The following is a 57671-nucleotide window of genomic DNA, read 5'->3' as shown; positions in this document are numbered from 1 at the left end:
GGCAGAACCCGTCATTAAGAAGACGGTCAAGGTTGCCAATCCGCTCTATGGGGCATTTAGCTATAAGCCAAGCAGTTCAAACAAGTCAGCCAAAATCGTTGAGTTCCAACCCGACAGCGACCTGCGAGATTATGAAAACGTGCCGCTGAATCCTGAGGTGACGACCGCTGAGCTGATTGAAAGTTACTTCGCCCGTGAAGTGCAGCCGCATGTGCCTGATGCGTGGATTAATGCGGATAAGACCGATGCTATCGATGAAGAAGTCGGCATCGTGGGCTTTGAGATACCGTTTAACCGTCACTTCTATGTGTATGAGCCACCACGTGCTTTGGCTGAGATTGATGCGGACTTAGATAAAGTCAGTCGTGAGATTATGCAGTTGTTGGGTGAGGTGCATTCGTAATGGCGAAGTATCAGCAGTATGCAGAGTATAAGGATTCTGGCGTTGAATGGTTGGGGGAGATTCCTGAACATTGGATTTCAACACAAGTTAAGTATGGTTATACAGTTGTTCTAGGAAAAATGCTGCAAACAACGCCTAAGTCTAACTCGGATTTACTGAAACCTTATTTAAAAGCGCAAAATGTACAGCCATCTGGAATAGATCTTACGAACGTAGGTTCAATGTGGTTTTCTGCAGATGAACGTAAAAGATTACTTCTAAAGGAAAAAGACATTTTAGTGAGTGAAGGTGGGGATGTTGGTCGCTCTGCTATTTGGAATAATGAGATAGATGAATGCTACATACAAAATGCAATTAATAGGGTTCGTCCTAGACATACTAACGATTCAAGGTTCTTTTATTACTGGATCAATTATTTAAAGGCTGCTGACTTCATTAGTATTATTTGTAATAAGGCAACCATTGCTCACTACACGGCAGATAAGCTACAAGGATCACCGCTTATATTACCGTCAGCCTTAGAACAAACCCAAATCGCCAACTTCCTCGACTATGAAACCGCCCAAATCGATACCCTAATCGAAAAACAGAAAACCCTTATCCAACTGTTAAAAGAGAAGCGCCAAGCCGTTATTAGTCATGCCGTAACTAAAGGCTTAAATCCTGATGTACCGATGAAAGATTCTGGGGTGGAATGGTTGGGAGAGGTTCCTGAGCATTGGGAGGTTACTAAGCTGAAATGGAAAGCTAGCACTACAAGTGGAGGCACGCCCACTACTTCAAAATATGAAGATTATTATGAAGACGGGCACATACCTTGGGTTCGTACAACTGACTTAAACAATGGCAAGCTAAATGAAACACCAATTATGATTACACCAAAAGCAGTTAGAGACAGTGCTTGCTCCCTATTGCCTAAAAATAGTGTATTACTAGCTATGTATGGTGGTGCTGGCTCGATTGGAAAACATTCATTATTAAATTTTGAATCGACTATTAATCAGGCTGTGTGCGGTGTATTACCGAGTGAGGCTTTTGTACCTGATTACTTACATCGTTTCTATGAGTTTTATCGTCCTTTCTGGATGATTGGTGCAGCAGGAACAAGAAAAGACCCTAACATTGGACAAGATAATATTAAAGAGGCAAAAACTCTCATACCGCCATTAAATGAGCAGAACCAAATAGCTGATTATCTCGATAAAATGCAAAGTCATTTTGATGCATTAACTGAAAGTGCAGAAAAAGGCATTCAACTCATGCAAGAACGCCGCACCGCTTTAATATCTGCTGCTGTTACGGGTAAGATTAATGTTCGGGGTTGGGTGAAGCCTAACGTTGAAGCATTGTAAGAAGCTTTTCAAGCTAAGAAATTATAGTAGCGTGCAGTATGTGTATGGCATAAAGAATAATAGGGAATATAATGAGTAATATCTTACGTGACTTACCAACGCTCTACGACCAAGCGCAGGGGCTTCAAAACACCTTGATTTCTAGAGCTACTGGCGGTGATAGTAGCGATAACGATTACATTATATTAAGAAAAACGATTCTAGATTCAAAATTTAATACCTTAGCACCTGATTTTGTCAGACATGCAAGGGATTTAAACCAGTTTTGGCAGATGATAAAGTATAAGTATGGCTCATATGCAGAACGTAGAGAATTTATATATAGCCAGTTTCAAAATTTAATTGAAGCGATAGAGTTTGATAAGTCAGGAATGACTCCTGATTTTGGGAAATCTATTGAGGTTATAAACTCTGATTATATCGATGGGATTTGGAAGAAAGCTATTGAACGTAAAGCTAATGATCCAGAAGGAGCAATAACCTTATCTAGAAGTTTAATAGAGTCTGTCTGTAAGCATATTTTAGACCTTGAGAATATTTCTTATGGGAAAAATACTGACTTATCAGAACTGTATAAAAAAACTTCTGAATTATTAAAGATGTCTGCTAGCCAATACGAGACGAATTTAATCTTTAAACAAATCCTTGGTGGATGCTCAGGTATAGTCAATGGCTTGGGTCAATTACGTAATAATGTTGGTGATGCTCATGGGCAAGGTGTCATCAATGTAAAACCTAAACCAAGGCATGCTGAATTAGCAGTTAATTTAGCAGGTTCAATGTCACACTTTTTATTGTCTAGTTATGAAGAGAGCTATAAAAGCAGGTAGCTATTTATGAATCAATGATTCTAATTAGAATGTACTTGCTAAAAAATATCCGAAATAGTTATAAAATCAATAACCTGAATACACCTACGAATCCATATTCCAAGCCGATATCGTTACTCAAATGCAAGCACATGGCTGAAAGATGGGCAGTCCTAACGGTTATCAGCAGGAGACGGCGCTGTATGAGCAAGACGTGCTGGACTTTGTGCAGACGACTCAGCCGCAAGAGTAGGAGAAGTTTTGATATATATTTCTTATTGACCTCGAAGGTCAGTTTATCCCTAATTTAATTAAGTAATGTCGAGCAGAATGGTTTGATAGTTCTATAGAACTACTCTAATTTTACAAAAAACTCGCACCGCTTTAATATCTGCTGCTGTGACGGGTAAGATTGATGTTCGGGGTTGGGTTGCGCCTAATTAGAGGATGGGTGGGAATTAAAAATTGAGTAAGCTATGAAAAATAACATAATAAAATACCGCAAAATAAGAGGTATCAATCGCCGTAAGCGCGCTATTGAGCAATGGGGCGTGCGCAATAAAGCATTAGATATTGAGAGCTTAAAAGAGACAAAACGTGATTACGTAAAGTTTTGGGTACGTCCTTGGTCTAGTCTAAGTTTAATCAATAGTGTCTATCCTGAACCAACTGGAGAACTTAAGACGCTATTAATTGCCAATCTGCTCAAAATATATGAATCGTGGGATAGTTCCTTAAAGCAATTGGATTCGACTTATTATCTACAAATCTGGCTATTCGAAAATGAGATAAGCCACTCGCAAGTAGTTTGCGCTATTGATCACCTTAAGGATTTTTATCAAAACACATTTAGTCCTATAGAGGTTCAGCCCAATGAAGGGATCAAAAGCTCACATCACTATAACGAAGATACCGCTAAGTATTTAGACCGTTATGACTGGACACAATATCGCTATACTCAATCCCTCGATATGGACGATGTGTGGGATGCCGAGCATTTTGCGCTTATAGCTAATGAGCAGCGATTGGGCGAGCATACTGTTGGTGATAAAGTCTATCAAGTGATTGAGATAGACAAGGTTTGGTTGATGTCATAAGCCCAATTTATAACTTATCCATAACTGCAAACTAATAATAAGAACCATGCCATGACACAGACTAGCACTGCTACGAACGCCCACAACGTCACCTACGAATCTGTCTTTCAAGCTGATATCGTCAGCCAAATGCAAGCACACGGTTGGCAATTAGGCAGTCCTAGTGGCTATCAGGCAGACACCGCGCTGTATGAGCAAGACGTGCTGGACTTTGTGCAGACGACTCAGCCGCTAGAGTGGGAGAAGTTTTGCAAAACTTTTCCTATCGACTCTGAGCGTCATTTTATCACTGCCCTAGTTAAGCAGCTGAGCAAGGCCGATGAGCAGTCAACCGATAAGGCCTCACGTACTTATGGCACGCTGGGGGTACTACGTCACGAGTTAAAGATTCGTAATGCGCGTTTTAGCTTGTGCCAGTTCAAGCCTGAGCATGATCTCAACCCAGAAATTATGGCACGCTATCAGGCCAATATATGCCGTATTGTCCCTGAGGTTGTCTATAGCCCCTATACACTGAATAAGGCCAGCTTAAAAGATAGCTCAGAAGGTAAAACAGACAGCAAGGTTGCTAAGCGTAACCGCATCGATATCGTGCTGTTTATTAATGGCTTGCCGGTGACGACGCTAGAGCTAAAGTCTGAGTTTAAGCAGTCGGTACAAAACGCTATTACTCAGTATAAGAAGACACGCCTGCCCAAAGACCCTGATACGGGGCGGCCTGAACCGCTGCTAACGTTCAAGCGTGGTGCATTAGTGCATTTTGCGGTCAGTCAATACCAAGTCTATATGACCACAAGGCTGGCAGGTGACAGTACCTATTTCTTGCCGTTTAATAAAGGCACAGCGGAGGGCGGTGCGGGTAATGATACGCCTAGTGATAGCAGTCGCTATGCCACTGATTATCTATGGAATGAAGTACTGACCCCAGACCATCTATTGGCTATTCTCGGTCACTTTATGCATTTGCAGATCGAAGAAGAGGAGGATGTGATTGGTCGCAAGTCCAAACGCGAGACCATGATGTTCCCGCGCTATCATCAGTGGGATGTGGTGACTAAACTGGTCAATGCCGCCATTACAGAGGGTGCAGGTCAAAAGTATTTAATTCAGCACAGCGCAGGCTCGGGCAAGTCCAATTCTATCGCCTGGACTGCCCATCAGCTCTCGACTTTATACAACAGCGACGGCGAGAAGCAGTTTCACTCGGTGATTGTGATTACGGACCGTACTGTACTGGATGATCAGCTACAAGATACCATCTATCAGTTTGAGCATGCGGATGGGGTGGTGGGCAAGATTAATCGAAAAGAGGGGGACGGCTCAAAGTCGGAACAGCTGGCGAGCGCACTGGTCAACTCACAGCCGATTATCATTGTGACGATTCAAACCTTTCCGTTTGTACTCAAAGCGATTGAAGACTCAAGCGTGCTCAAGTCGCGACGTTATGCCATCATCGCCGATGAAGCGCACTCATCCCAGACAGGCTCTACCGCACGCCAGCTTAAAGAGGTGCTAGTTTCGGGTGATGTAGAGATTGATGCTGAGAGTAGTGCAGATGAGGATAAGCCACTATCTAGCGAAGATATGCTCGATGCCACCCTTGCTGCCCGCCGTAGCAGTCCGAATCTAAGCTACTATGCCTTTACGGCCACGCCTAAGCCCAAGACTATTGAGCTGTTCGGACGCTTGCCCAATCCTGACTTGCCAGCCTCTAAAGATAACCTGCCAGCCGCTTATCATGTCTATTCCATGCGCCAAGCGATTGAAGAAGGCTTTATTTTAGATGTACTAAAAAACTACACCAACTATAAAGTGGTCTATCAGCTCAAGCAAAAGCTGGCTGCCAAAGATAATGAGGTCGATGCCCGCCGCGCTAAGATTAAACTCAATAATTGGGTGCGCCTGCATGAGCATAATATCGCCCAAAAAGTAAAAATCATCATTGAGCACTTTAATGACAATATTAAAGGTTTGCTGGGTGGCCAAGCCAAGGCCATGGTAGTGACGGGTTCCCGTAAAGAAGCGGTACGCTACAAGCTAGCGTTTGATAACTATATCGCTGAATATGGTTATAAAAATATCAATGCGATGGTAGCGTTCTCAGGTGAAGTTACCTTTACCGATAATGACCCTGATAGCGGCGCCTTACTTGGTGAGAAATTCACTGAGCATAATATGAATATCGGCTTAAAAGGCCGTGATTTACGTAAAGCCTTTGACACGGATGACTACCAAGTGATGCTAGTAGCTAATAAGTTTCAGACAGGTTTTGATCAGCCCAAATTATGCGCTATGTATGTTGATAAAAAACTAACAGGCGTGGACTGCGTGCAGACATTATCACGGCTTAACCGTACTTATAAGGGCAAAGCAGAGAGTGGTACCTTTGTGCTCGACTTCTTTAATGATCCTGAAGATATTTTAGAGGCTTTCCAGCCTTATTATGAGACGGCAAGCTTAGCGGACGTGTCCGATCCTGATCAGGTGTTTGATCTCTACGAGAAGCTACGTGCTAGCGGTATTTTCCTATGGAATGAGGTGGAGCAGTTTGTCGAAGCGTTCTATAGCAAGAATAAGTCTAATGCTGCGCTTAGTAATATCTGCAAGCCGGCGGTCGAACGTTGGCAAAAGCAATATAAGCGGGCACGTGAGCAAGCACAGAATGCCAAGACAATGCTTGAGCGTACCAAGGCGACGGGCGATGTGGTGCTGATTACTAATGCCGAGAATGACTATAAAGGTTTTAAAACCGAGCAGGATGCGCTAGAGATATTCAAAAAAGATTTAGGCACATTTACCCGTCAATATGAGTTTATGTCGCAAATTGTGGACTATGACGATAAAGATTTAGAAAAGCTTAGCCTATATGCGCGCAACCTACAGCCGCTATTGCGCGAAAGCTTGGACGATGAAGAGGAGGTAGATCTCACCAATATCGTCATGAGTCATTACCGAGTCTCAAAGCTACACCAGCAGGACTTAAAGTTGCAAGAGGCCAAGTCTGAGTATCAGTTAGATGGTGGCAGTGGCGCAGGTACAGCAACACCCAAGGATAAACAAGAAGCGCTACTGTCTCAGATTATTGAGAGCTTAAACCAAGTTTTTACTGGTGAGGATTTTACCGATAAAGACAAAGTGAACTTTATGAATACTATTTGGGATAAGGTCACTGAGAACGAGATTGTGGTCAAGCAGTTTAGCAATAATAGCGTGGATCAAATTATGCTGGGCGGTTATCCAAACGCTGCCGAGGATGCTATGTTTGATGCTAAAGGTACGTTTGAAGATATGACTATGCACTTATTGTCTAACCCTAAGCAGTTTCAGACGTTTATTCGATTGATGCTCGATACCAAGCTGAGTACTGAAATTTCAGGATAGGCTGTACGCAGAGTAACTAGTGACCACTCGAGTATTTATTTACCTGATGGTTTAGTGTCGCGACCGCCACCTGATCGATGGCCTGTGGTGCTCGGTCAGCCTGCACCTTGACCGCCAGCATTGATATGGATTTTTATAATGGTTACTCCGTTAAGTAACCCTATGGCTAAGATTATAAATAAAAGATCCTTTATATAATCGTTTTTATGCAGAATAGCCTTTATATAATTGATACATTGCAACTATAATCGTTTTTATGCAAAATGGTCGCTACACAATTAGAAAGTGACATGAGATGTATCAAAGTATAGTGGAGCCTATAGGTGCAGTATGGCTAATACAAGCTGCCAATATTGAATTGGTTGCCCCTTTGTACATTATTAGCAGTATTGGCGGCCGCCGAGAAACTATTAACAAAGATGATTTTCAACACAGTATCTATCAGGATACTATGCGCCCTGCTGATACCTTTATTGCCCACTTACAGTTTCATATGCGCCATGAAGTTATCCATTTCGAGATGTTAGCTCGACTGTTTGAGAAAGTCGGTGGCAATGATATACAGACATGGGTAAATAATGAACCTACTGGAAAATATGCGCGTTGCAGTGCATTTTTGTATGAATGGCTAACAGGCAATACGCTCAATGCACCGAAAAATATTGGTGGAAATTACTTCAATGCTCTCGATAGCAGAAAATTAGTCACTGCAGACCCGACGCAGATAGTAAAAAATAGCCGTTGGCGTATCAATGATAATATTGCAGGAACTACTGATTTTTGCCCTATGCTAGTCAAAACAGAGAAGTTTAACCAAGCCGCTAGCCTTAACATCAGGGCAATGATGAGTGAGCTAAATCATGAGTTTGGTGAAGATCTGCTTATGCGAGCTTCGGTATGGATGACGCTAAGAGAGAGTCGCGCCAGCTTCACCATAGAAGGTGAGGGCAAGTCTATTAAACGAATTGAGCGCTTTGCAGATGTCATGGCCAGGCGAACAGGTTTAGGAGAAGTACCACTTACTGGCAAGTTATTAGCAGAGCTACAGCAGGAAATATTGGGTGATAAGAACATTATTGAGCACTATGGTATTCGTCAGTCCCCAGTATTTGTTGGACAAACCCAAATTCGTGGATTAAAAGAGATTGTTCATTATATAGCACCACCAGCCGATGAGCTGTTAGCCAAGCTTAATGGGCTTAGGACTTTTATAAGCAAAACCAATGAGCAGTCGTCAACGATGCGTAGTGCAGTTGCTTCATTTGCTTTCGTTTATATTCATCCGTTGGCAGATGGCAATGGAAGGGTACATCGTTTTTTGATTAACGATATTTTGCGACGTGACGGTGCTATTCACGAGCCCATTATTCTACCTATATCGCAAGCTATTGCAGAACACGCTTCAGATCGTCAGGCTTATGACAACATACTTGACACTATTTCAAAACCATTGATGGAGACCCTTCGCGGTCATTATAGTTTTAATAAACAGCCCACCCATTATCCTGATGGTATTGATTCAAACTTGAGCTTTAAGCAGACAAAGATTGCTCAGCCAATATGGCGATTTATAGATCTAACACCACACGTACAGTACTTATCAAAGATTATTCATCAGGTGATAAAACATGATATGCATGAGGAGTCTCGCTATCTTAAGCAACATGACTATGCTCGGGTGGCTATAAAAGAAGTGCTTGAAATGCCTAATGACTATGCCGATAGGATCATCCGCAGTCTATTGAATAATAAAGGCGACCAGAGTAATAAGTTGCTTAAAGAGTTTCCATTCTTAGCAGATGATGAAGTTTGGCAAGAAATACGCACTATTATTATTAATACCTTTATAGAATTTGATAATTAAGTGAGCCTTTAGCTATAGTTCGTGCAAAATTAAATCGATAATTCAAGCAACTAGTGTTGCTCAAGCGTTTTTAGCGTAGATAACTAACAGATAGCCTATATTAAATAATAAAAACCCTTGAAGCCTATAGCTTACAAGGGTTTTTTGTTATTTGTACTTATATTCGATGGTGCGCCTACCACGCAACGATTTTTATAGCGTAGTCCTTTACTGGCAAGGAGTATAGTTATTAGGTATTTATTTTTAACAACAAATTTAACAACATTTGAATGGGGCTATAGTCGTTCGAGTCGCGAAACTATATTTATAATCTTTTCAAGAAAAATAGTAAGTGTGTTTTTAATATACTAGCCTTGAGCTTACATTCTTTAAGGTGTCTATGCAGTGGTAAATATGATTTGGTATACTTTGTTAATGTCTACGGATTTGACTGTATTTGACGGTAGAGGTCACATTTTTTATTCGATACAAAGACGAGGATTTGATTGCGCTTAAACTTAGGTCAGTATTTATCAATCACATAGGTAAAAATATCAATTTTAGTTTATCATTATTCATATATTACACGCTATTTGAACAAGGATAGATAATGAATTTTGTGGCTATTGATGTAGAAACTGCCAACTCAGACGTCGGTTCTATTTGCCAAATAGGTATGGCAAAGTATATTAAAGGTAAATTGATAGATACCTACTGTACCCTTATCAGACCACAGTCTAGCTTTAGTCGAATAAATATAGATATTCATGGTATCGATACTAAGCAAGTGAAAGATGCTCCTTCTATATTTGATATTTATGGCAGTATCATTCAATTTATCGGTAACAATGTTGTAGTTGGTTATACCAATTTTGATCAAAGAGCAATAACAAAGTGCTTATCAGATCATAATTTGCCACTGCCGTCTTGGCAGTGGGTGGATGCTTCTGTCATGGTACGTGACACTTGCCAGCGATTTAGTACATCGGGATATAATCTTGCTAATGTATGCAAAGAATGGCGGTATGATTTTGATCATCATGATGCACTAGAAGATGCTAAAGCGTGTGGGTTTGTGACAGCGACTATTCTTAGAGAAAATAATGCTTCAATCATGGATTGGTTAACAGATCAGCCATCTCATCCGAAAAATAGTAATAGTACGCAGCGCTTTACTCAAGACCGCTCTATAGAAGGTAATGAGGAAGGGCGATTTTTTGGGTTAAATATTTGTTTTACAGGAGAGCTATCTATAAAACGCATAGAAATTACCGATATCGCAGCAAGGCAAGGTTTTCATGTCAAGGCTGGTGTATCTAAAAAGCTCAACTATTTAGTCGTGGGTACACCAGACTTAACATTATTGAATGGACATGATAAAAGTAGTAAACAGCGTAAATCAGAGACGCTGATTGCAGAAGGTATCGATATTAATATTATTACAGAGCATGATTTTCTTAAGATGCTTAAACTCTAGTCGTTCTGTCCGCCTCTTTTATATAGCTTTCTTAGAATGGGTTTTATAGGTAATGAAAAACTTTATCGAAAATGTCGTGGCGCTATTCAAAGAGAAGTATGATGCCAAAAGTAATGAGGTGAAAACGCATCTTATAGATTTGCCACCTGATATAAAACCATTTGCAGAAGTGCAATTTATTCATAATGATCAAAACCGTAAGAATAGGCACCATGACAATGGTGTTGATAAAAATAGTTTTGATGACAATCATTTTGACAGCGATGACTTGGATAATGTGGACAACCTTGCTACTTTTATTCTCTCATCGGTGAGATCAAAGGAATACAGCACCTCCTCCAATCAAACAAAGGGTCGCTGGTTAACCAAGTATGAGTCTATAACCATTCATAATCGCACTATTGAACGAGGTTTTTTTTATTTTGGCGGGCAGCTTGAGACTTTAGTGGGTTATGGTACTGAGCCATCATTAATAGATGAGCGTTTATCAGTAAGTCCACCATCAGCTATCCATAATACGACAGCTATTTATAGTGATGAGTCGCTAGGTTACTGGCCAACTTATGGACAGCTTTCAGCTTTATGTCGTGGTATTTATTTAGACTGGTTAGCGTCTGATCGTACAAATCCCAATACGCCCATCGGCTATGTGTTTATCTACTTCAATGGGCTTGAGCGCAGAGTCATTGAAAGTATTAGCGTAGATGATGTGTCTGATGATGAGTTTATTGCTATTTATAATGAAGCTTTTCGTCTGCATAATATTTATGGCAAGCAGTCATCGTTTCACAACTATTCTGTCCATTTTTTAGAATTTATGGCACTTGTGCGCTCGCCACTATTTGAAGAACGATTACAAGCACACCAAGTTTCCCCGCCGCCTGCCAGTAGTCGCAACCTAACCTTTAAAATGCAATTAGCAAAAACAGTAACCTTAAATCTGCCCATTTCTGCCACTTTAGCATGGGAGTGGCTCATTTTTTCTAATGAATATAACTTTAGGACGCCTGCAAAGCGCTGTGAATCAGAATTCAAAGATCTGTTCGATATTTTATATCAAAAAGCTTATCCAAATGGACTTAGCGTTTCTCCCAATAAAACCAAACTAAGATTAAATTATAATGCTGCCAGCCGCTCAATTGGTTACGTTGATCTGACGCTTGATGATCTACAAGATCCTAGTATATTAAAAGCGCCCATCAAAAAGCTGATCACTGTTGCCGAACAATGTAATGATGCTTTAGACGCCTATAGTCGCTATTTAGGTCGTAATAGTAATGATAAAACAGATATAAATGCTATTTTATTAGTACCAAAAGCGCTTATTCATCAGCAAGGCTATCAAGAAAAATACCCAATAATACAAAAATTTAAAGCATGGGCAAAATCTGTTATTCAAAATGATGAAGGTCTGACGACAGCTAAAGAATTATGGGGGTATTTGGACGAGCGGTCGTCGCATAAAATCCCTAAAACATTTACTAAAAAGCATAATGAAATTATTACAAGTTTAGCTGGGTTAGCAGGCTTTGGTATTGTGCCAGACCAGCGTTACCATCAGACCAGTTTTAAACCAGAAGGATATGTGGTTTTATTTGATAGCGGGTATGGAAAAGACTTTGAGCCGAGCATGTCATTTCACCAAATCAGTTTGGCACTCAGATTGGGTGCAATGGTTGCAACTATTAATGGCTATGTTGATAAAAGAGAGGTAGATACGTTACTGACGATTATTGAGCAAGACACTCAGCTTACTACTATTGAAAAAGCGTCATTAAAGGCTTATTTACTATGGCGCTTAAATAGTCCCTCTAATATGGCAGGTCTAAAGGCAAAGTTAGTGGTACTTGATGACAAGCACATTAGCTTTATCAGTCGCTTTATTATTTCAGTTGCCTTAGCTAACGGTAATGTTGAACCCAGTCAGATTAAACAACTTGAAAAGTTGTATCAGGCTCTAGGTCTTGATAAAAATTCAGTGGTTAATGATATTCATCATTTAACCAGCGCTAAAAATAAAACGTCAACATTTAACAATTTGTCACAGCAGCAGAGGACTAATGACAATAGTAATGAGGCTGATATTGACATCTCAGATCATAATAGTAAGACATATATTTTTAACGCTGAATTATTAGCCTTGTATGAAAGCGAGACAGGCGACGCTAAAGCAATGCTGGCGAGCATATTTTCGGCAGATGATGAAGATATGCAAAGCAATAGTGAGTCACTGTCAAATGAACAGGTAAATAACTGTAGTAAAGTTGATGTGATTAATGAGTCTATTGTTAAAGGTTTAGATAATGTCCATAGTAAGCTTTATCAGCAGCTGATTAGTAAAGAGATATGGCAACGAGAAGAAGCTGAAGTCTTGTGTGAGTCACTAAACTTAATGATAAATGGTGCTATCGAGACCATTAATGATTGGTCGTATGATAATGTTGATGCACCAGTATTAGAAGATGAGGATGAAGTGGTGATTGATTTTGAGATTGTCGAAGAATTAAAGGCATTGTACTAAAAATAAGAATCAATAATAGAGCTATCAAGGACAAATAATGACTAGTAAAAAAATTAGAGCAAAAGAGCGCGATGCTATTATTCAATCGCTTAAGGCAGGGGTCACACCAAAGGTTGGTATTCAGCATATCCAAGTGGGACGTATGAATGAGCTTAGAGCGCTAATAAGTGATATTGAGCGCGTTGCTGATGGTGGCTCGGCGTTTCGTCTTATTATTGGCGAGTATGGTTCAGGCAAGACCTTTTTTTTGAGTGTGGTAAGAGCGATTGCGCTTGAGCGTAAGCTGGTCACTGTTAATGCTGATTTATCACCTGATAGGCGCATCCAAGCATCGTCAGGACAAGCAAGAAACTTATATTCTGAGCTTATGCGCAATCTATCCACTCGTAATAAACCGGATGGTAATGGTTTGGCCAGTGTGGTCGAACGTTTTATTACTGAAGCCCGCAAACAAGCGGATAGTACAGGTGAGGCAATTAGCGATGTTATCCAAGACAAGTTAGCTGAATTGACAGAATTGGTTGGCGGTTACGACTTTGCTAAAGTTATTGAAGCTTATTGGCGAGGTCACGAAGAAGATAATGATGAGTTAAAGGTTAATGCGATTCGATGGCTGCGTGCAGAGTACTCAGCTAAGACTGATGCAAGGCGAGATTTAGGTGTGCGTACTATCATATCTGACGCGTCTTTTTATGATGCACTCAAAATCATGAGTCTATTCGTACGGCAGGCCGGCTATCAAGGTTTGTTAGTCAACCTTGATGAAATGGTCAACTTGTATAAGCTCAATAGCACACAAGCACGCCAAGCCAATTATGAGCAGATTCTACGCATTCTAAATGATTGTTTGCAAGGTACCGCTGAGCATCTAGGGTTTTTGTTAGGTGGTACGCCTGAGTTCTTACTTGATCCGCGTAAAGGATTGTATAGCTATGATGCCTTGCAAACGCGCTTAGCAGATAATAGCTTTGCTAAGCAGGCAGGCGTGATCGACTATTCGTCGCCTGCACTGCATTTAGCAAGTCTTACACCGGAAGAGCTATATATTTTACTGAAAAATCTGCGTCATGTTTATGCAGGTGGTGACGAAGCAGAATATCTAGTACCTGATGAGTCCTTGCAAGCTTTTTTACAGCATTGTAGTCAAACGATAGGTGATGCTTATTTTAGAACACCTCGTAATACCATTAAAGCATTTTTGGATATGTTGGCTGTCATTGATCAAAACCCAACTATTTCGTGGGATCAACTTATTAACTCAGTATCTATTAACCCTGAGATGCCATCTGATATGGATATTGACATGAATGGTATGTATGAAGAAGACGAACTTGCTGATTTTAGATTATAGGTCGCTAATAATTTTGGTGGTGTTTTAAAAAGTATGCTGGCATCAGACGTAGCCATAATTGACATAAAAGAACATCAAACCAAATGCTTTCAAGTGATTGTCGAGCTTCTTTGAGAAGCAGGTTTTTCTAACGGCTGGAAGTAATTGATGTCCTAAGCGATAATTATTACTTCCTTAGCATACTTTCTGAAATACCACCACAAAACTTAGTAACTCACCTTTTAACGAGTCTTTTTGAAACGACTCACCTTATAAGCGCTTGGATCAATAGTATGCGGCTCATCAAAATAGTATTCCGCTATCATACGCGCACTAACCACTGATTGTGTTAACCCTAAATGATGATGACCAAAGTTCAAAAACACTCGCCCGATTTTATCGATAACAGGTAATGAGTCTACCGTTGTTGGTCGAAAACCCATCCACGGTACACTATCATCCGTATTGAGCGGCTCTTTGAACATCGGCTGTGCATGCTGCAGTAGCTTGTGTGCACGCTGCATATTAGGCGGTGCATCTAGCCCTGCGTATTCTACAGTGCCGGCTAAACGTAAACCTTTCTCCATTGGCGTCATTATAAAGTGCCGATCTAAGCTCGATACCGACATGTTTAAGCGTTTGCTTTCATTTGGAATCATTAAATGATAACCGCGCTCAGTATCTAGAGGCACTTTTACTCCTGTCAGCTGTTTGGCAAGCGCTTTTGAGTAGGCTCCTGCTGAGAGCACAACTTTATTAGCTACCATATCCCCTTGGTTAGTTTTCAAAAGGATACTGTCTTCATTTGGTATCGCCTCAAGAACGTGGCAGTGCTCGATCACATGCCCGCCAAGCTGGTGAAAAGTAGTGGCGAGGCTATTATAAATGGCTTGCAAGTTAGTAAAGTGTCCCGTTTTAGAGAAGTATAGCGCATCAAGATTATCGTTCTTTAAAGCGGGTTCATATTCGCCGATTTCATCTTTAGTTAGAGGGTGATTGATCACGCCAACATCATTTAGGCGTTTGCCATAATCCGTCAATATACTAAGTTTGGTGGGCTGCTCAATCGTCAACAATGAACCGCTAGTGTGAACCCACTGCTTAAGATCAAATTGTGTGGCAAAGTTTTGCCAAGCGTCTAAGCTGCTACTATTTAAGTTCAATATAGACTTGTGAATACGGTCAAACGGTTCAGCACGCATATTGAGCAACAGCTGGAATGCCCATGGCATTAAGCGTGGTAGATAACGCCAATCTAGTCGTAAGGGCCCAGTGGGATTAAGCAGCATCGCTGGAACATGGCGAAGCATGCTAGCATCAGCCACAGGGAATATTTGTTCAGTTGCTAGGTGTCCGGCATTACCTGAAGAGGTGCCTTTACATATTTCATCGGCCTCAAGCAAGACTACTTTTACCCCTCGCGCTTGTAGCGTCACCGCTGTCGTCAAACCAATGACGCCACCACCTATAATATGTATGTCAAAATTTTGTATGTCCATAAGTACTCTCATTTGGCTAGTATGAATAGCATTAATACATCTTGGTGTATTCTGAAAAAACGTATTAGCTATTAATATTTATAAAAAGTAGCTTGGCATATAAAAAACGCAACGCTGTGCTACAACAATATATCTTAAAAAATGAGAGGTTAACGTACATCCGCCATCCTACTCTTGACTTCAATGATTATCGAAAAAGGACATAACATTAACCATAATGCCCTTTTGTTTTATAGTAGTACTACCATTGGCAAGTTACTCAGCGGCTATGATAGTGACTTCTACTAATAACTCGGGGCTCGATAAAGCCGACTCACCGCAAGAACGAATTGGCGGCACTATGCCTTCAAACCACTTATCCCAAACTTCATTCATTGCTGCAAAATCTGACATACTTTTAACCCAAACTAGAGCCGATAACATTTTTGATTTATCGCTACCAACCTCGTTTAGCAAGGCTTCAACTCTCTCTAGGCAAGTCAAAGTCTGCGCTGCTATATCCTCTTCAGGATTGCCCACTTGACCACATAAATAAATGGTCTTATTATGAATAGCGATTTTGCTCATACGTTGGTTACTATGTAGTTTTTGCATGATTGTTTATCCTTATATTGTTAATTATTATTTTAACCAATTACTTTTGTTAACCAGTTATTTTTTAGAAAAACGTTGCGCTATATGCTGCTAAAACAAATTATCTTAGGTAACGATGCTTAGGTAACGATGCTTAGGTAACGATGCTTAGGTAACGATGCTTAGGTAACGATGGCCTCATTTTTATTATTAGGTACCAACACGCCAATGACCACGTAAGTTATGGCTGATGCAGCTGACCCTATCAGCGGTCCCTCTACCCAGCCAACAATACCTGACGTCAACAGATAACTACTACAAACAGCACCGACAATAATAGAAGCAATAGCACCTATCGTTGAGCCTTTATAAAAAATAGTAACCAAAAGTACGCCAGATAAGGCTGCCATTAAGGTGCCACTAGAGAATATCCCCAAAAAGCTAAGCATCGCTTCAGGTAAGAAGAAGGTAGAAATGAAAGCGATAGCAGCCATGATAGCGACCCACAACCTATTCAGCGTTAATAGCTCAGCGTCAGTGCGAGGTTTATTGTCAAATATAGCCAAACGCAAATCATGTGAGGCAGCCGTTGATAAGGTATGCATAATAGAGTTTGCTGTAGACTTCATAGCAAATAGAATAAACAAAGTGATCACACTACCCACTACACTTGGAATAGCATTGGCTAAATACCAAGGCATTGCTTCATCAGGATTGAGAAGATTTGGGTTTTTGATACGAACATATAAGCCAACGATAGGCACCAAACTTAAAATACACCCTAGAACGGCCGTATAAAACCCTGTTTTGGCAATGCTGATATTAGATTTCATCGCCAAAAAACGTACTGACATATAAGGTAGTGCGGTACTAAAGATAAGCGCATAGACAAATACTAGAAAAACAGAGGATCTCGAATCACCATAAGGGTTAGAGGTCTCTGGATTAACGAGGTTTGGATCTATTGCATTCAGCTGAGTTATCATATCTGCTAATGGAATGTCGGTGAACACCTGAAACACGATGTAAATGGCAGCGATTGTCATCCCAATCACCATAAAAGTATCGGTCCAAGCAACAGCAAGCAATCCGCCTGCCATGGTATAAATAGTAATAATCACCAGTAAAAGCGCAGAAGCAAACAGCGGTGAAATACCGAGCCAGCTACTACCCAACATACCAAGTGCTCTAACCTGTGCCGTTAAAAACACGGTCAAAAATATAATCATGCCCAAAGACGTGATAATACGTAAAGTGCGAGCAGATGCTGAATTTCGATCATTACAGTGCAAATTAACGATAAATTCAGGAATGGTACTACTACCCATCTTCTCGGCTCTATTTCGCAAATAAACCGCAAAGAATAATACGGCGACTACCATGGCTGGTGCAAAAAAGAAATTCCCCAAAAGCTCAATCGTTCCGTATTGGTAGGCGGCACCAGGTGAACCCATAAAGCCCCAACCACTAAATCCAGTCGCCACGACAGTCCCTGCCATGACAAAAGGCCCTAATGAGCGACCGGCTACTAAAAAACCGCTTTCGTCATCTGCTGACATGACTTTTGCCGCTTTACTAGCCAATAAAATGAGAAGCGCAATTGCTGCTAACAATATCATCCAATTAATAAACATGTCGATCCCTCGTAACGTTTACTACATTATTTGTTATGACGCTCTACGAAGAAATAACTCACTGCCAGTAATAGTGTCAGTACATTAATGGTCGAAAACCAAAACAACGTCCAGCTGTTAAGAAACCAGTCCATAATGTTATTTCCTTAATAAGTAAAAGGTGAAAACAATGATATAGATGGCGCATCATCTATGTTGGTGAGCTTAAAATAAAAAACTTATATCTAGTAAGCCCACTCAATATAGACAGTATTTGTTGGAAGCACCTATATATTAACGACCGATAATGTTGTACTCAGGACCGTACTTAAAGCCTGTGATATTATCAGCACCCGTCTCATTGATGACTAAAATATCATGCTCTCGATAACCGCCAGCACCCGGCATACCCTCTGGGATCATGATCATCGGCTCCATAGAGACGACCATACCTGGCTCAAGCACGGTTTCAATATCTTCACGTAGCTCAAGTCCTGCCTCGCGTCCATAATAGTGGCTGAGTACACCAAAAGAATGGCCATAACCAAAACTACGTTTTTCTAATAAGTCATATTTTGCATAAATTTTATTCAACTCATGTGCGATATCACAGCAGCGCACGCCCGGTTTGATAAGTTCAAGTCCTGCTTCATGTACTTCACAATTTATCTGCCAGTAGCGTAATGAGTCTGCATCACATTTATCCAAGAACAAAGTGCGTTCAAGCGCGGTATAGTAGCCTGCTATCATAGAAAAACAGTTAAGGCTCAATATATCACCCGATTGGACCTGGCGATTGGTCACGGGATTATGAGCACCATCCGTATTAATACCTGACTGAAACCATGTCCATGTATCCATGAGCTCAACGTGACCAAACTGCTCACCAATAGCTCTAACCATAGCTTGTGTAGACGCCAATGCAACTTCGTATTCAGGCACACCATCATAAACCGCTTGCACTAATGCAGCACCACCAATATCACAGACCTGAGCGCCCTTAGTTATGAGCGCTATCTCTTGAGAGGACTTAATCATTCTCATGGTCATACATGCTAAACTAATATCAACAAACTCTATATTGGGTAAGATAGCTTTAAGCTTGGCAAAGCTATCCATCGGTAAATGATCAAACTCAATACCTACACGACCGTTATTAGGGATTTGTTGAGCAATAGCTTTAAAATAGTTATCACGCTGCCAATCAGTATAAACAACATTGTTGTCACCAACAGTACGACGCCAAGGCTGTCCACCATCGATGTTGGCTGATATGGATACGACTTTTTTTGAAGAAACGATTAGTCCATAAGGTCGCCCAAAAGAGCAATATATAAAGTCAGAGTAGTAATTGATGTTATGTATCGAGGTAAAAAGTACCGCGGCAATATTCTGGTTATCTAAATACTCACGCAGTTTCTCATGACGATTTGCATATTCTTGATGACTAAAAGTTGGCGTCACCTTTTGGCCATTTTTAATTTCGATTAAACTTGGAAGATGCAGATTATCTAATGAGCCATCTAAAGATAATGTGCTAGCAAGGTCTTTTGATGTTGACATGATACGTCTCCAGAGTAGGCAATAATTAACTAACGATTAACTAACAATTAACTAAGAACACCTTCGATACTAGAGGTAAAAATGATAAGGTAGTTTTTCATAAGCGACATTTTATGTTTATAATCGGACATATAGATAAATAACTTAACATTAGCCAGAAGTTGAAGTGCACTCTGTTGAAGTGTGCTCTGAAGGCGATAAAAAATGACTCAGATAACAAAAAAAATGACAGACAAGCCTAGGCGTATTGGGTTTTTACTGATCAATGGCTTTTCCATGTTAGCGTTCAGCAATGTCGTTGAGTCACTTCGAATGGCAAATTATGTGAGCGAGCAACTTTTATACTCGTGGGTGGTAGCAGGGCTTGATGATGATAAAACTAGTAGTAGTAACGATATTAAATTAAGTCATACTGCACAACTTGAATACTTATCAACCTGCGACTTGGTATTTGTATGCGGAGGACACCAAACAGACTATTTAAAATCTAGTAAACTCATTGCCTTAATTCAACGATTGGCAGTACGGAATATTGCACTTGGGGGTTTGTGTACAGGGGCACTAGCATTGGCTGCTGCAGGCTTACTTGAACAACAAGCAGTCTCACTGCATTGGGAAAACATAAGCGTAGCCCAGGAGAGCTATCCGGGTGTTATTTTTAATGATCAGATATTTACTATAGCACCGCAGCTATACTCTTGTTCAGGTGGAGCTTGCGCATTGGATATGACCTTACATATCATCAACCAGCATCATGGTCATCACATAGTTTCCAAGATACAAGATATGTTTATTATCACCTCTATACGTGAGCCTACTTACTTACAGCATATGCCCAAACCAAAAATACTTAGCAGTAGCTACACCAATGTGATAAATGCTATTACATTGATGAAAACCAATCTTGAAGAGCCTTTAAGCGTTGAGGATATTGCCCGTCATCTTGGATTATCAAGTAGACAATTACAGCGCGTATTTAATAAAAATTTTAGTTGTTCACCGCAACAGTATTACGTGCGTTTACGCCTTGAACACGCCAAATATATTCTTAAACATACTACTGTGCCTATTAGCCAAATCGTGCTAGCAAGCGGCTTTATCGATAACAGTGCATTCTCTAGCACCTTCAAAAAACACTATGGCATAACACCAAGCCATTACAGGCAAGAGAATCTGTCTAATAATGTAGCAGGCATCCAAAAAGCGGAGGATGCCAATTCATGACTGGACGTCTGTTTTAGATTACTTTATGTTTGATGACCGTATTAGTAAACCTTTATACAGAATTCGGGATGATCTCACTATTCCCTCAGCATACTTTCTGATACACCACCATAATCTTAATAAAAAATACGAGAAACTATCTTTGAGAGACGCTCATCTTCAGCTTGATTATCAAATACAGCGTTGGATATTTAACCAAGGTTGGAATGGATTACGCGAGGTACAAGCTAAGGCTATTGCACCAATTATATCTGGGAAAACCGACGTACTGATTAGTGCAGCGACTGCTGCTGGCAAAACAGAAGCGTTCTTTTTGCCGGCTTGTAGCGCTCTCGTCAAGTCAGACAATAGCCAAAATATAGGATTATATGAAAAAGAAGGGCAGGGTAATGGAGTAGGTATTTTATATATCAGCCCACTAAAAGCGCTAATTAATGATCAATATCGAAGGCTTGAGAGTCTAGCAGAGTTGCTTGATATGCAAGTGACGCCATGGCATAGCGATAGTCCACAGAGTAAAAAAAATAAACAAAAAAAGTCGCCATCAGGAATTATTTTGATTACGCCTGAGTCGCTTGAATCTTTATTGATTCGGGATTCAGGGTGGGTAAAACAAGCTTTTAGTAGCCTAAAATATATTGTGATTGATGAGTTTCATGCTTTTTTGGGTAGTGAGCGTGGTCAGCATTTATTATCTCTTTTGACGCGGCTTGAGCATGTCACTGAACGTTTAAATACACCTATTCCGAGAGTAGCGCTGAGTGCAACGTTGGGAGATCTAAAAAGCGTACCGCAGTTATTAAGGCCTAATCAGTCACTACCTTGCATCATTATTGAAGATGATGAGGCGAAGGCTAGTATTAAAGTACAGGTAAAAGGTTACATAGAGCCTAGTCAATTATCGCTTGAATCAGGTTCTAAAAATAATAATATTGCAAGTTCTGACTCTCAAAATATTGGTATTCAGTATCCTTATACTGCCGAGGCGCAAGTTTATGCGGACTTGTACCGATTATGCCGTGGCGGTAGTCATCTAATATTTGCTAATAGCCGTAGACGTACCGAGATGATAGCGACAGAGCTTAGTGATTTGTGTGATTACAATATCGTTCCAAATGAGTTCTTTCCTCATCACGGCTCCTTGTCAAAAGAGCTTAGAGAAAGCTTAGAAACACGATTACAAAAAGAAGAGTTGCCGACTACCGCTGTGTGTACTATGACCTTAGAGCTAGGGGTTGATATTGGTAAGGTTGATACTGTAGTGCAAGTGACAGCGCCGCACTCTGTAGCCAGTCTTAGGCAACGGCTTGGGCGTTCGGGTAGGCGTGGTGGTTCGGCAGTACTTAGAATGTTGATTACTGAAAAAGAGATTGATAAAGATACTAGTCTTACTGATAAGCTACGTCTTGAGCTAATACAGTCATTTGCAATGCTAAGATTACTAGTTATCGATAAGTGGTTTGAGCCGGCAGATACTGAGTTATATCACTTCTCAACGCTATTGCATCAGGTGCTAGCGACTATCGCTCAATGGGGTGGTATTCGTGCTGACCAGCTTTATATCTTGTTATGCAAGCAAGGACCCTTTCAAAAAATACAACCAGCGCACTTTAAGTCTCTACTTAGCCAAATGGGAGAGTTGCAGCTACTCACTCAGCTTGGTAATAAGCAATTAGTATTAGGCATTGTCGGTGAGCGTATTGTTAGCCATTACACTTTTTATGCAGTTTTCAAAACACCAGAAGAATATCGAATTGTGACAGGTAATAGAACGCTTGGCACTCTACCAATTGAGACTATGTTATTACCTGAACAATATATCATTTTTGGTGGCAGACGCTGGCAAGTCAAAAATATTGATATGGAGAAAAAAGTGGTGGATGTCATCTCTGTCAAAGGCGGTGGTAAGCCTCCAGCTTTTGGTGGCGGTAGCATGTCGATACATGACCGAGTACGCCAAGAGATGTATGAGATATTAAGTAACGGTGCTTACCGTATTCAAGTTGGTGAGCAACATTTAGATTTTGCTGACAAGACGGCAAGACGATTATTTTCAGAAAGTATTGATGCTTTCAACAGGTATGATTTAAACAATCAGCCTGTTGTAGACAAAGATGGCAATAGTTATATATTTATGTGGCGTGGAGACAAAGTTGTAAATACTTTAACGGCGTTGCTTATCCGAGATGACTTCACTGTTGAAACATATGCAGGTGTTATTCGTGTTAATAGAGTCGATTCAGTTCAGGTTTGTCAGTTTTTACAAAAGCTTGCCAGTCAGATATTACCTACAGCAACTGAGCTTGCTGAAACTGTACCTTTTAAGATGACTGAAAAGTTTGATGAGTACTTACCTGATGATTTGCTCAATATTGGTTACGGGGCACAAGCTTTTGATATTATTGGGTTGAAAAAATGGTTGGAAGGCTTCAAAAAAAAGACCTAGCATATAATGTGAGTTTGATAGTAAGTTTTTTTAGCTACCCCTTTTAATAACATAGACTTCGATGAAACTAATCTATGCTGATAATGAGCTGTGCTGAAGAAACCGTACACCTGAACTTGGTAAACCAAGCGTATTCACAGGAGTTTACCATGACTAAGAAAATAAGAACCTACAGCGACGAATTCAAAGCCGAAGCCGTTAATAAGATAGCAGATAATAACGGTAACATCTCTGTTACTGCAAAGCAGATTGGCACCACGATGCAGGCCCTATCAAACTGGCAGAACAAAGCCAACCAAGGCAAGCTTGAAGGGACTGAGTACTTCGATCCACAACTTATGGCCGTGATGGAAGAGAACAGACGCCTCAAACGACATCTTACAGTTGCTGAGGAGGAGGAGCGCGAGATATTAAAAAAGGCGACGGCGTACTTCGCCAATGAGGAGCGTTAAGAAACAGTCTGGGAGACTGTTTTAGTGATGTAAGACAGGGCTATGCCCGCAGTGACAGCTCGTAAATTACGCTTTTATTAAAGACAATCAGCAGATATTTAACATCGCCCCAATATGCCGTGTATTAAACGTAAAACCCTCAAGTTACTAAGACTGGACGAATCGCGACCTAAGTGCTCAGCAGATACACCGTAACCAGTCTGAGCTACTGGCCAGAGCTGCACATAGTGAAACAAAAGCACGTTATGCTGCTAATCGACTGCACGCAAAGCTGGTAGAGCAAGGGCACGATATTAGCCTATATATAGTTCGACGCATTAAAGAAGGGCATGGTATCAAATGCCGTCCCCATACGCGCTTTAAAGTCACCACGGACTCAAACCATAATAAAATGGTTTATCCAAAGGTGTTGGATCAGCAGTTTGATGCTAAGCGTCCTAATGAGTCTTGGGTCAGTGATATTACCTATATCTAGACAAGCGAGGGTTGGCTATACTTAGTAGGATTAAAAGATTTACAGAACAAAGAGCTAGTCGGCTACGACATTAATAAGCGCATGACAGCAGACTTAGTATGCCGTGCACTCAACATGGTCGTCAAAAATAAACGACCCAGCCAAGGACTGATTGTGCATTCTGATAGAGGCAGTCAATATTGTAGTCATGCCTATCACAAAATCATCAAGCAGCATCAGTTTACAGGCTCCATGAGCGGCAGGGGCACCCACTACAAGCATAACTTTCCGTCTTGCGCTTCGGGCAAGTGTCCACTGTACTCTTGCTAATCCTCGCTCATCTGATAACGCTCCGATAGAAAGCTTCTGGGGCACATTAAAGAATGAGCTAGTGTATCACCAAGACCATAAGACAAGGTTTGTAGCGATCAGTGATATCATTGACTATATCGAGTTGTATTATAACCAAGCTAGGATTCAAAAGGGCTTGGGCTATAAATCGCCAAGACAAGTGTGGTTTGACTATTATCGTCAAGCTGCGTAATTAAAATCTTCCAAGTTTAACTGTATGGATTTGACGGCAGGGGTCAATGCGAGGTTATGTCTAAATACAATGATTGGTGCGCCCACCAAGACTCGAACTCGGATCGATCGCTTAGGAGGCAACTGCTCTATCCTGTTGAGCTATAGGCGCATAAGGGAGGACTATTGTAAGAAAATTATCATAAAAAAGCAATCGGCTGATTATAAATAGTCGTTATTCACTAGCATTTATCTACCGCTGGATAAAGCATCAGTGATTTTTACTGAATCGTTATTATTAGCAGCTTTGCTACGAGATGTGGGATTAAACAAATCATCTACACTGCTTTTATAACCATCGATATTGTCATAATTATATTTTTTTAGAATATCTTGGCCCGTGCTAGAAAGCAGAAAATTGCGGAAAGTAACCGCTATAGGATTATTGTTCAAAATAACGCCTTGTACTGCTTGTTTATCTTTTAGAGCATAGCTAAACGACACTAAATTTCGGGTCTCCTTGTTGGTGCTCTTGGCTATACTGGCTGGAGTATTGCTATTGCTATTATCACTACTAGCTTGCACTGTAGTGTGAATCACCTTTTCTACGCTGCCTGAAGTGACGCCTTTGATTAAGGTTTGCTCAGCTTTGACTTGCGCTTTATTGAGTAAGGCTTGTAAAGCGGTTATCTGGGTTTCACTGAGCTTATCATCAGTAATAATCATGTCGGTATTGAAGACTAAGGGCAAAGGTTGGGCCGCTGATAGCGTAGTATCGGCTAAGGTAAGCAGTGAGTTCGTAGGCATGTAGTGCACTAATACTTTTACTTTAGGATAGCGAGACTCAAAGCGCACGATCACCTCATCTAAAGGGGCTTGTGAGACATCGGCTGCCTGTAGATGCAATAGGCTAATAGCGCTATCAGCATCATCATTCTCGTTATCATTAACGGCTGCTATAAAGTCACTGGACACAATCGGTAATGGGTTAGAATTTATTGCATTACTGCTCCATAGCCAAGCAAACACTGCAGCAAAAATCATCAATACTAATAAGATTAATCCTGCCAATAGCAGCTTATAGTTTTTCATAGAGGCGAGCTCATCACTTTATAGTTATGCAATTACAGAGTTTTAGAAGAGTAGCAGCAGTTAGAAGAGCAGCGACCATTTATTATATTGTCTATAAGCTCAGCTAGCATAATAATGAGTGCTCTTCATCTTTAATATTCAATAAGCTTACATTCTATACTATGGCTGGTTTTTAATACGACATCAGATGTCGCAAGCTAGCTAATGGTGGCTAGTATAATTAACTACCCCCTAGCAAATAACCTTTATCAATGTCACACTAAACCTGCGACGACTGTAGCCGCATAACGCAGGTTTTATACGGTAGTCAGCACTAGTTAAACGCTTTATTGACCAATAACTAATGTCTGCAAATAATGCCTGCTGGGTTCTAAACAGCGCTATTTTAACAGAAATCCAAAATAGGCACGACTGTAAAACTTGGCCTTGAGCGCTACTTAGTTTATAAACTATTCACTCATAAAGTCAGCTAGCTTACATGACTATCTATGAATTGCTTACTATTAGTTACTCGTTGCTTATTACTTACTATCATTATTATAATTAGATCCCTATTTATGTTTACTATCATTCAATCGCATCGTACTGAACGTCTAGTTGAGCACTTACTGAGTGCTTATAAGTCTAAAGATCAGCCTATTTTTGCAGAGTTTATTGTTATTGTACCTTCTATGGTGCTTGGTGATTGGCTGGATAAGTCTATTGCCAGTCAAGCTGGTATTAGCACTTTAGTCACTACCAAGTTTTGGGGACAGTATCAATGGACGTTGATGCAAAAAGTCTTGGCTGAGCACAATATATGGTTAGAAGCCAATCAGCGTTCGTCAGAGATAGTTACCGTGCCAGAAGTAGCAGTGTTGACTGGGGCGGTGATGCAGTGGCGTCTGTTTGGTTACTTTACTTATTATCAAGCACAGATTATGGCTGATGATAAGCACCCTTTATATCCGCTATTAATAGCGTTACTGGATGAAGGCTCAGATCGCAGTCAGCAAGATATACGCTTATGGTCATTGGCGACTGACTTCTCGCGAGTATTTAGTCGTTATCTAAACCATCGCGATGATTGGTTGAAGCTATGGTCTGACAATCAGGCGGTGGATGTAGAGCTACTCATCGCAGCCAAAGATAAGCTGACCTTAGAGTTTGACAGCAATGCTGGCATGACACCTGAATGGTTGGTTGCCCATTATACTGAGCTAGAAGTCGCTCAGAGGCATTTATGGCGCTTGTTATTCTCTGCTGTCTATCAGCATCGCGCTTCTATTGAGACCCGCTTTTGGCAGATTATGAAGGCAGATAGCCTTGAGACTGGGGTAGACGTGCCAGCGCTATTACCTAAGAAGTTGCATATTTTTACTATTCAGCAGTTGCCACAAAACGAGCTGGACTTTTTGCAGCAGCTGTCAAAGTATATCGACATTACCTTACTGCATTATAATCCATCACAGCTGTTCTGGGCGGACATCGTCGATAAGCAATGGTTACAGCGTCAGCAAGTGATCAATCCTAAAAGTGTGTTTTTACGAGATTATGGACATACGCTTTTGTCACGTCTTGGCAAGCAGTCACGTGAGACTTTTGCCATGCTGGCGAGTCTATCGGGTAATGAGCAGCATAAAGATTTTAAGTTAACTTGGCAGGATCAGTTCGACGATGAGTCTGAGGATGACCAAACTATAGAGCAGCCGCTAAGTCTGCTGGCACATTTGCAGCAAGATGTATTGATGCTTGATGAAGGGGCTACGCAACAGACTACTGCTGGGCGTTTGAGTGCTGCGCTTAGCAAACAGCTTCAATCTGATCTGAGGGATGAAGTCGCTATTGACGAAAATAGCCTAAGCAGAATTGATGATAACAACCATGACCATAATGACAATAATGCATGGTATAGCGATGACAGCTTAAAAAGCAAACAACACCAGCAAGCACGGCAGTGGCAATTATCACAATATGATAACAGCTTGAGTATTCATTCTTGCCATAACCTACAACGTCAGCTGGAAGTGCTGCGGGGCATGATAGGTCGCTGGCTCAATGAGCAAAATACTGATGGAAGCACACGCCATCTATCAGATATTGTAGTGTTACTACCTGATGTCGATCGTCATCATGAACTCATAAATTCAGTATTCGTCAATGGACAAGGGCAAGATGGTCTGAGCTTGCCAGCTAAAGTAACTGGCGTCGTTGATAAGTCTATTCGACAGTTGTGGGAAGCAATACGTGGTTTTTATGGCCTACTAGGTAGTGATAGTGCGCGCTTTGAAGCGGCTGAAGTGTTTGATTGGCTGATGCTGCCCCCATTGTATGAGAGCCTTGGTTTAACTCATGAGCAGATGAGTCGGGCTTGTGATTTACTAGAGCAAGCGGGTTTTGTACGCGGTTTTGATGAAGCGCACCTACAGCAAACGCTCGATAGTGGAGATTATGATTATCGGTTTAGTTTTTCTCATGCCTTAGATAAGGTGGCGTTGGGTTTAGTCATGCCAGAAGCGCCTATTAGTACTTGTCTATACCCCGAGCATTGGCAGGATAATACCTTAGCCGAAAAAACCGTGCCTATGTCAGCGATTGGGTTGACTGATGCGGCGATTGTTGAAGCGTTATGTCGGGTCTATAGCGGCTTAAATCATTGCCGTTATGAGTTTCAAGCTCGGCATAATGCTGAGAATTGGCTCAATAATATTGAGAACCACATCATTCATCCGTATTTTGGCGCTCTTGACCAAACCCGGCCAATGCGGGCTATTTTTAACGCTATGAATGGCTTTAAGAGTAGCTTAAGGGCGAACCGCCATTACCAGCATTATCATACTGACAGTGACCACCAAGCGGACGCTATGCTAGAGGAGGCCTTTGATTCTTCTAGTAGCTCGAAGTCATTACAGCTCGAAGCCAGTCAAGTAGAGGCCAAGCTGTCGCAAGTTAGTAATTTACCACTTAAGCTAAGCTTTATGCTGGATAGTATTGAAGATGAGCTTGAGAGCCAGCAAGTCAGTGCTGAGCCGACAGGGGTGATTACTTTTGGGCGCTTTGGGGCCTTGCGTAACGTACCCTTTGGTCTAGTAGTGATGCTGAATATGGATTTGTCCGAGTTTCCTAATCGTGACCGTGACAACCGTTATGACTTGATGAAATCTGGGCTGGCACGCCGCGGTGATCGTTTTAGTGAAGACGATGATAATGGCGCATTTTTGGATGCTGTACTCTGTGCTCGTAATGCTTGCTGGATTTTTTATAATGGTCAGCGCCTAACAGATACTCATGAGCATTTGCCCGCCAATCCGGTAAGTGAGCTGTTGCAATTTTTAAAAGGTGAAGTGCAGTGGCAGTGGGATCCGTTAAAAAACGAGCAGCTTAACCACAAGCTGTTAGTGACTGCTAATAGTGAAGGTGATGAGGGCATTGATGCTGATACTGATGAATGGGCGTTGACTGCGCAAGTGCAGCGTTATTTACCTAAGCTAATCGAGCAATGGTTGGTTACTCAGCATCCTGCGCTACCCTTTGCTCAAGAAGTGTTTGTACAGTCGCCAACTGCTTTAGCGGATGCAGATAATTCAATGGCTAGCGACGATAGTGGACAAGCCCTTATTAGCTTATTAGCACACGCTATGCAAAAAGAAAAAGCCTATCAACAAAGCACTAATGCGCCAGCACGAGTTTGGCATGAAGTGTTTGAGCGCTTGCAGTACCAGACTGATGAGCGGGTTAACCCAGTAAAAGTCAACTTGCCCAGCAAAGAGGATTACGCCAATATTGCTCAGCGTATTGAGCTTATTAATTCTTCTATGCTAGTCCCAAAAGGTAGCGACGAAAGTAATAAAAGTAATGAAAGTCGTTTTGAAATTAACCAAGTAGATATGCAATATTTGTACTACCAAGTGCGTCACCCTGCTAAGCATTTTTTACGTGAGCAGCGAGTACACGTAGTAGCAGCTAAAGATGAAATGGCACACCAAGAGCCTTTATCTTTATCAGGGCTGGGGGCTTATGAAGTTAATTCACAACTGTTGGATGAGCTGCACAAAAATAACAGTAGTGATACTAGTGGCGCCGACAATCTAGCGGTTAAAAGTTTGAACAAGCTATTATATGATCCAGTGATGCCAGCAGGTGTGGCACGTCAATCCACCTTACAGTATCAACAGCTCAAGCTACAGCAGCAATGCCAAGAGTTTGCTGAGCAGTTAGCCGCGCTAGGTATCGATATTGATGCTAATAACGATAGTGCTAATACTGGCCATAGCTCTTTACTAACCCCTTGTGCTGAGACTATGACCACAGTGGCTACTCCTGATATAAATCTGCATGGTCAATTGCAGATTAAAGGCCTAGTACCGCTAGCCAGTCACCGCTCAGACCCGTCGTCAGCTGAGCCGTTATCCCCTGGACTGTGGCTAAATATCCTACCTAACAGTGCCCGCACTCAGTACTTACTGCGCTTTTGGTTAGCTCATATCTATTGGCAAGTGGCAAGGCGTACTACAGCGCAGCAAGTCGCGGCTGGCGATGGTAGAAGTATTTGGCGCTTTAATAAAGGTAGCGATGAATACAAAAAATTTAAAGGTAAAACCACCTTCCAGCTAGCACCTATAGCCTATGACCAAGCCCTAGCAGAGTTATTAAAGTGGATAAGGTTCGCATATTTGGCTGGTAGGACGCCAATGACGGTATTGCCTGTCCATGCAGTCGCTTATCTTGATAAAGTAAACGCCGCCACAGATAGTAGTTATCAGCCTAAGCGCAGTGATTTTGACAGTTGGTTATGGCCAAGCTATAACAGTGACATTATTTATGATAGCTGCGCCCAGCATGAATTATGGCAATATATCCTTGATAAGCAAGATGCCTTTACTAAGCTGGCGGATGCCTTGCCAGCATTAGCAAAGCCTTTATTTGCGGCGATGGACGAAGCCCTAATGGCGTTATAAGGCCCTTCATAATGCTTGTACGGCTTTTTGACGGCTGATGCATAATGATATTAATCGTAAGACTTTGAACAAGTGATTTTTATGGATCAAAATAATAATACTGATAATGGCTTAGAGACAGTTGGTCATGACTATAACAATGCCACAGCTGATCACTTAGGTACTAGTGTAGATAGCCATGCTATCAATTGTCAGGCTACCCCTATATCAGAACAGCCGCCTGCTATCCGTATCAAGCTCAATGGTAAGTATCTTATAGAAGCCTCAGCGGGTACTGGCAAGACTTGGACTTTAACGGGTATTGTTCTACGTCTACTAATTGAGGCAAAACGGGCTCCTGAACATATTATCGCCACTACTTTTACTCGGGCAGCTGCTGCAGAGATGCGTCAACGCATCCATGAGCGTTTGGTTGATTTTTATCAACTACTACAGTGGTTTAGTAAGCTACCAATTACCCCGGCTACTCGAGAAATACTCTATCCGCAGCTAAAAGATACCAGCGCTAAACACGCGAATAATGGCTTAAATAATAGAGCTGACAACAGCGATAGAGACTCTAAGCTAGCTAATGCAGCTAGCAAAAAGATAAGCATAGAGCAGCAGAAAAAACGCCAGGACTGGCTCAAAGATCAAGCTAAGCTCTCAGGCAATAAGGATCTTATCGATGATCCTATCAATAGCTATTTGCTCGAGTATCTACTAGATCATACGGAAGAGTATCCGTTAGCTGACGCTCTTAGACGCTGCGCTTTGGTTTTGACCACTTTAGATAAGCTGTTCGTTGGTACCTTGGACAGCTTGTCACAAAAGTGGCTGTCTGAATATAGCGCTGAGACTGGACATCAGCAAGGCATCCAAATCAGTGATCAAGAACAGCTAGTGTTAGAGAGTATTATTCATGATGTCGTGCGTGGCCACCACAGCTACTTATATAACCAGCACAATCAGGTTTATCAGCTATTGCAGCATACTAAGCGACTCACCATACCAGCTGATCATCTGAATGTCGCTAATAAATCGTTGCAATTTATCTCAACGCCTATCGAGACTGTTGAGATGGGGCCCGAGATAGATTTTGCTGCATATCAGCAAGCCTTAGATGATTTTGTACAAGGTGATTTAAAGGATGTCGAACCGTATTTTGATAAAGACTACCGTAAGGCTCAAGGGTTTCATGGCACAGCGGGTCTAGGCGCTAAAATGGATAGAATTGCTCATATTCAATCTGCTATTCAAAAAAATGGGAAGTTATTTTTTGCTCATTTAGATGACGAAACCCAGAAGTTCTATGAGGCTCTACCTCTGGCTTTTTTAGCTAAAGAAGAAGGTGGCAAGGGCTTTAATGGCAATAAAGAACCCCAGCGTTTAGCTTTTACTAGTCTAAACACCATTCAAGCATTAAAACTAGTAACTGATTATGCCAATCAAATTGAGTTATATCTTGATGCTTTAGTCGAGAACCTAAACCGTGACATAGCATTAAAAGTAAGGCAAAAACTGCCATCAATACTCGAAGCCAGGCGCGAGACTACTTTTGCCTTGCAAATGGTGCGCTTAAACCAAGCTTTATCAGGCAGGCAAGGTGAGAGGCTGGCACGTTATATTCGCCATCATTATCCAGTAGCACTTATCGATGAGTCTCAAGATATCAATGGCGAACAGGCGCGCATGATTGAGCGTATTTACTTGTCTAAAAGTAATGACAGCACTAATCAGAAAGTTGGTCGAGGGTTTTTACTACTAGTAGGGGATCCTAAACAAGCGATTTATGGTTTTCGTGGTGGTGACGTCGCCAACTATAACGCCATGAAAGCCAAGTTTGATAAAAACAACATTATGAGCCTTGATGTCAATAGACGCTCTAATAAAGGTTTGGTTACCGCACTGAACCACTGGTTTGGTAGACCGAATCCTGTAGCTGAGTCAAAACAGGCCGTTATTGATGGTGCTAGCCAATTAGCGCAGTTAGGTAATAGTATCTATTATCAACATATAACCGCCTCAAAACTCGATTCGCGGCTCTCGTGGCAAACTGAGGGAGATCAATCCTCAATAGCGCCGTTAGCGCCTTATCCTATTCTAGCTAATAGCCCAGTGAGTGTGATCCATCTGCCTTACGATAAGCAAGCTAAGTACGATGCTTGCGAGCTCACAGCGTTGCATATAGCGGCATTACTAGCCAGTAAGCAAACTATTGATGGTCGAGCTATCAAGCCAAATGATATCGGGGTACTAGGACGCCGCAAGCAAGAGTTAAAACAAGTCGAGGATATGCTCAGTAAGCTGGGAGTATCTACCTTAGAGACCGCAGAAAAAAACGTCTTCGATACGGCTATTGCCGCTGATTTAGCTGCCTTATTAGAGGCTATGCTACGCCCACAGCGCCGAGATATTATTAATCGGCTATTGACTAGTAATTTCTATCAGTTGAGCTTAACTGACGTGCAAGCGCTAATGATAGATGAGGACGATAGCTCTACTGCTATGACTAGCGAGCAAATAGCCCTAAAACAGCGCTATCAAGACTTCCAGTTGTATTTAAAGACCGCAGCGTCGTATTGGCAGCATAATGGGGTGTTGTCAGCATTGCATTACCTGTTTGCTCGTAACCCTATGGTTGAGCAAAACCTGCAGCTGTCTACTCAGCAAGCCAAAAGCCAAAACGTTTGGGTCGGTCTTGCCGACTTAGAAGACGGCGCACGCTATATAATGGATTTGCGTCAACTGCTAGATATCTTAGCGCAGCATGGCATGCACATCGGTGAGCATGAGCTACTAGCATGGTATAAAAAAAATATGCATAGTAGTCGAACGCCAGAGTGGGCACAGCAGCAGCCACTGCCAACAGAGTCGGGCGTACAGCTAATGACTATCCATAAGTCCAAAGGCTTAGAGTTCCCGATTGTCTATGTGATCGGTATGGATAGTGCTAGCCCTAAGGCTGGCGGTCGTAGCGCTCATAATCTATTTCTATATGACTATGATATTGAGGATAATAATACCGAGCGCCGCTTATCTGCTAGTAAAGGAAAGCTGCATAGTAAATCAGCTAAAGGCGAAACCGCCAAAGACTACTATGCACAATTTGAAACGACTGAGAACTATGAAGAGTTCAGACGACTGGCCTATGTTGCTTTTACTCGGGCCAGTGAGCAGCTGTACATGGTATTTAAGGATGGTTATAACAAAACAGATGCAGAGCGGAAGCCAAGTCTGCAATGGTTGAGTTGTGAGGATCACAAGTTTGTACTACCAGATAGATTACAGCCTTATATTAGCTGGCTAGAATATGCTGCTATTCAGCCTGTAGCTGAAGCCATTATTAGCAGCAGTTACGCCTCTAAAAGTACCGCTAACCCTGAGTCGCTAGTTAGTGCTGATAGCGCACTGCGTATCGATTATCAGACTGCCTATGCGCAAATACAACGTAACTCGTTTAAAGGTTGGGCTAAGACTAGCTTTACGGCTTTATCGCGTCAGCTTGGCGAACAGAGCAAAGCTTTAGCTATTTTTGATGACAATATAGAGGACGATTTAGATCTAACCGATAGTTTAAGCTTATGGTCTAACAAGCAGGCTGATAGCAGTGGTCGGTCGTCGCTAACGGCTGATATCAATGCTAATGCCAATATTGATAACGACAGTAGTGATAGCAGCAGTGATAAAGATAGCAATGAAATTAGCGCAGACAATATTCGCTTTCGATTTATAAAAGGCGCTAATGCGGGTACTTTTTTGCATGAGATTTTTGAGAAGATAGATTTTAATAACCCTAGCAAGTGGTCAGCGATTATTGACCAAGGTATTCGTCAGTACCAGCTGCCTAGCAGTTATAGCAGCGCTGAACAGCAACAGCGGCTATTACAAAATAAAGCGCCAAGGTCAGACACTCAAATTCAGAGTGATGATGACTCGGATAAAGCGACACAAGATCTAGCGCTAGCAGCCGCACATAATGAACTAATAGCTTGGGTCAGCGATATCTTAGCGGCGCCTTTACTAGCCTCTGGTCAGCCTTTGCAGGCTATCAGGACTGATCAACGTATTGCAGAATTGAGTTTCAATATGGGTCTGGCAGCAGACTTTATGCCTGAGCATATCAATGAGGTCTTTAGCCAGCACTTACCGGACGAGCCAGAAAAGCATATTACTCTTGATAGCCAGTATTCTAGCTATATCTACCGCTATTTGCGCGGTGAGATCGACTTAGTTTATGAGTATGCTGGCAAGTATCATGTATTAGACTATAAGAGTAATTACTTAGGAGATAGCCTAAGCAATTATAATGATGAAAGCTTAAGTGCCGCAATGAACAAAGCAGGGTATTGGCTACAAGCTGCCATCTATCAAGTGGCCTTGCATAGATTTTTGCGTCTGCGTATAGAGGGTTATTCGGGTAACGAAACTAGCTATCTGGGCGCAGTAGAGTATGTGTTTTTACGAGGTATTGATTCGCTAGGTGTTCATAACTACGGACGTATCAAGTGGGATGTTCCCTTTACGCTGATACAAGCCTTGGATGAGATGTTTGGTACGCCAAGCAGTTAGGCTCAGTTGGTTTATAACGAATAAGCACGAGGTCAGCATTCTACCAGTGCTACTGAAGAAAAAATAGCTCTTAAAGCAGTTAAAAATAAGCCACAGCACTATTAACTACGGACCCATAATGACTCAATCAGCAGATAAGCAATTATTAATCAAGCCATCGACCAATGCAGCGAAAAAAACATCGACTAAGCTTGCAGCTAGCTCCGTTTCTGTAGTTCAATCACCGCTAATAAGTCGTGGGCAAAGCTCGGTTGAAGCGGGTAGTGTTAGTAGCAGTTGGGCGCTGACTGTTAGCGACTATTTACTACAGCGTCGAGCGCAAACCCAAAGCGCTTATAAAGGCCAGTTGCAACCTTCACCATCAGTAAGCACTGCTCTAGCTAAGGCCGATAATACTAGCCAAGACTATCTATTCACTGCCATATTTGCGCTGCTAGTACAGCGCTTAGAGGAAGGTCATACAGTATTAGTATTAAATGCCGAGACAGATAATGCTTCTGTTAATACTGCTGCTATAAGCGATGACCTGCAGGACCGACAGACTAGCTTTGATAGTCTATACCTCTGGCAACAGCAGCTTATGCAACCTTTACTCCAGCCTTTATTGTCGCAGGCACAAGGCAGCTTTGCTAGCGAGCTAGTTTCTGTAGACTTGTTGATGCAGTCAGATAGTGAGTTATGGGTTAAGACCGTATTACAGTCCACTTTGCCTAAGTATGAGCTGCAAATATTGCAGCAGCATTATCAAGTTTGCTTAGGACTTTATAAGCAGTTGCAACAGCTAGCGCACTATAGTGATTCATCAAAAAATAGCCTAAGCAAATTTACAAATATACTAAACCAACAACTCCTTTTTAGCCAAGCAAAAAAAGAAAATGATCGGCCTATAGTGTGGCAAGTACAGAGCAGATTAGGTGATGACCCTATCCAAGTCACCTTATGGCTACATCGCACTTGGCAAGCAGAGTTCGCTTTAGCTGAGAATATTATGCGCATTAAGCAGCAACAAGTGCCAGCACTGCCTATAACGCTTAATGCTTCCCTCAATCCCGAACAACAACAAGCTATCCATATGGCCAATCAATCGGCTTTTAGTATTATCACCGGTGGACCTGGCACGGGTAAGACTTTTACTGTAGCTCAATTAGTAATTGCGCTACAACAAGCACAACTATCAGATCCTACAAGGGCAGGGGATAGCAACAAGGCCAATCTTGCTTTAGCCGCGCCAACTGGTAAAGCTGCTCAGCGCATGCAAGAGTCGTTGCAAGATGCCATACAGCAAGCAGGCATTCAGATGCAGCTGCCAGAGGCTAAGACTATACATCGACTGCTGGGTATCGGCCAAGGTGGGCAGCCTCGCTATAACAGTGACAATCCACTAAGCGAAGACATTATCATTGTTGATGAGGCTTCTATGCTTGGGGTGGAGTTGGCCAATCATTTAGTCAGCGCTGTAAAGCCGAACGCTAGACTTATTCTATTAGGTGATGCTAACCAGCTTGCGGCGGTAGATGCTGGCGCGGTATTAGCTGATCTATGCCAGTTACCAGCGCTGCAAGAGGTTAGTCAAAGGTTAACTCTTAGTAGACGCTTTACTGATGATTCTGGGATCGGACAACTTGCGCGGCTGATCAATCAAGACGATAAGAATATGCAGGAAGTTTGGCAACTGATAAATAACAATCAAGCGCTAAGCTTTCATCATCTACGTCGACAAGCAGAGTCTCAATCTGAGCAACAACAGTTGTTCATATCTATTCATACAAAAAATAGCCTAGGCAATTATGAATTTTTAAGTATGTTAACTCAAAATTACGAAAATTATATGAACAAATCAAAAAGTTCTCTAAAAAAGGCTCAATTAGCGAAATCCGTGCCAAATGATAGTATAAGAGAAGATTTCAACGATTTAATAGCCTCGTTAAATAATTTTCGCATTCTTACAGCCGGTCATCATGGGCATTGTGGCGATCATAACATCAATCATTATCTGAGCGAACAGCATAAATTTAAGCTCAAACTGCCGTTGTCAAAGTCCTCTTGGTATCATGGTCGTCCGATAATGATACTACAGAACAACTATGAGCTAGGATTGTTCAATGGTGATATAGGGATCTGTATGCAAACTCAGGCAGGGCAGTTGCAAGTGTTCTTTGAGAACAAAGCCCAAGGCATAGCCATTAATATGTTTAGCGATGAGATGATTGCCACAGCTTATGCTATGACTATTCATAAATCACAAGGGTCAGAGTTTGAACATGTGGCGATAAGTTTCGATGACAGTAATGGGCGATTACTGAGCCAAGAACTAATCTATACGGCGGTCACTCGTGCTAAACAAAAAATATCTATATTCAGTACTAGTTCAGCTTTTACTCATGCCCTCAATACCCCAACAGTTCGCCAAACCGGTCTCGGACTACAGTTCGAAAAAATACAGACTATAAACTAGGGTTAGAAATAGCAATGTATTGGTTTAAAGCAGCAGTAAAGCTAGTTGAGAACGCCACTTATACACCTAGTAAGTTAGTTATTACTAACCTCAAGGAAGGAACGCAGATCGCAACTTAACTATTTCTTTGCAGTGAGAGACATTGGCTCACTACTACCTGTAGATAAAATCCTAGCGCTTTATGGTCAGTAGCCATTATTGTTAGCAATAAGTCTTAAAATAAAGCAAAAAAAAGCATCCAAAACGGATGCTTTTTTAATTATTAATACTTAATTTTATAATTTGTCTTCTTTAATGGCATAGATGCCTGGTAAATGACGCAAGTAACCATGAAAATCCATACCACAGCCGTAGACATAACGATCAGCGACTTCAATACCAACAAAATCAACGTCAAAATCATTCACTTTACGGTCATGCTTCTTATTAAGTAGCACACAAGTTTCGATAGAAGCAGGGCTTTCTTTACCTAGTTCCTCAACGATTGTTTTTAAAGTGATGCCTTCATCAAAGATATCATCAATCAGTAATACATGCTCGCCTGCAATATTGACGTCAGGCTTAAATTTCCAATCAAGCTCATTAGTACCTTGGTTATCACGATAACGAGAAGCATGGATATAGTGCATACGATGGTAAAAGGTTAGATGAGTAAGTAGTTGTCCAGCAGGAATCAAACCACCATTCATTATTACCATTACGATTGGGTTAAGACCCACATAATGTAGATTAAGCTGCGCGGCAAGGCGCTCATATGCTGCTGCAACTTCGATACTACTGATAAGACATTCTGAGTTACGTAGAGTCTGTTCGATTTCTTGATTACTGATCTGAGTCATAGGGTGCGCCTTCGGTAAAAAGTGCTGCTTATTTTAGCAAGGTTTAAGTGATTTTCCTAATAAACATCACTATTCAAGCAAAATTAGTATGGTTTTAGCTGAGCGCTCTATTGAGACTTTTCGACGATAAAAGGCCGATAGTAATTTGCCAAGCGATTCATTGAAGTATCTGGTAGATCCGGTAGCAGTTTATTTAGGGCCATGCTCATGCCTTTGTCGATTGCCGCTTTAGCCATCGGCACAGACTTGCGTTTTATCATTCCTAACTTGAGAGTTTCAGCAAAGCGGGTAATGAAGTGAGTTAGCGTTGCCTCATTCATAGTCTCAAGCGCGGCTCTAAATTTTACTGCATCGACACTCTCTGGGGTCACAGCAGCAAAACCTTCGACAATCTTTTGAGCTTGTTGCTCAGTAAGCTTAAAGCCAACACGACTACACCCTTCGTTATCAATGAAAGTAGCTTTATCTTTTAGGAAGTTAAAACTAGGCATGACTTCTTCGTTGTTCTCTTTACCCAACAGAATATTAAGCAGAGTATCAGCAGCTTTTTCGATAGTGATAATAATTTTGCTCATTGCTGCCTGACGCTCAGGATTGGGGATATTATCAATCAACCCTACTAACAAGTTATCAATAAGATCCTTAGCCGTCTGTTTAGTCAACACATCACGATAAGGGTAGTAATCTACCGATTGCTTAGATTCGATAATTTGTTCTGCTTCTTTAATCAGTATCTTTAGCTCGTCTGAAGGTATGAATCCAAAATAATGTGCCATTATGCTGCCTATGTCGAAGGTTCTTTAGTTGTTGTATGCAATGATACCGTTTACTGACTTAATAGCGTTACATTTTTTGTCATATCAGTTACAATCCCAGTCAACGCTGATTTACCAATCAGCAGCTGATTACTCCTAGGTTGATAGCATTGAATAAGTGCGAATACATTAATAAATTACTGTAATTATAGCTTAAATTTTTTCGTGGTTTGTTAACTATCGGCTATTATGCACTTAGTAGTTCACCATAATAAATCATTATCATAACTTATCATACTTGCAAGATTTTAATCGCCAAAGTTTACATGGCAAAATAATAACTCCTGCATAGCGCAATACCCCAAAAAGACAACTTCAGTATTTAGCTACTAGTATAAATAGGGCAGTTGCCTTTTATCAGCGGTTAGCTATGCAGAAAAATGATAAGCACAATAGAATATAGTAATAGGCAAAACACTGTTTCCAAACTATTTCCCCATTATCTAGGAAAAGATAAAATAAAAGGAGCAAAGGAATGAATAGTGCCATCGTGTTAATAGTTGGCGTCGCTTTGATGCTATGTGGTTATGCTTTTTACTCAAAGTTCATAGCCAGTAAGATTCTAGGATTAGATAACAGTATTGCCACGCCAGCCCATACTATGAAAGATGGAGTGGATTACGTTCCTACTAACAAGTTTGTATTATGGGGCCACCATTTTACTTCAGTCGCTGGAGCAGCACCGATCATTGGTCCAGCTATTGCGGTCATTTGGGGTTGGTTACCAGCAGTTATTTGGGTGGTTTTTGGTACTATTTTTATGGCGGGCGTTCATGATATGTCTGCCATTTGGGCCAGTATGCGTAACCGAGGTCAGTCTATCGGCTCGATCGCTGGTACAGTTATGGGCACGCGCGTCCGCAGCTTAATGATGGTAGTTATTTTCTTATTATTATTAATGGTCAACGCCGTATTCGGTGTGGCTATCGCTAATATGATGATTAAGACACCGTCAGCAGTATTGCCAGTGTGGGGCGCATTAGTCGTGGCCTTTATCATTGGTCAATGTATTTATCGCTATAACATGAATTTGGTTTGGGTCTCCATCATTGGGGTGATTGCTTTATATGGTCTTATCTATTTAGGGCCTATGTTCCCAGTCGTATTGCCAGAAACTATCATGGGACTACCTGATAATGCGGTTTGGATCATTATCTTGTTTGCTTATGCAGCAGTAGCTTCGCTATTACCTGTATGGATGCTATTACAGCCACGCGATTATATTAATGGCTTACAGCTGTTCGTCGGTCTAATCTTACTATACGCCGCTATATTTATCTCAACTCCTGACATTGTTGCGCCAGCAATCAATACTAACTTACCGATGAGCGCGCCTTCTATCGTGCCATTGTTGTTTGTTACTATTGCTTGTGGAGCTATTTCAGGCTTCCATGGCCTAGTAGCTACGGGGACTACTTCTAAGCAAATTGATAAAGAAGAAGATACCCGTTTTGTTGGCTATTTCGGAGCTTTAGGCGAGGGCATGTTAGCCCTTGGTGCTATTCTAGCGGCTACTGCTGGATTTGCCACCCTAGGGGATTGGCAAGCGGTTTATCAAAACTTCGGTGATGGCTCTATCGGTGCCTTTATCGACGGTGGTGCTACTATCTTGAGTAATGGTGTTGGTATCGACATGGTATTATCACAAACTATGCTTACCGTTATGGCGGCATTGTTTGCTGGTACGACTATGGATACTGGCGTACGACTACAACGCTATATTTTCCAAGAATTTGGCGAATTTTATAACTTGCCAATATTGAATAAAGGCTCAGTAGCGACCTTCTTAGCCGTAGGAACCTGTCTGCTATTAGCCTTCGGCGCTGGCGGTATTGATGGTGCTGGTGGCATGATTATCTGGCCATTGTTCGGAACGACTAACCAGTTGATGGCGGCCTTAACCTTAATGGTGGTTACGGTTATCCTATTACGCAAAGGTAAGCCGGTTTGGTACACCTTAGCACCACTGTGCTTCTTATTAGTAATGACTTTACTTGCGTTATTGATTCAGCTGAAAACTTTCTATGATGAGGGCAACTGGCTATTGATTATTATGGATATAGTCATTCTTATTGCTTCAGTATTAGTCACTTTTGAGAGCTTTTCGGTACTGCGCCGTGAGTGGTCGACCTATAAGGGTAAGAAAACCAGTTAACCCTTAGTTAAATAAAGGGTTGTAACAGAAAAACGCTGGCAGTTGCTGGCGTTTTTTATGCTCAATAAAAGCAGGCATGATATATAGATAAATTGATAGACAGGTAGATTGAGAGATTTAGAAACAGAATAAATAAAATACCAATCACTTAGCGACTGATAGCTATACGGATATAGAGCACAAAATGCTATATTAGCTAAAAACATGAATAATTAGGGTCAATTATGCATAATAAAGATGATGACAATTTGATAAGTGGTGTCTTTGAGACTTCAGAGGGTTTTGATCCTTTATCAGACCTGCCAGCTGATAGCGCAGACGATATAACCCCTATAACCACTAACAGCTCAACTTGGTGGCAACGCTTTTCGGCAGGGCTTAATGAGTTCTATCATGCCCCTTATCGACAAACTATGGCGCGAGCAGCACGTGATGAAGAAGATTTCTTTATGCTGCTAATGTTTGCTGAGAGCTTAGGGATTGATAATCCAGCGAGCTTTTATACCTTAGAATTGCAGCCGCTGTTCTTAGAGAACTTCCATGAATGGCATACGCGTATGGGTATGGATAGATGTCCGTTTGACCATGTTGGTTGCTGCTAGTGATGTTAGCTACTATGCATAGCCCACAAGCAGAGTAAGTCAACCTTAGCTAGCAATAAGCACCGCCGTAAAAATTTAAGCTTAGCCTAATTGCTTAGCCTAATTATAAATATAATAAAGAGATTACCCTATGGCCCTACAATCCTTAGACAACTTAGTTACCCAATTATCAGCACAGCCAATTATCTTCGTTGGTGGCAAAGGCGGGGTAGGAAAGACTACTACTGCGGCAGCACTCGCCAGCCAATTCGCCGCTAAACACAAAAGAACCCTTATTATCTCAACTGATCCTGCGCATAGCCTAGGTGATGTGCTAAATACTAAGCTCAATAATGAAAAAACAGCAATCAGCCCTTATCTCGATGCTATTGAGCTCAATCCCGATATTATCGTTGACGCCCACTTTGCCCAAGTTGAACGTACTATCAGGGCTTATGCCAATCCCGAAATGATGCCCAAAATACGTGAGCATCTACAGCTATCAAAGTCAGCGCCAGGAGCACAAGAAGCAGCGATGTTAGAGTCTATGTGCCAGCATTTAGTAGCTGCTGCTGACGCTGGTTATCAACACATAATATTCGATACTGCGCCAACAGGACATACCTTGCGGCTGTTAGTGTTGCCTGAGATGATGGGAGCATGGACAGATGGATTATTAGCGCAGCAACGACGACAAGCCAAGTTACGCTCAGTGGCTACTCATTTAGATAGTAACTCTAATAAGATAGCGGCTAGTAAAGCCAATAACCATAAAGACTTGGCCAATCCCTTTCAGAAGCACAAACCCGATCGCTGGGAGCAAGCCGTAGCAGTATTAGAGAAGCGTAAAGAGCTATTTCGTCAGGCAGGACAGCTATTACATGAGCGTACTCAGACGGCTATCTTATTAGTGATGACCGCCGATATTCTACCTTTAGCAGAAACCAGGCGAGCTATCGAGCAGTTGGAAGCCGCAAAACTCACGCCAGCGGCTATAGTGATCAACCAACTTATAGATCCTGTACAAACAGATAACTTTTGGCAGCAACGTGCCGATAGACAGCAGCAGATAGTGAAGGATATTGAGAATAGCTTTAAACGCTATCCCTTGTATTCGGTCTACTTACAACAAACCGATATCCGTGGTACTAAAGCCTTGAGTGAATTACTAAAGTAGGCTGCTAAGTTATTGATAAGCTATTAAGTTGCTAATTCATTAAGCCATTAAGCCGTTAAGCTAGTCACCTGCCAGCTTGTGAGCTTCAAGTTTATTAGCTAGGGACCAAGTAGCATCCATTCGTAAGCTCTGCGCTAACTCCGACTTACCACTGCTCAACGATGACCATTGCGGCTTACCTCGGGCTTTTTTTAGCTCGCTAGGTAATTTATGGCTCGGCCATGGAGTGATTGAATGATTATCAGCACTGTCATTTTTAGCATCATCGCTTTGAGTAGGGTTGCTGCTGTGGGTAGTAGTACCATCATCTTGATATAGCATTTGGGTGGCATCAGTCGCCGCATGACCACGATGGCGTAGAGCTGTCAGTAGATCCATCGCTCTGGTCGCTAATAAGGTCAAAGTAGCAGGATCAATATATAAGCGTTTCACCCCGGTGAGCTTGTCGGCGATACTACTAGTGTTAGACAACAACCCACCAGCGAGACCACCCAAAGCGGCTCCTAGTCCTAAGGTAGTCCCTAACGCTGCCGCATCTATCCCTAATCCTAATAGTGCGCCTGCTGCGGCACCTGAGGTAGTGCGAATACCGTAAGTTTTTAGTAATTCAGGATCGAATGGATCTTGCTGGTAAGCTTTTAATTCAAGCGGCGTTGCTGCTACTGCATTATCATAAAACTTGTAGGAGTTTAACAATTTATTTTGCATAGTCCTTTCGCTTTGACGCACGGCTTCTTGCATCTGCGTTAACACTGGCATCGGATCATCGTCTTCATTGATCTCTCGTACAAAAGCCGCCACGTTGAGCAGAAAGTCAGCAATAATAATATTAGCTTCATCATACAGACGCGCCCAATCAGCAGCTCGACTGTCCATCAGTTGCTCAAGCATCTCAGAGTGGGTAAGCATAGTGGCGAGATTCTGCCACAAGTGCATTTCATCCTCAAACTCAAAGGCTACTGAGTCAAAGCGGGTAGAGATATGCAAGTTACGTCGTGCCAGCATCGTCTGCCAATCATCAATATTGGCATCTTGGCTATCGGTGAAGTTAAACACCGGCATGACCGGAATCGCCGCCCAAGATAAGATAGCCAATTCATCTTTATATTTACCTAATACTGGCTCTCGAGCATCGACAACATAGATGGCCATATCACTTGCCAGCACTTGGCGAATCACTTTAGCTTCTTGACTGTAGTCTTGATAAACAGAGCCGTCTATGCGCTCAGCGCCTTGCGCGATATCTGCGGCTAAGAACTGCTGCAAGCGCTCGATACCATCACGACGACTGGCAGTGTTGTCCTCTAGCCAATCCATCAGACCCGAAGCATCTTCTAACCCTGGGGTATCATACAAAGCCACTAGTACTTCGCCCGTCTGGCTATCGGTTAACTGCGCCCGCTCAACATGGCGAGTAGTCGCTGCTTCATTTTTGACTTCACCAAAATACACATCTCTGAGTAAGGTGCGCAGTATTGAGGTTTTGCCAGTATTAGTATGACCAACAACGGCAAGCTTTAGCGCTTCGCCGTTAGCAATGGTTTTTTTAGTCATCGGTGATTTTTCTGACCATTCAGCATTAGCATTAGTAGAAACTAATGCAGGGGATAAGGAAGAGGACGATAGCGGTTCTGAGTAGTGAGCACTAACATCGTTATTACTATAGCTATTATCGGCAGCAGTAGGCTTTAATAAGCTGGTATTCTCTACAGCGACAGCATCACTTTTTAGGGCTTTATCGGCGAATAGCCCTTTTGATTTATCAGTCGACTGATTATTGTTATTCATAATAATTTCTTATAGTAAATGAAAAGCGTTATAGCAATTTTACCGTAAAATCGGGTAAATATAGCTATAGATTAATAACGGCAAATGTTGATTAAGTATAGAAGATTAAGGTATCAAACAATGCCAATAAAAACATGAGAACCGCTGCTAAACCGCACCAGGTGGGCTAAATAATACTTTTACTTTATTCTTTAGCCCCTTAGCAAGAAAGAACTGCTGCCACATTCGATAAAATACGGCAAAAATAAGCTGAAAAATATTATCATTACTGGTCTCGCCAACTGCACCATAACGCACTGGGTTGTTAATAGTATCTTCTTCGACATAAGTTCCGAACCAGCGGTCAAATAGTATAATGACGCCACCGTAGTTTTTGTCAATATACTCCCCATTAGTACCATGATGGGCCCGATGGTTAGAAGGGGTATCAAAAATATATTCGACCCATTTGGGGAGTTTTCCTACCGTTTCAGTATGAATAAAGAATTGATAAATTAAGTCAATAGCGTAGAAGAAAAATACCCAGACAGGATGCACGCCAAGCAGCATTAGCGGTAGAAAGAACAGCCACCAACCAGTGACTGAATACAGTAAGCTTTGACGCATCGCTGTCGATAAGTTCATCTGATCATCAGAGTGATGCACCACATGCGCTGACCAAAACCAATTCACTCTATGTGAGCTGCGATGAAACCAATAGTAACTAAACTCCACTGCAATAAAAATAGGAATAGCGCTCAGCCAAGTAACTTCAATAGTAAATAGCCGATACTGGTATAGCCATAGACATATTGGCAGCACAATAAGCGCTTGCACAATCAACTCAAAGCTCAAATAAGAGCCGCCTAGACTAAAATTGGTTACTGCTCGACGCCAGTGAAAGGCGCTACTATCACCGCGACGCGCTTGATAAGACCATTCTGCTAAGAATAATAAAAAAAACGGCCCACCCATCAAGGGTAACAGCCACTCTTGCCAATGGGCAGGCAAAATGCTAGTCAATGACGACTGCCAAGCTTCAGGAGCAATAGACAAGATGCTCTGATTCAGTGTGTCTTTAACCCCCTCTAAAGTCTGACTATACTGACCCAAACTGATACCGTTATCTGACTCTGCCATATCATTTCATCCCATTCTACCTAAGAGTACTAGCTAACCCAGTTGTTTTAATATGCAGCTTGAGACTCTAAAAGACCAGTATAAGTTATAGGCGCTTGGGTCATCTGCTAAGTCTATGGCAGCATCCCAGTTACTAGCCAGCTACTAAGCCAATTTTCCTTGCTGCAAGGGCGGTTTGCCACTGTTGATATCGGACATTGTTAAAGGTGCTCCTGCTCGCATCAGCATTAGTTTCAAGCGTTTGATTATTCAACAGCTGCACTATAACCCCGTGTTGAGCATGCGCCGCAATTTGATCCAATTTTCGAAGTGCTCCTCGATCTGGTAAGGCCTTATCATGGATGCCTAAAAGCACTTGGAGCGGATGTTGGTCTAGATGAGTAGTTAACCGTGCCAAGTCCTCACGATCGTCAATAATACCGAAATCCTCGACAGCTTCAATAGGGCCATCATAGTAGTTGAGCCCCGCTTGCCACCATAGAGGGTTGTCAGTCGGATACTCAAGCAGAGCCACTAGCTTAGCGGCACTGCTAACTACTGCTTTAGGAGCTATAGGCGCAGCCACTGCCACAAAGTCATCAACATCTATCACTTGGCGCTGCCAAAAGTTTATTATCTTTTGATAATAAGCTATTTTGATATCTAAGCGCATCTTTTTGCTACGGAACATCAGCGCACAGAATGCCCATGCCAGCGCCCGTGGTACGATGCCATACATCAGCAGGCTACCAATCAATAACCCTGCCCATTGCCGAGCAATAGCTAAGGGCAGGGTATCAGTGACTAGGCGGCTTTGGACGATTGCCGCATCATTAGGCACATCGAAGCCAACCATACTAGGCAGCCAACCTAGCACTCGAGTCAAAGTGATCAACGCTTGATCTGAGAGCAAGGTAGACTCCCAGCTAAAACTATACTGACGAACAATTAATAAAAATATAATCGCTAGCAGCATACCAGTCAAAGTAGCCAGCCAGAGCTGATGACTGAAACGACCTAGATACCAGCGCATACCGCTATGTTGCAACTGCTGCTCATACAAGCTCACGGCGGCTTGGGTAACATCGTCTTTACCACGGATTAAATAACTGGGACTCACAAAACTGGCAAACCAATTGGAGGAGTGCTTGCTTTGATTGATTAAAGTCATTACTAGCCAGCCTACTAGCATAATAGTATGAAAACCCAGCAAACAAACTAGCACATAAAAGAAATTAACCACATTGGCTTGGAGTAAGGTAAACAAGCCAAAAAAACCAGACACGCACCAGATCACACTCATGATGACCATAATACCTTTGAGGCGTCCTTCTATCTTGCCTAAAACTCCTGCCAGAGCGCCGTTGCTGTCTATGCGTGAAGCACGCCGATGTAACTTTTGTAGAACAGTACCTTCTTCTACTTGCAGCTTTTCGGTCACTAGTAGGGGATCAGTCGCAAAAACATGCTGCTCAGTCTCAAGGGTGCGCACCAGTTCAGTTAATTGGTCTTGGGGTGATAACATAACGAAGGGATATCCGTATAGTAATGTTTGAGTAGATAGTAGATATTTGCTTGCTTCTCTATTGTAACTCATAGTGAATAGTTATAATCTAACTAAATAAATCACCCTAAATGGCTAAATATCTCAAAAAGTTGACCATATGGTCAAAAAACTACTAGCGGTTATTAGCAATAAGCGTTATCCTAAAACTGAGCAACCGATCTAGCAAAACTAAAATGAACACAATAGACAGATAATCTGTTAGATTGCTATCTATTGTTGATAACAAAACATATTTTTGATTGACCTGCATCGACTATTCGTAAAGCCCTTTTTATCCTTCTGGAACAACGAACACGATAATCAGTTAAGTTAAATACCTAATGTAATTACCTAGAAAAATCATCTAAAAATATTCTAATTGTAAATCCATACCAGCTATCGTCCTGATTGAAAGGAGCTACTCCTCCTTTTTTATGTTGAGCGTGGCTGATGAGCAATTTTTAAAGTTTAGTAGTATTAAAAAATTTATAGTTCGATTCGATAGCAACACCCAATACTCATAGATATTTAATGGTTCTTGCTATAGCTCTGCTATAACAAGATGACTCATAATTTATTTTTTCAACCTAATGCACTATGTGTCAGTTTGGACATATTACAAGCATAACCTGCAGGGAGCACGCCTATTTATGGACATCAAATCTACCTCTCAACCAACGTTTGAACGCCCAGAAGATGAGAATCTAGGTCTTGTAGCCAATATCGCTTATGGCTTTCAACACGTACTAACTATGTATGGCGGAATCATTGCTGTACCTCTTATTGTCGGTCAAGCTGCAGGTTTAGGTCCAGCAGAGATCGGACTTCTTATTGCTGCTTCACTATTTATTGGTGGTTTAGCGACTTTATTACAAACTCTTGGCATTCCATTTTTTGGTTGTCAGCTCCCATTAGTACAGGGCGTATCATTCGCTAGTGTGGCAACTATCGTCGCCATTGTGACCTCAGGAGGCGGACTTCCTTCAGTATTTGGTGCGGTAATAGCTGCCTCGGCACTCGGGCTTTTAATTACTCCAATCTTCTCCAAGATTATTAAGTTCTTTCCACCATTAGTTACTGGTGCGGTTATTACCACTATTGGTCTGACTTTGATGCCAGTAGCGGCACGTTGGGCTATGGGTGGCAATAGCAAGGCTCCTGACTTTGGTAGTATGGCTAACATCGGCTTAGCAGCGTTTACGCTAGCTTTAGTATTGCTATTGAGCAAATTGGGTAATGCAGCTATCAGTCGCTTATCGATACTGCTAGCGATGGTTATCGGTACTATTGCCGCTTGGGCAGTAGGTATGGTTGATTTCTCTAATGTTATGACCGGACCTATCTTTGCTTTTCCTACACCATTCCATTTTGGTGCTCCTACCTTTGAGCTTGCTGCTATCATCTCTATGTTCATTGTAGTACTAGTGATCTTAGTAGAAACTTCAGCAGACATCCTAGCGGTTGGTGACATCATTGATACTAAGATCGACTCAAAACGTCTAGGTGATGGCCTACGTGCTGATATGGTTTCAAGTATCGTTGCGCCAATGTTCGGCTCATTCACTCAAAGTGCTTTTGCACAAAACGTTGGCTTAGTTGCCGTTACTAACGTTAAGAGTCGTTTTGTAGTTGCTGCTGCTGGTGTTATCTTGGTAGTGTTAGGCTTGATGCCGTTGATGGGACGTGTGATTGCTACTGTTCCTACTGCGGTACTAGGCGGCGCTGGTATCGTTCTATTCGGTACAGTAGCGGCTAGTGGTATCCGTACCCTAGCGCAAGTTAGCTATACTAATAACATGAACTTAATCATTGTTGCTACTTCAATCGGCTTTGGTATGTTGCCAATTGCTGCTCCTGCATTCTATGATCAATTCCCAGACTGGTTTGCTACTATTTTCCATTCAGGTATCAGCTCTACTGCGATCATGGCTATTGCTCTAAACTTATTGTTCAACCATCTTAAACTTGGTAATTCAGAGAATCAGTCGGTATTCGCCGCTGGTACTGAAGACCGTTCTGTACGTCCTGCTGTCATCATAGAATTGACAGAAGGCGATTACTTCACAGAAGGCAAATTATTCGATGTTGATCATAAAGAAGTGCCTGTAGGACCAAAAGAATCCGCTCATTAATTGACTTAATGACAGCATTTCTTATATTTTAGATAAATAAGTTAATAAAAAAGTCGCCTTACTAGGGCGGCTTTTTTATTGGCCGTAGCTTTAATTAGTAGCCTGCTATTTACTTGTTTTGTATTAATACTCTGAGTTAGATACATAACCAACGGGCAAACAACATCAATATGTACAAGGGTTTGCTATGGTAATAGAACCAAGATGATTTATAGGTTTTTTGCTATATATCAGCAGCTAGCACTCTAAGATAGCTTAAAGGTTCATAAGCAACAGCAGTATAATTAATAAAGACCAGCAACTAATGACTTATCGCTACTAACTTGTCATCACTAACCTATCCTTAATAAGGAAATCATTATGATTAATACTAATAATAAAACCTATCTGATTATCGGTGGTACCGGTGGTATCGGTCGAGCTATGGTCGAGCAACTGATAGAAGCTACCGCTAATGAGCAAGGTGCTGGTGCTAGGGCTGGTATTCGAGTGTTTGCCACTTACCATAATAGTGTGCCGGAGATCGAGGCAGATAATCTACAATGGCTACCGATGGACGTGGGTAGCGAGGATAGCATCAAGCAGGCGGTAGAGCAGATTAAGCAACACAGTGATCATCTTGATTGGGTGGTGAACTGTGTTGGACTATTGCATACTGAACAGGCGCAACCAGAAAAAGCTCTTAGACAAGTTGAGACCGATTTCTTTTTACAAAACATGCAGATCAATGCCTTAGCTGGACTGCTTATTGCTAAACATATCAAGCCGCTACTAGCGAAAGCTGAACGTAGCGATGAGCAGCCAGCTATTTTTGCCACTATATCGGCGCGAGTCGGTAGTATTAGCGACAATCAAGTGGGCGGCTGGTACAGCTATCGGATGAGTAAAGCGGCACTGAATATGGGTATGAAGAACTTAAGCATTGAATGGGGACGCGCCCTAAAGCAAGCTTGTGTAGTAGTGATGCAGCCGGGTACGGTCAATACTCAGCTGTCGGCACCTTTTCAAGCGAACGTAGCGGAAGGTCATCTGTTCTCGCCAGCCTACAGCGCTGATTGTTTGCTAGAGGTATTATCTGGCATGAGCGCTGCTCAATCCGGAAGCTTCGTCGATTGGGCAGGGGAATCAATACCTTGGTAGGATCGTTCTTGGCTATGTGTAATGCGTAAAGGGTCTGCTTTTAATAAAGCAGACCCTTCTTATTTTATTATTAACTTTTTATTAGCCTTAAGTCTCTATAGACGTTGAATGAATTAGCGCTTGGCTATGTCTGATTTAAAACCACCTAGTTGATCACAAATTTGTCCATAAACTCATTCACTGGGGTTTGCTCTAAGGCAACTTGATCGTCGCATAAGGTGATGATCTCCTGACAACGCCCTTCAACGAAGCGGGTAGCTAAACTGGACTGAAACTTCGCCTCTAGCACTGGAATACCCTCAATGCGCCGGCGTTTATGACCGATTGGATACTCAATAGCTACTTTGTCGGTGCTGCTGCCATCTTTAAAGAATACTTGGATAGCGTTAGCAATGGAGCGCTTATTAGGATCATGATAGTCTTTAGAGTAGCCCTCATCTTCGATAACCTCCATTTTTCGACGCAGCGAATCTATCAGTAAATGATGCTGAGCATGATAGTCATCTTCATAATTCTCCGCCATCAGATCACCAGTTAACAGGGCTACTGCTACCATATACTGCAAACAATGGTCACGATCTGCTGGATTATTTAAAGTCCCTTCTTTAGAGATGATACGAATCGCTGACTCGTGAGTCGTCAATACTATCCTGTCGACCTCATCGATTCTATCTTCTATTTGCGGATAGAGGATTACTGCCGCCTCACAAGCGGTTTGTGCATGAAATTCAGCAGGAAAGCTTAATTTGAAGAGGATGTTTTCCATCACATAACTGCCGAACTCACGCTGAAAGCTAAAGCGACGTTCCGCTTCAGGCTTAGTCGCTAAGTCCTTATTGGTGTGGCTAAATAGCACATCATAAAACCCCCACTGCGGTGCAGACAATGCTCCTGGGATACCCATCTCACCTCGACTAGTGATATCGACTAAGCGTACCGCCCGACTAGTGGCATCGCCTGCTGCCCAAGACTTACGGCTGCCAGCGTTAGGAGCATGACGGTAAGTACGTAGCGCTTGGCCATCGACCAGTGCTTGCGAGATAGCAGCCATGATACGCTCGCGTGGTAAGTTATAGAGTTTGGCAACGACAGCAGTTGAGGCTAGCTTGACTAAGAACACGTGATCTAAACCTACTCGGTTAAAGGAGTTCTCTAGCGCAATCACCCCTTGAATCTCATGCGCCATAATCATAGCTTCTAATACATCACGCATCTTAAGTGGGCTGTGGCCTTTGCTGATGTTTTGCTGACTGATAAAGTCGGCTACGGCTAAAATACCACCTAGATTGTCTGAAGGATGACCCCATTCGGCCGCTAGCCAAGTGTCGTTATAATCCAACCAGCGCACAATACAACCAATATCAAAAGCCGCTTTTACTGGATCGAGTCGATAAGAGGTGCCTGGGACGCGCGATCCATTGGGAGTAATCTGATCGGCACAATTAGGCCCCAAGTGCTTAGTACATTCAGGGAAGCGCAGCGCTAGCAGACCACAGCCGATAGTATCCATTAGACAATAGCGTGCCGTTTGCCAAGCATCAGCGCTATTGGGTGAGTCGTTATCTATAGAGTAATTTATGACATAATCAGCAATTTTTTGAATCTCTAAATCATATTCCGGACGCACATTACTCTCAACAGTAGCGCTTGATATAGTTGACATAGTCATTTCCTCATCCATGAGTGGTGATAACCGCTATGACGGCCATCTCTAACCCTTATTTAAAAGCATATAGTCGATTCAATTTAAAACGATAAAATACTGCAGAAAAAACGATTCTATTTATTTTGAAAGGGCTATAGCTTAATTAAAAATAGCATACTCAACATCGAGCGACAGTGACGTAGTGTAAAAGACTAGGCTATAAGGGGCTAAGCTATAAAGGGCTAGGCTGTGAGAGACCAAACCGTAAGAGAATGCGCATAAACCATACTTAGAGTGGAAGAGACTTAAGGCCACTAAAGCAGCCTTTGCCGTTAAAGTGCCGCTAGAACCATGTTGACGTGCTCGATACTATCATTGCTATAGACATCGCCTATACAGACAAACCCTAATGTTTGATAAAATTCAATCAAATAAGTTTGTGCTGAGATATGAATAGGCTGGTTACAGAACTGATTATGACAGTAATCGATAGCTTTTAGCATCAATTGACGTGCCAGCCCATGACCGCGATAGTCCGCTAAAACTAATACCCGTCCAATATGGGGAAAGCCGTCAGCAGTAACGGTTGGCGGAATTATGCGACAATAAGCCAGTAGCTGTAATTCAAGGTTTGCGTTACTACTTGAGCTATTGGCAGCATGCTGTTGATAAGCGCATAAATGCAGTGCTGCAAAGTCAACACCATCGGCATCAACATAGGAGCAGTTTTGATCTTTTACAAAGACTTGTTCACGGGCTTGAATAATATGGTAAACCTGATAGCCCGTTAACTCAGCAAATGCAGATAATCGCCATAGTACCGTTGGCATAGTTAAAGAGGGGAAAGGCTTTTGCTGGTCACTGCTAGTAGTTGCCATAGCTTTGGGTTCTCATTGTTAATAAAGTATACGTTCAATAAACACGCTATATAAAGTAGTAAAACTGGCAGCTCAATTCATCAAACTAAAACTCCAAACTAAATCATCAAATATATAAGTCCTGCGATGAATGACACGCTTAATATTAGCAGCAGAATTCCTAATATTGTGGACGCATTGGAGGTATCTGAACCTTGTTTCTTTACTTTCGTTTTTTTAGTGATGTTTAATACCATCTTGACGTGTTCAATGCCATCTTCTAGATAATACGCACCTTCAGGAACGAAGCCTAACGACTGATAAAAATCAATCAGATAAGTCTGCGCTGAGATGATGATCGGCTTTTTACCGTATTTTTTGCGGCAGTACTTAATAGCCTCAGTCATTATTTGCCGAGCCAAGCCCTGACTACGATACTGCGCTAACACTAGCACTCTACCAATCGCCGGCATAGCCGCTGCTGCCCTCGGATCGTTATTCACCGACAAGTTAGACTTCATTCTATTGAACTCAGGCGGAATAATTCGGCAATAGCCCACTAAGGCTTCGTTGTTATGGGCGACTAAATGCAGACAATCAAAATCAAGCTCGTCCATATCCTGATAAGGGCAGTTTTGTTCCACTACGAACACTTGCGAACGTGCTTTTAGGATGTGATAGATATCAACTGAAGTCAGCTCATCAAAGGTTTTTAGAGAAAATTCACAAGTCATAATTAGCTGGCTTTTAGCAATGGAAAGATAGGGTCTAGGGCTCTTAAAAAATTTTGATCTGTTAAACGCTAGGGCTATAAGGTAAACAACCGTAAAAAGGATGAAAAATAATCAAAGCCTTTAAAAAGCTGTCGATAACTATTATAGCGCCATAAACGATAGGGTTCATATGCCTATGCCTTAAGCATAGTTCTTCAGCATAGATTAACTATTTAAGGTTTGGCTGATTTTATCTAAGTTTAGGCTATCAGACATGGCGCTAAAGATTTCATAGTACTTACCACGCTTGCTGTATAGCTCTTCATGAGTACCTGTCTCGACCACTCGGCCATCTTCGATCACTACTAAGTCATCAGCATCGATAATCTGAGCGATATTGTGCGAGACCATAATTACCGTACGATCTTTTTTGATCAGATCTAAGCTTTTTTTGACTTGCTGACTAGCGATTGCATCTAGACTGGCGGTAGGCTCATCAAGAAACACGATCGGGGGATCTTTTAAAAACATTCGAGCCAAGGCGATACGCTGCTGTTGCCCACCTGATAGTGACTTTGCGGTACTCATATAACCTTTAGGTAGTTGCATAATTTGATCATGAATAGAGGCTTTTTTAGCAGCGATAACAATATCATCATCGCTCGCATCAATATCGCCATAGCGGATATTTTCGCTGATAGTGCCTGAAAAAATATGATTGCTTTGTAGCACTAAGCCAATACGCTGGCGCAATTCATGAGTATCACAATCTGCTAGATCATGACCATCTAAGCAGATTGTGCCAGAATCCGGTTGATAGAACTTAACCAGTAAGCTGATAATCGTACTCTTGCCGGCGCCACTTAGACCTACCAAGGCGGTAATACGATTGGGTTTGATAGTAAAGCTGACGTCTTTTAGCGCTTGAGTGCCATTAGGATAAGTAAAATTAACGTGTTTTAGCTCAATATGGCCTTTAAGATCCTTACCACTCATACCCTCTATAGTTTCGACTTGATCATCATCTTCTAATATCTCAAAGAACCCTTCAGCATAAGTTAAGGCGTTATTGATTTGGTCATAGATACGATGTAATTGACGGATAGGAGCAGCGACGTTTTGAAACAGTAGCACATGAAATAGAATCATACCGATAGTCATCTCACCCTTTAATACAAAGTAGGCGGTCAGTAGGATGATAACGACTACCCCGATCTGCTCAATAAAGGTTTTAATGGCGTCATAAATAAAGCCAATACTACGAATTCTAAGCTGATTATCGGTCATATCTTTTTGAATTTTTAGATGCTTATCCGCTTCAATTGACTCACGAACGAATGACTTGACCACGCTTATCGAATTAATCAGAGAGATAACTAAGCCACTTTTAGCTTCTCGAAAACCACGCATCTCTCGACGAAACCCTTGCAGACGCCGCGCTTGTTTTTGACTGATAAAAAAGTAAATTGGAATGATAATAAGACCAACCAGACCGATCCAAAAGTTGGTCGAAAACATAATGACCAGCGATACAATAGCGCTGGCAAACAGGGGTAGCATATCGATAAAAAAGTTTTGCACAAGACTGGTTAGACTGCTAACGCCATAATCAATACGGGTTTGCAATTTACCACTGTCATTTTCACTACTGGTATAAAACGCCATGCGATAGGTAAGAATGCGCTCAATTATCTTTTGAGATAAGTCGCGTGATAGGTTAATCCGAATCTTTTCACCGAAATAGCGCTGACCAAAAGAGACGAATATCGATAGCACTTCTTTGGTCAATAGTACTGCACTGATGATACCTAGCATCCGTAAACCTGCCTGCCAAGGGTCAGCAAGGGTAGTAATCTCAGTTAAAGTATCTACGGTATAACGTAATACAAAAGCGTTGACCTGCGCGGTAAATGAGCCAAGCACCGTCAAAACTAAAGTGGCAATAATTAAGATTTTATAAGGCGCAGCAAATACCGCCAGCTTTTTGAGGATATCCCACAACAAAGCCCGACGCTCAGTTTTTTTGACTGGTGGCTTTTTATCGAATGGTGATTTACTAAGTTCAGGGGTTGTTGGCATAGCGTCGGCTGTACAAATCTCAGTATTTAAATAGGGGCTAGCGCTGATGTGGCATAGTGCTAGTCAATAACTAGCGAGCTAAACCCGAAAATGGTCAATAACTAGCTTGATGGTAAATAGCATTATCCTATACTTTTTTCCGAAAATATAGCCATAAGGCTAGTAGGCAACATGAGCTACTCAATATAGCCACTATAATGAGCAAGCAATAGCGGCTCTTAAACAATAATTTTAAGCTAAAAAAACGGTCTAGGACTAATAAACTGTAAAGGGACCGCTTATTGGCAATCCCTTTATGGTAGTAGCTATTAGATTAATCAAGCATATTTAAAATGTTAGGCATAGTTAGGCCCAGCTAAAAGCAAAAGCTAAAAAGCATCTGCTGCGACAAAGACTTCACCGACCATAATACGTCGTGCCGAGCGGCTCATCGATACTTTTTTGGCTTGCCAGCGTCCATCGACTTGCTCAGTCTTACCACCAACTAGTAGCGTACCTGAGGGATGGCCAAAACGCACTTCGTTAAGCTCGCCAGCACCAGCAGATTGGTTAACTAACGTACCTTGGGTAGTTGCTGCTGCGGCAATAGCGACCGCTGCCGTGCCCATCATCGCATGATGCATCTGCCCCATACTCATCGCCCGTACTACTAAATCAATATCGTCAGCTGAGACGGCTTTACCGCTAGAGGCGCTATAGCTTGTTGCTGGCGCTATCCATGCCAGTTTTGGCATGTGCTGACTGGTTTGCGCGTCTTCCACCTTTTTAAACAACCCCATTGCTACACCGCCTTTAGCACGGATTTTCTCAAGCTTAGCTATTAGTTGGCTGTCACTATTAACCTCACTTTGCAGCTCAGTACCGGTTAATCCTAAGTCTTCAGCCTTAAGAAAAATAGTCGGAATACCTGCGCTAATAAAGGTCGCTTTGACACTATCCGCATTTAGACCACAACCTGAGACATCGAAATCATCGACTAGATTGCCCGTGGGAAACATAGCACTTGATGAGTCGACAGGGTCGATAAATTCAATTTTGACCTCAGCAGCAGGGAAGGTGACGCCATCGAGTTCAAAGTCGCCGGTTTCTTGTACTTGTACCTTGCCTTGGGTATCTAGATAGACAGGCACGTAAGCGATAATAGTTTTACTGATGTTCTGCTGCCAAATCCGTACTTCACAGATACCGCTAGCGGCACTGTCAGCAATTTTCTGCGCAGCGACTAAACCCATATTAATAGCACAAGCACCAACCGCCGCCGTCAAATTACCACAGTTGCCTGCCCAATCTATCATTGGCTTGGCGATATTGACTTGGCCAAACAGGTAATTGACATCGTGATCATTCTTTTCTGACTTGGACAAGATCACCGTCTTAGAAGTACTTGAGCTACCATTACCCAAGCCATCGATTTGCTTACCGTAAGGGTCAGGGCTACCAATAACTCGTAGCAAAAACTTATCACGAGCCTCGCCAGCCACTTGGCAACGCTCAGGTAAGTCAGATAGTTTA

34 protein-coding genes, 1 tRNA gene and 2 pseudogenes (2 of these 37 only partly in view) are annotated in these 57671 nt (G+C 41.9%); 21 read left to right on the top strand and 16 right to left on the bottom strand.

Annotated features, from left to right (window positions below):
• The 10 genes and pseudogenes from KPY62_RS01005 to KPY62_RS00965 all read left to right on the top strand — a co-directional run.
• Positions 1-403: the 3' end of a type I restriction-modification system subunit M gene (locus tag KPY62_RS01005; RefSeq protein WP_216580430.1), read on the top strand. 1928 nt of this gene lie to the left of the window's left edge; 403 of the gene's 2331 nt are visible here — the last part of the coding sequence; its start codon lies beyond the left edge, outside the window; its stop codon occupies positions 401-403.
• Positions 403-1755, top strand: coding sequence for a restriction endonuclease subunit S (locus tag KPY62_RS01000; RefSeq protein WP_216580429.1), 1353 nt, complete (start codon positions 403-405; stop codon positions 1753-1755). Before KPY62_RS01005 ends, KPY62_RS01000 begins: the two co-directional genes overlap by 1 nt.
• Positions 1756-1826: 71 nt before the next feature.
• On the top strand, positions 1827-2585 hold the full coding sequence (locus KPY62_RS00995) for an abortive infection family protein (protein WP_216580428.1): 759 nt from the start codon (positions 1827-1829) through the stop codon (positions 2583-2585).
• A gap of 339 nt (positions 2586-2924) precedes the next feature.
• Positions 2925-3008: pseudogene (locus KPY62_RS14000) on the top strand (type I restriction endonuclease subunit S); the annotation flags it as partial.
• A 32-nt stretch (positions 3009-3040) separates the two neighbouring features.
• Positions 3041-3661 (top strand): hypothetical protein, encoded by a 621-nt coding sequence (locus KPY62_RS00990; RefSeq protein ID WP_216580427.1) that lies wholly within the window; start codon positions 3041-3043, stop codon positions 3659-3661.
• Between the two features lie 51 nt (positions 3662-3712).
• Positions 3713-7042 (top strand): type I restriction endonuclease subunit R, encoded by a 3330-nt coding sequence (locus KPY62_RS00985; protein WP_216580426.1) that lies wholly within the window; start codon positions 3713-3715, stop codon positions 7040-7042.
• A gap of 295 nt (positions 7043-7337) precedes the next feature.
• Positions 7338-8906 carry a Fic family protein gene (locus KPY62_RS00980; protein ID WP_216580425.1) on the top strand — a complete coding sequence of 523 codons (1569 nt, stop codon included), beginning with the start codon at positions 7338-7340 and terminating at the stop codon, positions 8904-8906.
• Between the two features lie 589 nt (positions 8907-9495).
• Positions 9496-10362 carry an exonuclease domain-containing protein gene (locus KPY62_RS00975; protein WP_216580424.1) on the top strand — a complete coding sequence of 289 codons (867 nt, stop codon included), beginning with the start codon at positions 9496-9498 and terminating at the stop codon, positions 10360-10362.
• 52 nt (positions 10363-10414) lie between these two features.
• Entirely contained in the window at positions 10415-12883 is a 2469-nt protein-coding gene (locus tag KPY62_RS00970) for a TerB N-terminal domain-containing protein (protein ID WP_216580423.1), read from the top strand.
• 37 nt (positions 12884-12920) lie between these two features.
• Entirely contained in the window at positions 12921-14234 is a 1314-nt protein-coding gene (locus KPY62_RS00965) for an ATP-binding protein (protein ID WP_216580422.1), read from the top strand.
• Positions 14235-14455: 221 nt separating this feature from the next.
• Here KPY62_RS00965 and KPY62_RS00960 read toward each other — a convergent pair whose 3' ends face one another.
• From KPY62_RS00960 to KPY62_RS00945, 4 genes are all read right to left on the bottom strand, one after another.
• On the bottom strand, positions 14456-15712 hold the full coding sequence (locus KPY62_RS00960) for an NAD(P)/FAD-dependent oxidoreductase (RefSeq protein WP_216580421.1): 1257 nt from the start codon (positions 15710-15712) through the stop codon (positions 14456-14458).
• 255 nt (positions 15713-15967) lie between these two features.
• Entirely contained in the window at positions 15968-16306 is a 339-nt protein-coding gene (locus KPY62_RS00955) for a RidA family protein (protein ID WP_216580420.1), read from the bottom strand.
• 161 nt (positions 16307-16467) lie between these two features.
• Positions 16468-17919: a sodium:solute symporter family protein gene (locus KPY62_RS00950; RefSeq protein ID WP_216580419.1), complete on the bottom strand. Its 1452-nt coding sequence runs from the start codon at positions 17917-17919 to the stop codon at positions 16468-16470.
• 273 nt (positions 17920-18192) lie between these two features.
• Entirely contained in the window at positions 18193-19461 is a 1269-nt protein-coding gene (locus KPY62_RS00945) for a M24 family metallopeptidase (protein ID WP_228730512.1), read from the bottom strand.
• A 204-nt stretch (positions 19462-19665) separates the two neighbouring features.
• Between KPY62_RS00945 and KPY62_RS00940 the strand changes: the two genes are divergently transcribed.
• The 3 genes and pseudogenes from KPY62_RS00940 (at position 19666) to KPY62_RS00930 (ending at position 24581) form a co-directional block, all read left to right on the top strand.
• A complete protein-coding gene (locus KPY62_RS00940; protein ID WP_216580418.1) occupies positions 19666-20685 on the top strand; it encodes a GlxA family transcriptional regulator in 1020 nt (339 codons plus the stop codon).
• The gene (locus KPY62_RS00935; RefSeq protein ID WP_228730511.1) at positions 20672-23131 is read left to right on the top strand and encodes a DEAD/DEAH box helicase; all 2460 of its coding nucleotides are present in this window, start codon (positions 20672-20674) and stop codon (positions 23129-23131) included. The genes KPY62_RS00940 and KPY62_RS00935 overlap by 14 nt, the downstream gene beginning before the upstream one ends.
• Positions 23132-23280: 149 nt before the next feature.
• Positions 23281-24581: pseudogene (locus tag KPY62_RS00930) on the top strand (IS3 family transposase).
• 74 nt (positions 24582-24655) lie between these two features.
• On the opposite strand, the gene KPY62_RS00925 reads toward KPY62_RS00930, so the two are convergent.
• A tRNA-Arg gene (locus tag KPY62_RS00925) sits at positions 24656-24731 on the bottom strand.
• Between the two features lie 77 nt (positions 24732-24808).
• Positions 24809-25651, bottom strand: a complete 843-nt coding sequence (locus tag KPY62_RS00920) for a hypothetical protein (RefSeq protein WP_216580417.1) — start codon at positions 25649-25651, stop codon at positions 24809-24811.
• A 557-nt stretch (positions 25652-26208) separates the two neighbouring features.
• Between KPY62_RS00920 and KPY62_RS00915 the strand changes: the two genes are divergently transcribed.
• From KPY62_RS00915 to recD, 3 genes are all read left to right on the top strand, one after another.
• On the top strand, positions 26209-30588 hold the full coding sequence (locus tag KPY62_RS00915) for an exodeoxyribonuclease V subunit gamma (protein ID WP_216580416.1): 4380 nt from the start codon (positions 26209-26211) through the stop codon (positions 30586-30588).
• Between the two features lie 81 nt (positions 30589-30669).
• Positions 30670-35139, top strand: a complete 4470-nt coding sequence (locus KPY62_RS00910) for a UvrD-helicase domain-containing protein (RefSeq protein WP_216580415.1) — start codon at positions 30670-30672, stop codon at positions 35137-35139.
• Between the two features lie 118 nt (positions 35140-35257).
• Positions 35258-37594 carry an exodeoxyribonuclease V subunit alpha gene (gene recD, locus KPY62_RS00905; protein WP_216580414.1) on the top strand — a complete coding sequence of 779 codons (2337 nt, stop codon included), beginning with the start codon at positions 35258-35260 and terminating at the stop codon, positions 37592-37594.
• A 275-nt stretch (positions 37595-37869) separates the two neighbouring features.
• Here the strand turns inward: recD and KPY62_RS00900 are convergent, their stop codons facing one another.
• Both KPY62_RS00900 and KPY62_RS00895 read right to left on the bottom strand, forming a co-directional pair.
• Entirely contained in the window at positions 37870-38433 is a 564-nt protein-coding gene (locus tag KPY62_RS00900; protein WP_201624165.1) for a hypoxanthine-guanine phosphoribosyltransferase, read from the bottom strand.
• A 107-nt stretch (positions 38434-38540) separates the two neighbouring features.
• On the bottom strand, positions 38541-39209 hold the full coding sequence (locus tag KPY62_RS00895; RefSeq protein ID WP_216580413.1) for a hypothetical protein: 669 nt from the start codon (positions 39207-39209) through the stop codon (positions 38541-38543).
• Positions 39210-39723: 514 nt separating this feature from the next.
• Here KPY62_RS00895 and KPY62_RS00890 point away from each other — a divergent pair.
• From KPY62_RS00890 to KPY62_RS00880, 3 genes are all read left to right on the top strand, one after another.
• Positions 39724-41403: a carbon starvation protein A gene (locus KPY62_RS00890; protein ID WP_216580412.1), complete on the top strand. Its 1680-nt coding sequence runs from the start codon at positions 39724-39726 to the stop codon at positions 41401-41403.
• A gap of 323 nt (positions 41404-41726) precedes the next feature.
• On the top strand, positions 41727-42005 hold the full coding sequence (locus tag KPY62_RS00885) for a cory-CC-star protein (protein WP_324033930.1): 279 nt from the start codon (positions 41727-41729) through the stop codon (positions 42003-42005).
• Positions 42006-42135: 130 nt separating this feature from the next.
• Positions 42136-43161 carry an ArsA family ATPase gene (locus tag KPY62_RS00880; protein WP_216580411.1) on the top strand — a complete coding sequence of 342 codons (1026 nt, stop codon included), beginning with the start codon at positions 42136-42138 and terminating at the stop codon, positions 43159-43161.
• A 60-nt stretch (positions 43162-43221) separates the two neighbouring features.
• On the opposite strand, the gene KPY62_RS00875 is transcribed toward KPY62_RS00880, so the two are convergent.
• The 3 genes from KPY62_RS00875 to KPY62_RS00865 form a co-directional block, all read right to left on the bottom strand.
• Entirely contained in the window at positions 43222-44715 is a 1494-nt protein-coding gene (locus KPY62_RS00875; RefSeq protein WP_216582983.1) for a DUF3482 domain-containing protein, read from the bottom strand.
• 381 nt (positions 44716-45096) lie between these two features.
• A complete protein-coding gene (locus KPY62_RS00870; RefSeq protein WP_216580410.1) occupies positions 45097-46068 on the bottom strand; it encodes a sterol desaturase family protein in 972 nt (323 codons plus the stop codon).
• A gap of 133 nt (positions 46069-46201) precedes the next feature.
• Positions 46202-47572: a DUF2868 domain-containing protein gene (locus KPY62_RS00865; RefSeq protein ID WP_216580409.1), complete on the bottom strand. Its 1371-nt coding sequence runs from the start codon at positions 47570-47572 to the stop codon at positions 46202-46204.
• Between the two features lie 671 nt (positions 47573-48243).
• Between KPY62_RS00865 and KPY62_RS00860 the strand changes: the two genes are divergently transcribed.
• Together KPY62_RS00860 and KPY62_RS00855 are read left to right on the top strand one after the other, a co-directional pair.
• Positions 48244-49725, top strand: a complete 1482-nt coding sequence (locus KPY62_RS00860) for a nucleobase:cation symporter-2 family protein (RefSeq protein ID WP_216580408.1) — start codon at positions 48244-48246, stop codon at positions 49723-49725.
• Between the two features lie 360 nt (positions 49726-50085).
• A complete protein-coding gene (locus tag KPY62_RS00855) occupies positions 50086-50865 on the top strand; it encodes an SDR family oxidoreductase (RefSeq protein WP_216580407.1) in 780 nt (259 codons plus the stop codon).
• 145 nt (positions 50866-51010) lie between these two features.
• Here the strand turns inward: KPY62_RS00855 and KPY62_RS00850 are convergent, their stop codons facing one another.
• The 5 genes from KPY62_RS00850 to prpF all read right to left on the bottom strand — a co-directional run.
• Entirely contained in the window at positions 51011-52528 is a 1518-nt protein-coding gene (locus tag KPY62_RS00850) for a bifunctional 2-methylcitrate dehydratase/aconitate hydratase (protein ID WP_216580406.1), read from the bottom strand.
• Between the two features lie 314 nt (positions 52529-52842).
• On the bottom strand, positions 52843-53388 hold the full coding sequence (locus KPY62_RS00845; protein ID WP_216580405.1) for a GNAT family N-acetyltransferase: 546 nt from the start codon (positions 53386-53388) through the stop codon (positions 52843-52845).
• 98 nt (positions 53389-53486) lie between these two features.
• A complete protein-coding gene (locus KPY62_RS00840; RefSeq protein ID WP_216580404.1) occupies positions 53487-54101 on the bottom strand; it encodes a GNAT family N-acetyltransferase in 615 nt (204 codons plus the stop codon).
• A 204-nt stretch (positions 54102-54305) separates the two neighbouring features.
• A complete protein-coding gene (locus KPY62_RS00835) occupies positions 54306-56159 on the bottom strand; it encodes an ABC transporter ATP-binding protein (RefSeq protein ID WP_228730508.1) in 1854 nt (617 codons plus the stop codon).
• A 368-nt stretch (positions 56160-56527) separates the two neighbouring features.
• On the bottom strand, positions 56528-57671 hold the 3' portion of the coding sequence (gene prpF / locus KPY62_RS00830) for a 2-methylaconitate cis-trans isomerase PrpF (RefSeq protein WP_216580403.1). Its footprint extends 80 nt past the window's final position; only the last 1144 of its 1224 coding nucleotides appear in the window; the start codon falls outside the window, past its right edge; the stop codon is at positions 56528-56530.

The sequence above is a fragment of the Psychrobacter sp. TAE2020 genome (assembly GCF_018919485.1).
Lineage (GTDB): Bacteria > Pseudomonadota > Gammaproteobacteria > Pseudomonadales > Moraxellaceae > Psychrobacter.
This window is presented reverse-complemented; position numbering and strand designations above follow the sequence as displayed.

Coding starts and splice junctions, on each gene's coding strand:
- KPY62_RS01000 (WP_216580429.1), top strand. CDS start 403: ATGGCGAAGTATCAGCAGTATGCAGAGTATAAGGATTCTGGCGTTGAA.
- KPY62_RS00995 (WP_216580428.1), top strand. CDS start 1,827: ATGAGTAATATCTTACGTGACTTACCAACGCTCTACGACCAAGCGCAG.
- KPY62_RS00990 (WP_216580427.1), top strand. CDS start 3,041: ATGAAAAATAACATAATAAAATACCGCAAAATAAGAGGTATCAATCGC.
- KPY62_RS00985 (WP_216580426.1), top strand. CDS start 3,713: ATGACACAGACTAGCACTGCTACGAACGCCCACAACGTCACCTACGAA.
- KPY62_RS00980 (WP_216580425.1), top strand. CDS start 7,338: ATGTATCAAAGTATAGTGGAGCCTATAGGTGCAGTATGGCTAATACAA.
- KPY62_RS00975 (WP_216580424.1), top strand. CDS start 9,496: ATGAATTTTGTGGCTATTGATGTAGAAACTGCCAACTCAGACGTCGGT.
- KPY62_RS00970 (WP_216580423.1), top strand. CDS start 10,415: ATGAAAAACTTTATCGAAAATGTCGTGGCGCTATTCAAAGAGAAGTAT.
- KPY62_RS00965 (WP_216580422.1), top strand. CDS start 12,921: ATGACTAGTAAAAAAATTAGAGCAAAAGAGCGCGATGCTATTATTCAA.
- KPY62_RS00960 (WP_216580421.1), bottom strand. CDS start 15,712: ATGGACATACAAAATTTTGACATACATATTATAGGTGGTGGCGTCATT.
- KPY62_RS00955 (WP_216580420.1), bottom strand. CDS start 16,306: ATGCAAAAACTACATAGTAACCAACGTATGAGCAAAATCGCTATTCAT.
- KPY62_RS00950 (WP_216580419.1), bottom strand. CDS start 17,919: ATGTTTATTAATTGGATGATATTGTTAGCAGCAATTGCGCTTCTCATT.
- KPY62_RS00945 (WP_228730512.1), bottom strand. CDS start 19,461: ATGTCAACATCAAAAGACCTTGCTAGCACATTATCTTTAGATGGCTCA.
- KPY62_RS00940 (WP_216580418.1), top strand. CDS start 19,666: ATGACTCAGATAACAAAAAAAATGACAGACAAGCCTAGGCGTATTGGG.
- KPY62_RS00935 (WP_228730511.1), top strand. CDS start 20,672: ATGCCAATTCATGACTGGACGTCTGTTTTAGATTACTTTATGTTTGAT.
- KPY62_RS00920 (WP_216580417.1), bottom strand. CDS start 25,651: ATGAAAAACTATAAGCTGCTATTGGCAGGATTAATCTTATTAGTATTG.
- KPY62_RS00915 (WP_216580416.1), top strand. CDS start 26,209: ATGTTTACTATCATTCAATCGCATCGTACTGAACGTCTAGTTGAGCAC.
- KPY62_RS00910 (WP_216580415.1), top strand. CDS start 30,670: ATGGATCAAAATAATAATACTGATAATGGCTTAGAGACAGTTGGTCAT.
- recD (WP_216580414.1), top strand. CDS start 35,258: ATGACTCAATCAGCAGATAAGCAATTATTAATCAAGCCATCGACCAAT.
- KPY62_RS00900 (WP_201624165.1), bottom strand. CDS start 38,433: ATGACTCAGATCAGTAATCAAGAAATCGAACAGACTCTACGTAACTCA.
- KPY62_RS00895 (WP_216580413.1), bottom strand. CDS start 39,209: ATGGCACATTATTTTGGATTCATACCTTCAGACGAGCTAAAGATACTG.
- KPY62_RS00890 (WP_216580412.1), top strand. CDS start 39,724: ATGAATAGTGCCATCGTGTTAATAGTTGGCGTCGCTTTGATGCTATGT.
- KPY62_RS00880 (WP_216580411.1), top strand. CDS start 42,136: ATGGCCCTACAATCCTTAGACAACTTAGTTACCCAATTATCAGCACAG.
- KPY62_RS00875 (WP_216582983.1), bottom strand. CDS start 44,715: ATGACTAAAAAAACCATTGCTAACGGCGAAGCGCTAAAGCTTGCCGTT.
- KPY62_RS00870 (WP_216580410.1), bottom strand. CDS start 46,068: ATGGCAGAGTCAGATAACGGTATCAGTTTGGGTCAGTATAGTCAGACT.
- KPY62_RS00865 (WP_216580409.1), bottom strand. CDS start 47,572: ATGTTATCACCCCAAGACCAATTAACTGAACTGGTGCGCACCCTTGAG.
- KPY62_RS00860 (WP_216580408.1), top strand. CDS start 48,244: ATGGACATCAAATCTACCTCTCAACCAACGTTTGAACGCCCAGAAGAT.
- KPY62_RS00855 (WP_216580407.1), top strand. CDS start 50,086: ATGATTAATACTAATAATAAAACCTATCTGATTATCGGTGGTACCGGT.
- KPY62_RS00850 (WP_216580406.1), bottom strand. CDS start 52,528: ATGTCAACTATATCAAGCGCTACTGTTGAGAGTAATGTGCGTCCGGAA.
- KPY62_RS00845 (WP_216580405.1), bottom strand. CDS start 53,388: ATGGCAACTACTAGCAGTGACCAGCAAAAGCCTTTCCCCTCTTTAACT.
- KPY62_RS00840 (WP_216580404.1), bottom strand. CDS start 54,101: ATGACTTGTGAATTTTCTCTAAAAACCTTTGATGAGCTGACTTCAGTT.
- KPY62_RS00835 (WP_228730508.1), bottom strand. CDS start 56,159: ATGCCAACAACCCCTGAACTTAGTAAATCACCATTCGATAAAAAGCCA.